The 57,671-nt window shown below is 52.0% G+C and carries 60 protein-coding genes and 1 other RNA gene (2 of these 61 cut by a window edge); 9 read left to right on the forward strand and 52 right to left on the reverse strand.

The annotated features are described in order from the left end of the window. The 4 genes from efp to H7F31_RS23045 all read right to left on the reverse strand — a co-directional run. Positions 1–17 carry the beginning of an elongation factor P gene (gene efp, locus H7F31_RS23030; RefSeq protein ID WP_187100690.1) on the reverse strand. 541 nt of this gene lie to the left of the window's left edge, so the window shows 17 of its 558 coding nt (coding positions 1–17); its start codon is at positions 15–17; the stop codon falls past the left edge of the window. Positions 18–44: 27 nt separating this feature from the next. Next, the gene (locus H7F31_RS23035; RefSeq protein ID WP_315970515.1) at positions 45–1,118 is read right to left on the reverse strand and encodes a M24 family metallopeptidase; all 1,074 of its coding nucleotides are present in this window, start codon (positions 1,116–1,118) and stop codon (positions 45–47) included. A 21-nt stretch (positions 1,119–1,139) separates the two neighbouring features. Continuing rightward, positions 1,140–1,586: a type II 3-dehydroquinate dehydratase gene (gene aroQ, locus H7F31_RS23040; protein ID WP_187100691.1), complete on the reverse strand. Its 447-nt coding sequence runs from the start codon at positions 1,584–1,586 to the stop codon at positions 1,140–1,142. Between the two features lie 93 nt (positions 1,587–1,679). Continuing rightward, positions 1,680–2,204 (reverse strand): YqhR family membrane protein, encoded by a 525-nt coding sequence (locus tag H7F31_RS23045; protein WP_187100692.1) that lies wholly within the window; start codon positions 2,202–2,204, stop codon positions 1,680–1,682. A gap of 184 nt (positions 2,205–2,388) precedes the next feature. On the opposite strand from H7F31_RS23045, the gene H7F31_RS23050 reads away from it, so the two are divergent. Together H7F31_RS23050 and H7F31_RS23055 are read left to right on the forward strand one after the other, a co-directional pair. After that, positions 2,389–3,378, forward strand: coding sequence for a DUF1385 domain-containing protein (locus tag H7F31_RS23050; protein ID WP_187100693.1), 990 nt, complete (start codon positions 2,389–2,391; stop codon positions 3,376–3,378). A gap of 27 nt (positions 3,379–3,405) precedes the next feature. Further along, positions 3,406–3,741: a hypothetical protein gene (locus tag H7F31_RS23055; RefSeq protein WP_187100694.1), complete on the forward strand. Its 336-nt coding sequence runs from the start codon at positions 3,406–3,408 to the stop codon at positions 3,739–3,741. Between the two features lie 86 nt (positions 3,742–3,827). Here the strand turns inward: H7F31_RS23055 and mntR are convergent, their stop codons facing one another. After that, positions 3,828–4,250, reverse strand: coding sequence for a transcriptional regulator MntR (gene mntR, locus H7F31_RS23060; RefSeq protein ID WP_108996235.1), 423 nt, complete (start codon positions 4,248–4,250; stop codon positions 3,828–3,830). Positions 4,251–4,492: 242 nt separating this feature from the next. Here mntR and splB point away from each other — a divergent pair, with 242 nt between their 5' ends. Continuing rightward, positions 4,493–5,560, forward strand: a complete 1,068-nt coding sequence (gene splB / locus H7F31_RS23065; protein ID WP_187100695.1) for a spore photoproduct lyase — start codon at positions 4,493–4,495, stop codon at positions 5,558–5,560. 14 nt (positions 5,561–5,574) lie between these two features. Here splB and H7F31_RS23070 read toward each other — a convergent pair whose 3' ends face one another. The 10 genes from H7F31_RS23070 to H7F31_RS23115 all read right to left on the reverse strand — a co-directional run bounded on the left by H7F31_RS23070 (position 5,575) and on the right by H7F31_RS23115 (position 13,911). Further along, entirely contained in the window at positions 5,575–6,288 is a 714-nt protein-coding gene (locus tag H7F31_RS23070) for a cytochrome c biogenesis CcdA family protein (RefSeq protein ID WP_187100696.1), read from the reverse strand. Between the two features lie 51 nt (positions 6,289–6,339). After that, the gene (locus H7F31_RS23075) at positions 6,340–7,149 is read right to left on the reverse strand and encodes a metal ABC transporter permease (RefSeq protein ID WP_187100697.1); all 810 of its coding nucleotides are present in this window, start codon (positions 7,147–7,149) and stop codon (positions 6,340–6,342) included. Continuing rightward, a complete protein-coding gene (locus tag H7F31_RS23080; RefSeq protein ID WP_187100698.1) occupies positions 7,133–7,963 on the reverse strand; it encodes a metal ABC transporter ATP-binding protein in 831 nt (276 codons plus the stop codon). Before H7F31_RS23080 ends, H7F31_RS23075 begins: the two co-directional genes overlap by 17 nt. A 78-nt stretch (positions 7,964–8,041) precedes the next feature. Further along, positions 8,042–9,055 (reverse strand): metal ABC transporter solute-binding protein, Zn/Mn family, encoded by a 1,014-nt coding sequence (locus H7F31_RS23085; protein WP_222622718.1) that lies wholly within the window; start codon positions 9,053–9,055, stop codon positions 8,042–8,044. Between the two features lie 152 nt (positions 9,056–9,207). Then, positions 9,208–11,202: a methionine--tRNA ligase gene (metG, locus tag H7F31_RS23090; protein WP_187100699.1), complete on the reverse strand. Its 1,995-nt coding sequence runs from the start codon at positions 11,200–11,202 to the stop codon at positions 9,208–9,210. Positions 11,203–11,826: 624 nt separating this feature from the next. After that, positions 11,827–12,129 (reverse strand): membrane protein insertion efficiency factor YidD, encoded by a 303-nt coding sequence (yidD, locus tag H7F31_RS23095; RefSeq protein WP_187100700.1) that lies wholly within the window; start codon positions 12,127–12,129, stop codon positions 11,827–11,829. Between the two features lie 12 nt (positions 12,130–12,141). Next, the gene (locus tag H7F31_RS23100; RefSeq protein WP_087567111.1) at positions 12,142–12,576 is read right to left on the reverse strand and encodes a Fur family transcriptional regulator; all 435 of its coding nucleotides are present in this window, start codon (positions 12,574–12,576) and stop codon (positions 12,142–12,144) included. 294 nt (positions 12,577–12,870) lie between these two features. Continuing rightward, positions 12,871–13,095 (reverse strand): hypothetical protein, encoded by a 225-nt coding sequence (locus H7F31_RS23105; protein ID WP_187100701.1) that lies wholly within the window; start codon positions 13,093–13,095, stop codon positions 12,871–12,873. Between the two features lie 15 nt (positions 13,096–13,110). Then, positions 13,111–13,311: a hypothetical protein gene (locus tag H7F31_RS23110; RefSeq protein WP_087567113.1), complete on the reverse strand. Its 201-nt coding sequence runs from the start codon at positions 13,309–13,311 to the stop codon at positions 13,111–13,113. A 174-nt stretch (positions 13,312–13,485) separates the two neighbouring features. Next, on the reverse strand, positions 13,486–13,911 hold the full coding sequence (locus H7F31_RS23115) for an Hsp20/alpha crystallin family protein (protein ID WP_187100702.1): 426 nt from the start codon (positions 13,909–13,911) through the stop codon (positions 13,486–13,488). Between the two features lie 142 nt (positions 13,912–14,053). Here H7F31_RS23115 and H7F31_RS23120 point away from each other — a divergent pair, with 142 nt between their 5' ends. From H7F31_RS23120 to H7F31_RS23140, 5 genes are read left to right on the forward strand one after another with little or no spacing between them, the layout of a single operon-like run. Continuing rightward, positions 14,054–14,287 carry a spore germination protein gene (locus H7F31_RS23120; protein WP_187100703.1) on the forward strand — a complete coding sequence of 78 codons (234 nt, stop codon included), beginning with the start codon at positions 14,054–14,056 and terminating at the stop codon, positions 14,285–14,287. Beyond that, positions 14,284–14,493 carry a spore germination protein GerPB gene (locus H7F31_RS23125; protein WP_108996244.1) on the forward strand — a complete coding sequence of 70 codons (210 nt, stop codon included), beginning with the start codon at positions 14,284–14,286 and terminating at the stop codon, positions 14,491–14,493. The genes H7F31_RS23120 and H7F31_RS23125 overlap by 4 nt, the downstream gene beginning before the upstream one ends. Before the next feature lie 23 nt (positions 14,494–14,516). Next, positions 14,517–15,188, forward strand: a complete 672-nt coding sequence (gene gerPC, locus H7F31_RS23130) for a spore germination protein GerPC (RefSeq protein ID WP_187100704.1) — start codon at positions 14,517–14,519, stop codon at positions 15,186–15,188. A gap of 6 nt (positions 15,189–15,194) precedes the next feature. Continuing rightward, complete coding sequence (locus tag H7F31_RS23135) at positions 15,195–15,422, forward strand: hypothetical protein (RefSeq protein ID WP_187100705.1); 228 nt, start codon at positions 15,195–15,197, stop codon at positions 15,420–15,422. Beyond that, the gene (locus tag H7F31_RS23140; protein ID WP_187100706.1) at positions 15,419–15,844 is read left to right on the forward strand and encodes a spore germination protein GerPE; all 426 of its coding nucleotides are present in this window, start codon (positions 15,419–15,421) and stop codon (positions 15,842–15,844) included. Before H7F31_RS23135 ends, H7F31_RS23140 begins: the two co-directional genes overlap by 4 nt. A 51-nt stretch (positions 15,845–15,895) precedes the next feature. Here H7F31_RS23140 and H7F31_RS23145 read toward each other — a convergent pair whose 3' ends face one another. The 11 genes from H7F31_RS23145 to H7F31_RS23195 form a co-directional block, all read right to left on the reverse strand. Continuing rightward, positions 15,896–17,863: a glycoside hydrolase family 15 protein gene (locus H7F31_RS23145; RefSeq protein WP_187100707.1), complete on the reverse strand. Its 1,968-nt coding sequence runs from the start codon at positions 17,861–17,863 to the stop codon at positions 15,896–15,898. After that, entirely contained in the window at positions 17,848–19,308 is a 1,461-nt protein-coding gene (gene glgA / locus H7F31_RS23150) for a glycogen synthase GlgA (RefSeq protein WP_187100708.1), read from the reverse strand. The genes H7F31_RS23145 and glgA overlap by 16 nt, the downstream gene beginning before the upstream one ends. Before the next feature lie 600 nt (positions 19,309–19,908). After that, complete coding sequence (glgD, locus tag H7F31_RS23155; RefSeq protein WP_187100709.1) at positions 19,909–21,021, reverse strand: glucose-1-phosphate adenylyltransferase subunit GlgD; 1,113 nt, start codon at positions 21,019–21,021, stop codon at positions 19,909–19,911. Then, the gene (locus H7F31_RS23160; protein WP_187100710.1) at positions 21,018–22,184 is read right to left on the reverse strand and encodes a glucose-1-phosphate adenylyltransferase; all 1,167 of its coding nucleotides are present in this window, start codon (positions 22,182–22,184) and stop codon (positions 21,018–21,020) included. The genes glgD and H7F31_RS23160 overlap by 4 nt, the downstream gene beginning before the upstream one ends. A 16-nt stretch (positions 22,185–22,200) precedes the next feature. After that, positions 22,201–24,108 (reverse strand): 1,4-alpha-glucan branching protein GlgB, encoded by a 1,908-nt coding sequence (glgB, locus tag H7F31_RS23165; RefSeq protein ID WP_261800107.1) that lies wholly within the window; start codon positions 24,106–24,108, stop codon positions 22,201–22,203. A 441-nt stretch (positions 24,109–24,549) separates the two neighbouring features. Then, on the reverse strand, positions 24,550–26,916 hold the full coding sequence (helD, locus tag H7F31_RS23170) for an RNA polymerase recycling motor HelD (protein ID WP_187100711.1): 2,367 nt from the start codon (positions 26,914–26,916) through the stop codon (positions 24,550–24,552). Beyond that, positions 26,891–29,170: an alpha/beta hydrolase family protein gene (locus H7F31_RS23175; protein WP_222622719.1), complete on the reverse strand. Its 2,280-nt coding sequence runs from the start codon at positions 29,168–29,170 to the stop codon at positions 26,891–26,893. The genes helD and H7F31_RS23175 overlap by 26 nt, the downstream gene beginning before the upstream one ends. Positions 29,171–29,240: 70 nt before the next feature. Further along, on the reverse strand, positions 29,241–30,020 hold the full coding sequence (locus H7F31_RS23180; RefSeq protein WP_187100713.1) for an ABC transporter ATP-binding protein: 780 nt from the start codon (positions 30,018–30,020) through the stop codon (positions 29,241–29,243). A 181-nt stretch (positions 30,021–30,201) separates the two neighbouring features. Continuing rightward, a complete protein-coding gene (locus tag H7F31_RS23185) occupies positions 30,202–30,645 on the reverse strand; it encodes a hypothetical protein (RefSeq protein WP_187100714.1) in 444 nt (147 codons plus the stop codon). 7 nt (positions 30,646–30,652) lie between these two features. Further along, a complete protein-coding gene (locus tag H7F31_RS23190; RefSeq protein WP_087567130.1) occupies positions 30,653–30,865 on the reverse strand; it encodes a DUF1540 domain-containing protein in 213 nt (70 codons plus the stop codon). A gap of 55 nt (positions 30,866–30,920) precedes the next feature. Next, the gene (locus tag H7F31_RS23195; protein ID WP_187100715.1) at positions 30,921–31,421 is read right to left on the reverse strand and encodes a YpuI family protein; all 501 of its coding nucleotides are present in this window, start codon (positions 31,419–31,421) and stop codon (positions 30,921–30,923) included. Between the two features lie 171 nt (positions 31,422–31,592). On the opposite strand from H7F31_RS23195, the gene H7F31_RS23200 reads away from it, so the two are divergent. Continuing rightward, a complete protein-coding gene (locus H7F31_RS23200) occupies positions 31,593–33,437 on the forward strand; it encodes a S8 family peptidase (RefSeq protein ID WP_187100716.1) in 1,845 nt (614 codons plus the stop codon). Positions 33,438–33,561: 124 nt separating this feature from the next. Here the strand turns inward: H7F31_RS23200 and rnpB are convergent. From rnpB to addA, 26 genes are all read right to left on the reverse strand, one after another. Continuing rightward, positions 33,562–33,966, reverse strand: an RNA gene (gene rnpB, locus H7F31_RS23205) — RNase P RNA component class A. Positions 33,967–34,065: 99 nt separating this feature from the next. After that, positions 34,066–35,187 carry a Nif3-like dinuclear metal center hexameric protein gene (locus tag H7F31_RS23210; RefSeq protein WP_187100717.1) on the reverse strand — a complete coding sequence of 374 codons (1,122 nt, stop codon included), beginning with the start codon at positions 35,185–35,187 and terminating at the stop codon, positions 34,066–34,068. Beyond that, on the reverse strand, positions 35,154–35,942 hold the full coding sequence (locus H7F31_RS23215) for a tRNA (adenine(22)-N(1))-methyltransferase (RefSeq protein ID WP_187100718.1): 789 nt from the start codon (positions 35,940–35,942) through the stop codon (positions 35,154–35,156). Before H7F31_RS23215 ends, H7F31_RS23210 begins: the two co-directional genes overlap by 34 nt. Further along, positions 35,942–36,796 (reverse strand): hypothetical protein, encoded by an 855-nt coding sequence (locus H7F31_RS23220; RefSeq protein ID WP_087567135.1) that lies wholly within the window; start codon positions 36,794–36,796, stop codon positions 35,942–35,944. The genes H7F31_RS23215 and H7F31_RS23220 overlap by 1 nt, the downstream gene beginning before the upstream one ends. Positions 36,797–37,106: 310 nt before the next feature. Next, the gene (rpoD, locus tag H7F31_RS23225; protein WP_087567136.1) at positions 37,107–38,237 is read right to left on the reverse strand and encodes an RNA polymerase sigma factor RpoD; all 1,131 of its coding nucleotides are present in this window, start codon (positions 38,235–38,237) and stop codon (positions 37,107–37,109) included. Between the two features lie 35 nt (positions 38,238–38,272). Continuing rightward, positions 38,273–40,102 (reverse strand): DNA primase, encoded by a 1,830-nt coding sequence (gene dnaG, locus H7F31_RS23230; RefSeq protein ID WP_187100719.1) that lies wholly within the window; start codon positions 40,100–40,102, stop codon positions 38,273–38,275. A gap of 70 nt (positions 40,103–40,172) precedes the next feature. After that, positions 40,173–40,652 carry a YaiI/YqxD family protein gene (locus tag H7F31_RS23235; RefSeq protein ID WP_187100720.1) on the reverse strand — a complete coding sequence of 160 codons (480 nt, stop codon included), beginning with the start codon at positions 40,650–40,652 and terminating at the stop codon, positions 40,173–40,175. Then, positions 40,649–41,482, reverse strand: a complete 834-nt coding sequence (locus H7F31_RS23240) for a pyruvate, water dikinase regulatory protein (protein ID WP_087567139.1) — start codon at positions 41,480–41,482, stop codon at positions 40,649–40,651. Before H7F31_RS23240 ends, H7F31_RS23235 begins: the two co-directional genes overlap by 4 nt. 230 nt (positions 41,483–41,712) lie before the next feature. Next, positions 41,713–43,794: a glycine--tRNA ligase subunit beta gene (gene glyS / locus H7F31_RS23245; protein ID WP_187100721.1), complete on the reverse strand. Its 2,082-nt coding sequence runs from the start codon at positions 43,792–43,794 to the stop codon at positions 41,713–41,715. Further along, on the reverse strand, positions 43,787–44,674 hold the full coding sequence (glyQ, locus tag H7F31_RS23250; RefSeq protein WP_087567141.1) for a glycine--tRNA ligase subunit alpha: 888 nt from the start codon (positions 44,672–44,674) through the stop codon (positions 43,787–43,789). Before glyQ ends, glyS begins: the two co-directional genes overlap by 8 nt. Before the next feature lie 329 nt (positions 44,675–45,003). Then, positions 45,004–45,747: a DNA repair protein RecO gene (gene recO / locus H7F31_RS23255; protein ID WP_187100722.1), complete on the reverse strand. Its 744-nt coding sequence runs from the start codon at positions 45,745–45,747 to the stop codon at positions 45,004–45,006. 87 nt (positions 45,748–45,834) lie between these two features. Then, positions 45,835–45,987: a YqzL family protein gene (locus H7F31_RS23260; RefSeq protein ID WP_187100723.1), complete on the reverse strand. Its 153-nt coding sequence runs from the start codon at positions 45,985–45,987 to the stop codon at positions 45,835–45,837. 107 nt (positions 45,988–46,094) lie between these two features. Then, on the reverse strand, positions 46,095–47,015 hold the full coding sequence (gene era / locus H7F31_RS23265) for a GTPase Era (protein ID WP_087567144.1): 921 nt from the start codon (positions 47,013–47,015) through the stop codon (positions 46,095–46,097). A gap of 2 nt (positions 47,016–47,017) precedes the next feature. Then, positions 47,018–47,419, reverse strand: coding sequence for a cytidine deaminase (gene cdd / locus H7F31_RS23270; RefSeq protein WP_397374739.1), 402 nt, complete (start codon positions 47,417–47,419; stop codon positions 47,018–47,020). 72 nt (positions 47,420–47,491) lie between these two features. Beyond that, positions 47,492–47,851, reverse strand: a complete 360-nt coding sequence (locus H7F31_RS23275) for a diacylglycerol kinase family protein (protein ID WP_187100724.1) — start codon at positions 47,849–47,851, stop codon at positions 47,492–47,494. After that, entirely contained in the window at positions 47,852–48,349 is a 498-nt protein-coding gene (ybeY, locus tag H7F31_RS23280) for an rRNA maturation RNase YbeY (protein WP_187100725.1), read from the reverse strand. A gap of 10 nt (positions 48,350–48,359) precedes the next feature. Then, positions 48,360–50,600 (reverse strand): HD family phosphohydrolase, encoded by a 2,241-nt coding sequence (locus tag H7F31_RS23285; RefSeq protein WP_187100726.1) that lies wholly within the window; start codon positions 50,598–50,600, stop codon positions 48,360–48,362. Positions 50,601–50,804: 204 nt separating this feature from the next. Continuing rightward, positions 50,805–51,776 carry a PhoH family protein gene (locus H7F31_RS23290; protein WP_187105494.1) on the reverse strand — a complete coding sequence of 324 codons (972 nt, stop codon included), beginning with the start codon at positions 51,774–51,776 and terminating at the stop codon, positions 50,805–50,807. A gap of 6 nt (positions 51,777–51,782) precedes the next feature. After that, positions 51,783–52,976, reverse strand: a complete 1,194-nt coding sequence (gene yqfD, locus H7F31_RS23295; protein WP_187100727.1) for a sporulation protein YqfD — start codon at positions 52,974–52,976, stop codon at positions 51,783–51,785. 22 nt (positions 52,977–52,998) lie between these two features. Further along, positions 52,999–53,277, reverse strand: coding sequence for a sporulation protein YqfC (gene yqfC / locus H7F31_RS23300; RefSeq protein WP_087567149.1), 279 nt, complete (start codon positions 53,275–53,277; stop codon positions 52,999–53,001). Positions 53,278–53,456: 179 nt separating this feature from the next. Then, positions 53,457–53,900 carry a GatB/YqeY domain-containing protein gene (locus H7F31_RS23305; RefSeq protein ID WP_187100728.1) on the reverse strand — a complete coding sequence of 148 codons (444 nt, stop codon included), beginning with the start codon at positions 53,898–53,900 and terminating at the stop codon, positions 53,457–53,459. Positions 53,901–53,915: 15 nt separating this feature from the next. Then, positions 53,916–54,089, reverse strand: a complete 174-nt coding sequence (rpsU, locus tag H7F31_RS23310) for a 30S ribosomal protein S21 (RefSeq protein ID WP_005547957.1) — start codon at positions 54,087–54,089, stop codon at positions 53,916–53,918. A 94-nt stretch (positions 54,090–54,183) separates the two neighbouring features. After that, complete coding sequence (locus H7F31_RS23315; protein ID WP_087567151.1) at positions 54,184–54,528, reverse strand: histidine triad nucleotide-binding protein; 345 nt, start codon at positions 54,526–54,528, stop codon at positions 54,184–54,186. 170 nt (positions 54,529–54,698) lie between these two features. After that, complete coding sequence (locus tag H7F31_RS23320) at positions 54,699–55,010, reverse strand: hypothetical protein (RefSeq protein ID WP_187100729.1); 312 nt, start codon at positions 55,008–55,010, stop codon at positions 54,699–54,701. A gap of 80 nt (positions 55,011–55,090) precedes the next feature. After that, a complete protein-coding gene (locus H7F31_RS23325; RefSeq protein ID WP_187100730.1) occupies positions 55,091–55,696 on the reverse strand; it encodes a hypothetical protein in 606 nt (201 codons plus the stop codon). Between the two features lie 68 nt (positions 55,697–55,764). Continuing rightward, a protein-coding gene (gene addA, locus H7F31_RS23330) for a helicase-exonuclease AddAB subunit AddA (RefSeq protein ID WP_187100731.1) crosses the window boundary here: on the reverse strand, positions 55,765–57,671 show its end. Its footprint extends 2,128 nt past the window's final position; 1,907 of the gene's 4,035 nt are visible here — the last part of the coding sequence; its start codon lies beyond the right edge, outside the window; the stop codon is at positions 55,765–55,767.

The following is a 57,671-nucleotide window of genomic DNA, read 5'->3' on the forward strand; positions in this document are numbered from 1 at the left end:
TCGTTTACTGAAATCATTGCTGATTCCCTCCTGAATGAAAATTCCTATCCCAGGCAGATAAGCTCTTTCGGGGATGAGGTTAATATTTTAATGCCGGAATCCGTTATAACGATGTCGTCCTCGATCCTTACTCCGCCGAAGCCGAGCAAGTAGATGCCGGGTTCCACCGTTACAGTCATACCGGGGGTTAAAATCGTGTCGCTAAGCCTCGACAACCGCGGAGATTCGTGAATCTCCATGCCAAGACCGTGGCCGGTGCCATGACCGAACATGTCTCCATAGCCGTATTTCGTAATGGTATTGCGCGCCAGCGCGTCGGCTTCCAATCCCGTCATGCCGGGACGAATGTTCGCGAGCGCATGAAGCTGCGCTTCCAGCACGATGTTGTAAATTTCGCGGTGCTTGTCCGTCGGCTGCCCGATAACGACCGTACGCGTCAGATCGGAGCAATAACCTTTGTAATAGGCGCCGAAGTCCAGCTTGATAAATTCGTTCGTACCGATCACACGCTCGCTGGCCACGCCGTGCGGCAATGCGGAGCGTTCTCCCGATGCAACGATCGTATCGAAGGAAGAGCTGGTCGCGCCATTGCTGCGCATGTACACTTCCATCTCCAGCGCTACGTCGGTCTCGCGCATGCCGCTGCGAATCAGCCCTGTAATATAGGTGAAGGTACGATCCGCCAGGTCGGCTGCTTCTTGCATAATCGCAAGCTCCGATTCGTCCTTTATCATCCGCAGCTTCTCGATTAAACCTTCGGCAGGTACGAGCGTGATGTCCTTAAGCAACGTGCTCCAGCGGACATGCTCAGCGAACGTAACATGCTCCTGTTCGAAGGCAAGCTTGCCTATGCCCCATCCTTTCAGAAGCTCTCTGACTTCGTCCAGCGGACTGGTGCCATGCTCGATGATGTCGAGCCCTTTGGCTTGCTCCGCCGCTTGAACGCGATAACGGAAATCCGTCAGCAGCACAGCCTTGTCGCCGGTCACGAGCACATAACCCGAGCTTCCGGTAAATCCGCTTATGTATCGCCGGTTATGCGAGCTTGCGATTAACAAAGCTTCAAGCCGGCTTTCTTCCATAAGCTCCCGAAGACGGTTCAATCTCTCCATACTCATTTGTCGTCACTCCCTTTACGCTTATGCGCCTTCGCGGTTCAGCTCATGCACAAGCGCTTCCAGCGCCAACGTATAACCGATGGCTCCTAAGCCCGCAATTTGGCCAAACGCGATAGGCGCCACTACCGACACATGCCGGAACTGCTCTCTCTTATGAATGTTGGACAGATGAACCTCGACGATCGGCAACGATACCGAGCTTAACGCGTCTCGCAGGGCATAGCTGTAATGCGTCCAGGCTCCGGGATTAATAATAATTCCGTCCATCGTCCCATAGGTCGCATGGATTCGATCGATCATTTCCCCTTCGTGATTGGTCTGGAAGCAGGTTACCTCCACGCCGAGCTCTTTCGCCTTGTCCGCAATCATTTCTTCGATAGCAGACAAGGAATTGTTGCCGTAAACGCCCGGCTCTCGAATGCCGAGCATATTCAAATTCGGACCGTTGAACACTGCGATATTGCGCATTGTGGTTCCTCCCATGCGGCTAGCTCACCTCTAGCGCCTGAATCATTAGACATTTTACCACAAATGCCCGCCGCTTGAGAAGCGCCAAGTCCATTACTTCGCTGTTGCCGGTTCTCGGGACGATTCGTCCGTGAATTCGAAAGCAATCGAGTACCCGATGAACACGCCCCAGAGCGTAAAAATGCACAGCTCGGATAAAATCGTGTTCCAGCCTGCCGCATTCACTCTACTCGTCATGCCGATCAGTGGACCTGCCGCCAAAAACATAAGCGCCCACCAGCCCAAGCCATAAAAGATGCCCGGCCAAGGTCCTCTGAAACGACCGAGTAATGCTGTATACAACAACGCTGCAGCAATAGAGAAGACGATAAAACCGGCAATGCCGATTACGATGCCCCAATAGCTGATTAGAAAATGATGCCGGAAAAATGGCTCCATCAGAAACCCCGGCAGTTCCGTCGTGAATTTCATACTATAAAACATCCACCTTATGCTGCCCCAGATCAAGCCGGCGAACAACCCTATATGAACCGCGTACAGCCAACGATTCGTATGATGGTCGCTATAGGTATCCTTATCTGATTGCCTGTTCTTCACTTGGATCGCGCTCCTCTTCATTAAGCGGCGCCACCCGCTTTTTTGACTTGCTGTCCATATAGTATGGATATTTCAGGCGTTCCATAATCAGAGAAAGTCGGGAAAGGCCGCATACGGCAACCCGCGCGCACTCGCAATCCTTGTTTAGATCAAGTACAATAGAAGGAAGTTCAGTTAGTTATTATTCAAGGATGGTGACCAACCTTTGCCTCAGGAACCTAGAAACATTTACGGCGGACAAGCCGTCATCGAAGGCGTCATGTTCGCGGGCAAACACGTCAACGTGACGGCAGTCAGGCGCAAGAACGATGAGATTGAATTTTATGAAGTGCCTAGAAGCTCCAAGCGCTGGGTAACCGGGCTCAAAAAAATCCCTTTAGTTCGCGGAGTCGTCGGCATTGTCGAATCCAGCGCAAAGGGCTCGCAGCATCTGAATTTCTCGATGGAAGCCTACGCGGAAGACGAGACGGCCGAGGAAGGCAAGGCAGACGAACCCAAAAAAGCGGAGCCCGAGAAAAAAGGTTTTAGTCTCGGCATGATTGTGAGCGTAGCGGTCGCCGGCGTGTTGTCTTTTATTTTCGGCAAGCTGATCTTTACCGCCGTACCCGCCGCGATCGAAGATCTTCTGTTCGCCAAGGCATTCAGCAGTCAAGTCGGTCATAACCTCTTGGAGGGACTTATTAAAATCATCTTGCTGCTGGTCTATCTCTACTTCATCTCCTTGACGCCGATTATTAAACGGCTGTTCCAATATCATGGCGCCGAACATAAAGTAATCAGCGCCTATGAAGCCGGCGAAAAGTTGACCGTCGAGAACGTGCAGAAGTACAGCCGGCTCCATTACCGGTGCGGTTCCAGTTTTATCGTCTTCACGGTTATTGTCGGGGTTGTCGTATATTCCATGCCGATCTTTGAATGGGAGACCATCTGGGAGCGCATCTACCTCCGCATCCTGCTGCTCCCCGCGGTTCTGGGTTTATCTTACGAGGTTCTCAGACTGACCAACTCGGTACGCGAGGTTCCCGTTCTGCGTTTCCTCGGGTATCCGGGTTTGTGGCTGCAGTTGCTCACGACAAAGGAACCGAACGACGAGCAAGTGAAGGTATCTATCGCTTCCTTTAAGCGCATGCTTGAGCTCGACCGTCAGGCAGCTGCCGGAGCAACCCTTTCGGCGAACGAGCCGAAAGCTATTTAATCCCTCTTTACGGAAAGGCGTGATAGGATGCGAAGCAGATCGAAAGGCTGGATGATCGCGGGAATCGTCGTGGCTCTGCTCATCGTAATCGGGTTCGTCGAAGGAATTACCAGCAGCAACCCGATTCAGTTTCTACTTCCAATCATCATTATTGGCGGCATCTTCCTCCTCTACAAATACCCGCCTTCCTTCTTGAGAGGCAACAATCAGGGAGGATATGGACAGCGCGGCCGCAACGCTTACGCACCGCGCAAGACGACAGCGCAATCCAAGTCGAAGAAGGACAGAACCAAATCCCGCACCATACCGTTCAGAGTCATAGAGGGCGGCAAGGATGACGAAGATACGCCTAAATATCATTAACCAGACACAACAATAAGGCCGTTGAAACGATGCAGGTATCGTTCCAACGGCCTTATTGTTGTCTGACCAATCATTCGTATGTACGTCTAATCGTTATCCAGTTCGCTTCGCAGCGACCGAAGCTCGTCCAATCGGCCGGGATCTCTACGGAAGTATTCCACCAGCGTCTCGATGCAAGTAATGGAATCCCAGCTTAGATGATGCTCGATTCCTTCGACATCCTTGTATATGTTCTCTTCTTGTACGCCTATCGTCGTCAAGAAGGACTCCAGCAGATCATGGCGCTCCATCAATCGTTTGCCCATTTTTTTGCCTTTGTTCGTCAGGACGAGACCTCTATATTTCTCATAGATCAGATAGCTGTCCTTATCCAGCTTCTGAATCATCTTCGTAACGGAAGACGGGTGAACCTCGAGACCCTCCGCAATGTCAGAGACCCGCGCATACCCTTTTTCCTCGATGAGTTTATAAATTCGCTCCAAATAATCTTCCATGCTCGGAGTCGGCACTCGCGTTAGCCTCCTTACCTCGCGCATCCAGCCGAAGCGCGGTTTTCACTCATTGTATCATACACTGTGGTGCAGCTTGCTGCAACCTTGCCGCCCCCCTTCGCTTGCTTGAGCGGGTTCATCCCATAATCTGATCGCGCAAGCTTGACTACCGCTTCCTCAAATCTGAAACACTAACCCGTAAGACGTAACAAGCTGCGCTTTGACGGTGCGGCTTTATTTCAAGAAGAGGAGAATGACAAATGGCGGTACAGACGATCGAACGAAACCGTAAAAAGACGTCAGACCTGTCTTTTGTGCCGGAGCTTGTCTATTTTGAACCGGCGGCGCTGGATTATCCCAAGGGACAACGGATTTTCGAATGGGCGAAGGAAACAGGCATTCCCTATCGGATGACGACGTCGCATAACCGTATAACGAACCTGCCAGGGGATACCGAGCTGGAACAATACCGCATTGCCAAGCGGACGCTTGTCGTAGGTATACGCAAGACCCTTAAATTCGACACGTCCAAGCCTTCCGCGGAGTACGCCATTCCGATCGCGACGGGATGCATGGCGCATTGCCACTATTGTTATTTGCAGACCACGCTTGGAGCAAAGCCTTATATTCGCGTGTACGTCAATACGGATGAAATCATGGACGCAGCGCTAGGCTATATTCAGGAACGATTGCCGGAAACAACCCGGTTCGAAGCCGCCTGCACTTCCGATCCCGTAGGTCTGGAGCCTATAACCGGTAGTCTCAGGGAACTGATCGACTTTATGGGGCAGCAGCCGAATGGAAGGCTACGCTTCGTGACGAAATTCCATCATGTCGATTCCTTGTTGGATGCCAACCATAACGGCAACACGCGCATCCGCTTCAGCGTGAACAGCAAGTATGTCATCAAACATTTCGAACCTGCGACGTCCAAATTCGAGCAGCGGATCGAAGCCGCCGCGAAATGCGCGAGAGCCGGCTACCCCATCGGCTTCATCATTGCACCGATCATCTGGTTCGACGGATGGCAGGACGGCTACGGGGAGCTGATCGACTCGCTGGACGAAGCGCTGCCGCTTGATGCGCGAACCGATCTAACCTTCGAGCTTATTCAACATCGCTTCACAAAGACGGCCAAGTCGGTCATAGAGAAACGATATCCCAAGACGAAGCTGGAGATGGACATAGAGAAGCGAAAGTACAAGTGGGGCCGCTGGGGCCAAGGCAAATACGTATACCCCGATGAACAAGCGGATGCGCTCCGGCTGTTCATTTCGGAGCGCATCTTCGAGCGATTCCCTGAAGCAAGAATCGAATACTTCACTTAAAAAAGGTTGTTAAATCAGAATTTGAGCCATTCGGGCGTGATCATATTAAGCCAGATTGTAATTTGGGTCATCTGATCCGTAAAGAGCAGGATGCCCATCAGGATCATGATTCCGCCCCCGATCTTCATGACTTTGGCCGAATACTTCAGAATCCAGCGCGCCGTGCCCAGGAAAAATGCCAAGACGAAGAAGGGTATGGCGAAGCCAAGCGAGTATGCCGTCGTAAGGCCGAACCAGGTGCCGGGCTCGGAAGCCGCCAATCCAAGAATGGCTGTTAATACAGGCCCGGTGCATGGTGTCCAACCGGCAGAAAAACCAATGCCGAACACAAATGAACTGAGATATCCCGCACGCTTAGGAACCAGATTCATCCGACGCTCCTTCATCAGCAGCCCCGGCTTGAAGATGCCCATCAAAAACAATCCCATTAAAATAATAAGTATGGCGGACAATTGCCGAATCAATGCATTGTATTCGCTAAAAAATTCGCTGAATACGTTAGTGCCATACCCGAGCGTATAGTAAACGGTGCTGAAGCCAAGAACGAAAAACAAAGTATGCGACATCATCAGCAATCGCTTGCCTTTTGTTTTGTCGGCATCCTTTAGCTCCGACACGGAAATGCCGGTTATGTAGGATAAATACGAAGGATAGAGCGGCAGACAGCACGGCGAGATAAAGGATGCAAAACCCGCGCCTAACGCTATCCATAAATTCATGTCAGACAACTATCTTCAACCACCTTTCACATATGCCCTGGAACAGGGTCTCTCCAACCGTTAGTTAAAGAGACGCAAACCTCGGCGCGATGCCAGCAAAAGCAGCAGAATGAAGATCAAAAGAAGCACGATTGTTCCGCCCGGCGCCAGGTTCCAAACGCCTGCGATGATAAGCCCGAACAACAGCGCGAACTCGCCGATCACTACGACAGCGATAACGCTTTGTTTGAAGCTGCGCGCGATGATGAGACTGCAAGCGGCTGGAATCGTTAATAATGCCGAGACGAGCAATGCTCCTACTATTTTGATAGAAACGCTAATAATAAGGGCCGTAAGTACGCTTATCATAACATTGTAGAATCGGACAGGCAAGCCGCTGACGGCGGCCGCTTCCTCGTCAAACGTGAGCAGGAAGAGCTCCTTTACCTGGGTGCCGATGACGATTAATACAGCTCCCGTAACGCCGCCGATAATCCATAGATCAGTACTGTTTAACGTATAGATGCTGCCGAACAGATAGCTGTTGACGTTCATCGAGTAGCTCTGACCGAGCGTGAACAAGATCGAAGCAAGCGCAATCCCGCCGGACATGATGATCGCAAGCGACAGCTCCGCGTATGTTTTGTAGGCTTTGCGGAGCTTTTCTATAGCGAAGGAAGCTGCGATAGAAAATACGATGCCAGCCACTAATGGATATACGCCGGTCAAGAAACCCAGCGCAACGCCTGCGATAGCGACATGCGACAGCGTATCCCCGATCATCGACAGTCGCCTCAGCACAAGAAACAGACCGACAAGCGGTGCCGTAATGCCGATGAATAACCCGCCAAGCAGCGCCTTCTGGAAGAATTCGCTAGTTAGAATTTCCAATTGCGATAACCTCTCTTCCGCCTTCCATCCGCTCCCGGAGCCCCTTGAGACTATGAGCCAGATTGCTCTCGACGCAATCCTGGGTTTCATGCGAATGCTTGATGTAAAAGTGCAATTTGCCGGCGCTGGAAGCAGGCTCTTCCCCAAGATAACCTCGAATCATCTCCATGTCATGCGATACCATCAGGAACGTCATGTTATGATGCTGATGCATATGCTTGATCATATGGAAAAAGCTCTCCTGCGTCTCCGCATCGATGCCAACGGTCGGCTCATCGAGGATAAGCAGCGACGGACTGTTAATAAGCGCCCTGGCAAGAAACACGCGTTGCTGCTGTCCCCCGGACAGCTGGCCGATCCGCTTTTCGCCAAGATCGGTTATGCCCATCGCGTCCATGGCATCCGAAGCTTTTGTATGATCGCCGCGGTTAAGTCTCTTGAACAGTTTCTTGCGGCCGTAGAGACCTGACAAGACAACCTCATGTACGGTTGCGGGGAATTGCGGATTAAAGGCGTTGCGCTGAGGCACATAGCCGATCCGCTCCCATTCCTTGAACTTGCCCACCGGCTCGCCGAATAGCCGAATTTGGCCGGAGCCGGGCTTATGAAGACCGACGATCATTCGAAGCAGCGTTGTTTTGCCTGCGCCGTTCGTCCCGATAAGACCGATAAAGTCGCGCTCCTTGACGCTGAAGCTGACGTTCTCCATCACTTGTTTGTGCTGATAGGCGAACGAGACATGATCGACCGTAATCACATCGTTATGGTTGCGACAGCCGTCGTCCGTTGCGGCCGCGGAAGTAATTATAGACATTGCATTCTCTCCTCGAAGCTATGGGGTAAAAGGAAAAATCGGAGCCGTGGGAGCTCCGAAAAATGAACCAGATCTATTCTATTGTAATGCCTGCACTAAATTTTGCAAGTTCGATTGCATCAGGTTCAAGTAGGTAATGCCAGCCTTCTCTTGCTCCTTCGTCAATCCTTCCAGCGGGTTAAGCACCATTGTCTCTACCTTTGCTTCGTTCGCAAGCATTACGGCGAGCTGATCCGATACAAGCTCCTCGAAGAAGATATACTTCACGTCATTTTCCTTGACGAATTTCGCAATCTTAAGAATATCCTGCGCTCTTGGTTCGGCGTCGGGATTAAGCCCCATAATGGATACCTGCGTCAATCCGTAATCTCTGGCCAAGTAACCGAAGGCTTGGTGGGATACGACGATATTTTTTTGTTTCACGGCGCCAAGCTTCTCCGCGTAGTCCTTATCCAGCGTCGTCAACTTGCCATGGAGCGCCGTATAATTTTGTTCATAGACTGCAGCGTTATCGGCGTCCGCGGCAATCAGACTGTTCTTTACATTCTGCGCCAAGACAAGCACGGACTTCGGACTTACCCAGGTATGCGGATCAATAGCGTGGTGATGCTCATCCTCATGGGAGTGGTCGTGAGAATCCTCGTCCTCGTCCTCTTCGCCTTCGATCAGATCGATTCCCTCGCTCATAGCTTTGACTATGACGTCGCTGTCTCCGGAGAGGCCCTTCGTGAAATCTTCGACCCAAGTCTCAAGCCCGGCTCCATGGTACAGAAACAGCTTCGCTTTCGACGCCTTGTTCAGGTCTTGGCTCTTGGGCGTCCAGTCATGCGGCTCTACGCCGGACGAGATCAGGTTCGTCACCTCGACATGCTCTCCCCCGATCTCCGAGGTCAAATAATAAAGCGGATAGAAACTTGTCACTACGGACAGCTTTTCAACCTCAGGCGCTGCGGAAGCCGGCTGATTGATTGCTGTGTTATTGGCTGCCGCATTGCCATTATTATTGCCTGCACAGCCCGCGATAACCAGCATTGCGGATAACATGGCAGCAGCTATTGGACGGAAGGGACGTTGCGAATGGGATAGTTTCATAGTATTGTTTCTCCAATCCTCTTAATAGTAATCGTTATGATTACTTTTAGAATTATAAGTCCGTAAGATCGAAGTTGTCAATATCATTTCCCATGATTACAAAAAAAAGCCGTTCCTACCTATCGAGTAAGATAGAGGAGCGGCTTTCGTTACTACTTTACAATGGCGCCATTGGGCATATTGTCAGGTACCGTCGCAAGCGTTAATTGCTCGCCTTCCGATGCAGCCAATATCATCCCTTGAGACATCTCGCCTCTCAGCTTGACCGGTTTTAGATTCGTTACGCAGATGACTTTGCGGCCGACCAGCTCCTCAGGCTTGTAGTAGCGGGCAATGCCAGATACAACCTGACGCGTTTCGTACCCGAGATCAAGCTGCAGCTTCAGGAGTTTATCCGCCTTCGGCACAGGCTCGGCAGCCAGCACTTGAGCGACGCGCAGCTCCACCTTCGCGAACTCGTCGATGCCGATCTCCGGCTTTTCGTCCGGTCGACTCGCCGCCGAAGCGTCGGCAGCTCCTGATGCTCGGTTCTCCGCCGCTGGCGTTTCAGGCGCCTTAACGCCCCCGCTCATGGATGCAGCGATAAAAGCCGCTTCGACTTCCGTCTCCAGTCTCGGGAAAAGCGGATCGCCCTTCGCGACGCGGGTGCCGCCTGGCGTCAAGCCGAATTTTTTCATGCCTTCCCAGTCCGTCAACCCGCCCGGCGAAAGACCTAGCTGCTTCCACATCTCGACCGGGGCATGCGTCAGGAATGGCTGCAGCATAATCGACACCAGACGGAGCGACTCCGCCAGATGATACATCGCGGATGCCAGTTCGCCTCGTTTGCTTTCATCTTTGGCAAGCGCCCAAGGCTGCGTTTCGTCGATGTATTTGTTCGTCCGGCTCACGAATTGCCACAGTGAAGTCAATGCAACGGAGAACTCCATGCTCTCCATCGCTTCTTCCACCTGACTGATCGTATTGGCAGCGAACTGCTGCAGCGTCTCGTCGAACGGCGTAACAATGCCAGCGAAATTCGGTACGGAGCCGTCGAAATATTTGTCGATCATCGCGATCGTCCGGTTTAACAAATTGCCCAGATCGTTCGCGAGATCGAAGTTGATCCGTTCGACGAAATTTTCGGGCGTGAACGCGCCGTCTGCGCCGAATGGCACCTCTCGCAGCAAATAGTAGCGAAGAGCATCGAGTCCGTAACGGTCAATCAGAACGACGGGATCCACGACGGTCCCCTTCGACTTCGACATCTTGCCTTCCTTCGTCAACAGCCAGCCATGCGCGAATACTTGCTTCGGCAGCGGCAGGTCGAGCGCCATCAGCATGATCGGCCAGTAGATCGTATGGAACCGAACGATCTCCTTGCCTACGAGATGAACATCCGCCGGCCAGAAACGTTCGAACGAGTCGCTATTCTCTTCGCCGTAGCCGAGCGCCGTAATATAGTTGGACAAAGCGTCGATCCAGACGTAGATAACATGTTTGGGATCGCCAGGCACTTTGATGCCCCAATCGAACGTCGTCCGTGAGACCGCGAGATCCTCAAGTCCCGGTTTAATAAAATTGTTAATCATCTCATTCTTCCGGGATTCCGGTTGAATAAAGGAAGGATTCTCTTCATAGTGCCGCAGCAGACGGTCCGCATATTTGCTCATTCTGAAGAAGTAGCTTTCCTCCTTGACTAATTCGACGGGACGCCCGCAGTCCGGACAATTGCCGCCCTCGAGCTGGCGCTCCAGAAAAAACGATTCGCAAGGCGTACAATACCAGCCTTCATAGGTTCCTTTGTAAATATCGTCCTGCTCCAGCAACTGACGGAAGATTCGTTCGACGACCGTTTTGTGGCGATCCTCCGTTGTACGTATGAAGTCATCATTGGAAATTTCGAGCTTGCTCCACAATTCCTTAATGCCGACGACGATGTTGTCCACGAATTGCTGAGGGGTCTGATCCTTCTCCTTCGCCTTGCGTTCGATCTTCTGGCCATGTTCGTCCGTACCCGTCAAGTACCATACATCGTAGCCGCGCAGACGCTTATACCGCGCCATTGCGTCCCCTGCCACAGTCGTATAGGCATGGCCGATATGAAGTTTGTCACTTGGATAATAGATCGGCGTCGTCAAATAAAACGTTTTGTTGCGATTAGCCATCGAAATTCCTCCTTAGGATTGTGCTTAAAGCGAGAGTTCAAAAAGTTTGGTTTTCAGCACCGAGAAGATTGGATGCAGGTAGAAACTGAGGAGCGGAGCGTAGTGGAAGCTACGTGAGCACCGGAAGTTTCGCCTGAATTCAATATTCGATGTCGAGTAGGCTTCTTGGCATACTTCGTGATCAAAAGCGGACTTTTTGAACATCCTATTGAAACGCAAAAAAGCCTCGTCCAATATGGGACGAGAGCTGATCTCACGTGGTACCACCCAAATTCCAGCCGATGCTGCAGCGGGTGCGCCCGATATTCCATCGAACCTCCGCCTACTTGTCATCAACTGCTTCATTCGCCGTCACTGAGGGACGACTGGCGCCGTTAACGCTTGCGCATGCGTCACTCCCTTGCCTGGTCCATGTCCAAGCTCGAAAGCGATGCCTCCCGGACCATCTTCCAGCGTCTCCCCTTGCCGGCTCGCACCGTTTATGCCCGGCTCTCTTGGAAGGCTCCCCGCTGTACTTATCCATTCGCTGGCAATGCTGATATGATGCTACTATACTCAAATTCGCCATGCTCTGTCAAGAACGCACTCGCACAATCGCGTCAGGCCATCGCTGAAGGCATGAAGCTACTGCGCGCCCTTGCCTTGATGTCGTACCGCCGGCTCCGGGACCGGATCAAAACCGCCGGGATGGAACGGATGACATTTCGCGATTCTTTTTGCAGCCAGCCAGCTCCCTCGCGCAGCGCCATGGCGCTCAATCGCTTCCAGCGCGTAAGCCGAGCAGGTCGGATAGAACCGGCAAGTCGGCGGCTTGAGAGGCGAGATCACCTTCCGGTAGAACACGACAGGCGCCTTGACGACGGCCTGCGACCAACGCCTGTTCTTCCTTGTTGCCGTTGTCTCGTCGTTGCCGCTGTCGGAATTCATGGCTAGTCCTCCTTAACCCTGTGCGGCTGCATCTTCCTGAACGCATGTCTTGCAATATCCAAATACTTCGAACTTATGCTTAACGACGCGGAATTCGTCCGGAACAACCGTCTGCTCCATAGGGCAGTAAGTAATGGGATAAGTCAGCCCGCACTGCAAACAAATGAGATGGTGATGATGCTCATGCTCGCGGCAATGCAACTTGAACTTGACGCCTTCTTCAAAGACGACCTGCTCCAGCACACCCAATTCTTCCATTACCCTCAGATTCCGATAGACCGTATCGAAGCTAAGTCCGGAATACTTTTTGCACATGTATTCATAGACGTCCTTAGGAGATAGATATCCCGGCGAATCTGCGAACAGCTTTGCCAGCGTCTTTCTTTGATCCGTTACCCGCAGCCCTTGACTGGACATGCGTCCTACAATTTCCTCTACTGTATGCATAGTTGACCCTCCGACTCTTAGAGTGCATGTTCAAAAAGTTCGGTTATCAGTACCGAGAAGATTGGATGAAGCTAGAACCTGAGGAGCGGAGCGTAGTGAAAGCTACGTGAGCACCGGAAGGTTCGGCTGAATTCAATATTCGACGTCGAGTATGCTTCTAGGATGACTTCGTAATGGGAAGCGAACTTTTTGAACGACCTCTTAGAGGTGATCCATCTCGGGTGAGATGACTTTAAACTTCAAGTTGCGCTATCTTCATAATGCCCAAAAAAAAGACTCCCGTCAATGAGAGCCCTATCCGTTCAATCTCATATTAATAAGGAAGCTGGCGCACATCGCGACAAAACCGACCCCACTGGCCATGCCGGCCCATAATCTTCCGCGCCTCAGCTTCGTCATCTTCCCCGCGTCCGCACCTTGCTGAGCCGCCATCGTGCATGCGCGATGAACGAATAGGAATGTGATTAAAGCCGCTACAAAAAATAGATTCGATACAAACCATACCGCAGTCCAGAACACGTCATAGCCCCCGATTTACAAATACCACTTATTGAGAATAAACATAAAAACAACAAAGCTCACGATCGCTCCCGCGAAGCTGTACCAACCCGCTCGAAACTGCTGCTGGAACATACGCAAGATCCCAAAGCTGAGCAGACCGAATATTAAAAGCAGGAATACAACCCCCAATATGAACAGGGATGCGGATACGCTGCTGACATCTACCAACGTCACCGACGACACTCCTTATAACGGTTGCAAAAAGTCCGCTTTCGGTCTTTTTGAACTCGCATTTATTATACCAACATATACACATATGACATTATACGAAATTGCGATTCTATTATCCAGTCCGATTGCAGGGCAAACTCCGTCGATTTGGTGACAATTTAGTCCAAGTTTCCTCCATTACCACCGAATGTAATGCTCCATATATTGTTTCGAAGCTCTGCGCTTGCGGAGTTTGATGTACAAGATGCCGCTTTTCACTGCCGCCTGGCATATCTTCGGCTGCACCAGCACGGGCAGCGGAACCATCGTACGACTCCCGCTTTCCCGATCTACGATACGCAGACGGTCCTCCCGCACATATAGTCCGATATCTCCTCTTCGCGCTCCCGGAGGGAGCCGGAATTGTACCGTGATCGAATGTTCGGTTTCCGTAATGCCGGGCGTATCCTTCCCTTTCATGACTTCCGATGCTTCCGGCAATGCCTTCGTCATCAAACCGCGAACGAATTTCTCGACCCAATCCGGTTCGCGGATTACCTCGAAGCCCTTGGGCAGATGCTGCCCTTCCATCCATCTCTCCAGCTCTTCCCATCTCGATGCCATAAAGTCCTCATCCTTCCGCACGCAGTCTCTGCTCACATTGTATGCGGCACCGAGATACATGGACACTTGCCCAGCGGTAACGTCTGGGCGAATGCCGCATACAATAATCCATATCAATGTCTAATATGGAAGGTGATATGACATGCCAGCAGTTGTCGGTTTTGTAAAAATCGTCAGCACGGGAGGCGGCTCCATCGTCCAGTTCGGAGATACTGTACAGGTGTCTCCTTCAAGCACCTCCAAGACGTATGCCGGTTCTGGCTCCTTCTTGACCGGAAGCTTGACGAATTCGAACAATGCGGTCAGCGCAACGAATTCGGTTGATCCCGATATTCAGGACAATACGAATGTCCCTAACGGAGTCAATATCGTATGAGTTGGACCATTCATCAGTACATTACGATCCATTCTCTGCACGTCGACAGCCTATCGAACAGCTCCGTGCTGCAGGTAGGCAGCGCCGGCGCCATTCGATCCATGTCCCAGCTCTACAATTCAGGCGGTTTCTCTGGCCCCGCCCCCGAGCTGTCTACGGATAATCCGCTATCTTTTGTGCCGCTGCCAAGACCAGATCATTCGTAATAAACAAAGGGAGGCTCATTGCGATGAAAGATCCGAACGAATTGAATCCGTGGCATGTCTGGTCGGCCGAAGTCAGTCGGAGACTACATCAGCAGCAGCTTCAGATCGAACGGCTCGAGGCGCAGCTCTCCCAACTTCAAAACAAAATTAGCATGCTGGAGGCGAAGCCCTCCTACAATGTCGAGAGCATTCAGTACCGCTTCGATCAATTGAAAGTAGAGCGGCTGGAAGGTACGCTTAATATCGGCATGACGCTGCCAGGCGGCGAAGCCGCCGACTCCCCGACGGGAACGGGCGAGGTCGAGCAATTTACCGTTGGGGACGAACCGAATTATTATCCTGTCCAGCAGCCTATGGCAACCCAGCAAGCGGAAGGTCCGTTTCGCGCTTTGACCGGCCGTCTTGACGGCTACATGGCTTCCGAAGGAGAACGCCGCCTGCTAAGTCAAGAGATGGAGCTTGGCATGCAGCTTGACCCGCATCACCGCCGTATAGTGCTGGAGGATGTTCGCAAGCAGCTGCCGGGCAGAATCAAACATTACATCAATCAGCTGTCGAAAGAAGAGCAGGAGAAACTGAGCAGTCCTGGCGCCATGACGGAACGTATCTTCGAGAGGACGAAGCGGGATGCCGAAGCCGCGATCGGCGCTTATATGCGCCAATTGAAAGACACTTACCCCCAATCGGAAGGATGATCCGACATGGTAAATTTCACTGTTCATAACCATCAGCTGTGCGTAGGCCGCATCGAAGTGCTCGGCATCGCCAGCTCCTCGCTCTTGCAGGTAGGCGACACGAGCCGCATGGCGTTGTATTCGATGTTCGATACGCCGCCAGAATCCGTTATCGTCGGATCCATGGCTCCACTGCCTGAACCCGAGGGCGCCGAAGCGGCAGTCGGCGAGACGACTGTCACAGATTTTCTATGAAGTTTTCCAATCGCAGCTCGGAATGTTTTCCTGTCCGCACCTCGGAGATTGCCTTCGTCAATGTCATCAGTCTGGCGTCCGCGTCCATCGTACAGATAGGCGATCGCGGCTCGACGCACGCGAAGCTCAGTGCGCTGGCCGTGCAGCGCAAAGAAGATCATTCCACAGCGGGAGAAGCTTACTTCGAGTCCTACGATATTTTTTCGCGCCCGTGGCCCATTATGTCTGACTCTTGGCTACAATCCGGTCAACCCGACAACTTGAACAGTTGCAATCACTCCCCTCGTATCTCCGTGGGATGCGTCAGCGTGATTGCGCTCAGCTCCTCCTCCAGTCTTCATGTCGGCAATAGCTACTCCGTTGTCGGCGAAGCCCGGGTTAAACATATAAGGCAATTCCCTCAGGATATGACGATCATGTAGCCAAAAGACGCCCTTTCGCCAGCGATGACTGTGCGAAAGAGCGTCTTTTGTTCATGAACCCTGACTCAGCTTCTTGTATTTTGCCGCGTATTTGCAGACGCTCTGGACGACCGTGGCATGCGACCACGTAAGCGGTGCGACCGACAGCGGCGATCCGTCATAAGGATTCAGCTGTTCAGGCAGCAACCCGCTCTGCAGCGCATGATTCGCGACCCATTGGAGCGTCTCCTTTGGTCCGCGCAGATCCTCCAGCGACTTCGCCGAATCAATCTCGAAGTTGGCCACCCACAGCGTACAGATAATCCATGGATTGCCAGGTACTTTGTCGATCTCGCCGGACTGCTGGAAATAATAGTCGTTGGTGTACCGCGCGATCCCTCCGATGTCGGTCCGGACACTAAGTCCTTCCTTGATGGCCAGCATCGTCTTGATTACACGCTCATCTTCTACGGGCAGAACGCCGAAGTCCAACACGCCGAACAGGCTGCTCTCCAGCGTCATATCCTTCACCCAGCGATTGTCTTTCTGAATGAGTCCCCGCGCGAATCGCCCGCTCTCCTCATCCCAGAGATGCTCCAGCATCCCTTCTTTGATCCACTTCGCCCGCTGCTTGAGATGGTCGCTGCGCTCGTAATCGCCGAATAAATCCGTAAAGTGAGCCGCCGCCATAAGACCTCCGTACACGGAGGCTGCCGTATACGTCCATATGCCGTATCGTTCTTCCCAAAGATCATAACTTGGCTTCGGCAAGGCGAGCGTCGGCTCGACATAATCGCTTAAAAATGCAGCTGCTTTGCGAATCAGGTTGCTGTATAACGACTGTGGCAGCTCGATAACGCCATTGCGCTTGTAATCTTGCCACAAAGCGAACAGGACTAGCGCCGTTTCGTCCTCCTGGATGGGCAGCCTCCTGCTTCCCTGCACAATGTAAGGATGCCAGCTTGAGCCGACCGTTCCGTCCGGATTGTATTTGTGATACAGATACCCTTCCGGCGACAGAGCCGTTGCGCAGAAGTGGAAAAATGGCGCGATAACGCTCTGGTATCCCGCCATCGACATTGCATCGGCAATCAATGCGCCGTCACGAGGCCACATATAGCTGTAGTGATCGCGGTTGTACTGAAGAATGTCGGTATCGTTGGCGGCCAAAATCGCTCCGCGCTCATCCGTTTGCGTGCGGACTAGCAGCAAGCTCTGCTGAAACAGCTTGGTTACGTCAGGCGGCAGATCGCCCAGATCCGACTCCGCCCTGCTCAGCCAATGGTTCCAATAGACGACGATCCGGCTTAACAGCTTCTCGGGGTGATTGTCCTGGACGTACTGGTTAAGTTCTTTGACTACCTCCAGGTTTTTTCCCACCGACATCCAATAATAGAAGGTTTTCTCGCCATGTCCTTCAACCACCGACCGGAGGCTGATTGTGCTGTCGACCGAACCTTGAGCGATCGTGTTGCCCATGAGGCTGCCGTCTTCCGCGTCCCTCCAAGTCCCCTCGGCGGACTGGAACCGTTTGATGCCGGTCGAATACTGCATAATGCCTCCCTCGTCGGAGGAACCGTTGAACATAAAATAATTAGAGCGTTTGTAGTGATACAACGTGTGGTTCTCGGGATAATAAACTGCCGTGTCGCCCACTTCTGAGCCCTCGATCATAAGATCCTGATGGAAAAACAACCGCACTTCGCGTCCATCCTGACGTTTGTTCCGGACGACAATACGTTTAATATAGATGCATTCGCGCTGGTGGATGCCATCGTTGATATGCAGCTCCACTCCGAGCCGTTCGTTCTTCGCCGTAATGTTAGTGACCAGGGATTCTTGTATATAGTCAAGCGTAATATGCCACTCCGAATCGTCCAGCCACGAAAATTGACCGTCCACCCATATGCCGAAGCGGCAATAATGGCCGCCGACATGATTCAGTTGTCCAATATACGGATAATAGATATCTCGAATATAACAATTACGATCAAGGTTCAGCAGCATTTTGCCGTTGCCGATTACTAGATGACGGGCCATGGTTCGTTCTCCTTTCGATGCGCGGCAAGCTCTGTGTAAACGTCCATGTAAGCCTTCGCGGATACATGCCAGCTATAATCGCTGCGGGCGCCGTTCTCGATAATCCTCTTCCAGGTCTCCTCCTCCCGGTAAAAGGCAAGAGCCCTTCTCACAGTGTACAGATAGTCATGGGCGTTATAGTTGGCAAAGGTAAAACCGTTGCCTTCGCCAGTATATTCGTTGTAGGCATGGACCGTGTCCCGAAGCCCTCCCGTCTCCCTCACGACAGGTACGGATCGATATCGAAGCGCCAGCAGTTGGCTGATGCCGCATGGCTCGAACTTCGAGGGCATTGCAAATAGGTCAGAGCCGGCGTAAATTCTGCGCGCCATCCGGTCGCTGTAACCCAACCAGATCGCCATCTTTTCCGGATAACGCCGTGCCGCGTCCAGGAACAGCTCCTCGTATTTCCGATCTCCCGCACCCAGCACGACAAGCTGGACTTCCTCCTGCAGCAGCTCATCCAGCGTTGCGGCTATGAGATCAAAGCCCTTTTGCTCCACCAGCCGCGATACAATCCCGATCATCGGGATATCCGCCGATTCGGGCAGTCCCAGCTCGCGCTGCAGATCGATCTTGTTTTTGCGCTTGCGGCCGATGGAGTTGCGATACGGCGTATGCAACGCGTCGTCGTTCATGGGATCGAACAGTTCCAGATCGATGCCGTTCACGATGCCGCGCAGATCTTCTTGCCTGTACCGAAGCACGGAGTCCAGATGCTCGCCGTAATACGGAGTCTGAATCTCGTGTGCATACGACGGGCTGACCGTCGTCAGCTTGTCCGCGAACTCCAGCGCGCCTTTTAAGCAACTGGCTCCTCCACGGTGGGCGAGTCCATCCCAGCCGAACAGCTCCTCCCCGGCACCTGTCAGCTCCTTGAGCACCTCTGCGCCGAACAACCCCTGGTACATCAGGTTATGTATCGTGAACACCGACTTTACATAAGCCCACGAAGGATCGAACGCGTATCTGGTTCTTAGCAGAAATGGAATCAGCCCCGCCTGCCAATCGTGACAATGAACGATATCGGGTTTGAAATCCAGGTGCCGCGCCGATTCCATCACGGCAAAGCAATAGAAAACAAATCGTTCCGCATCATCGCCATAACCATATAATCCTTTGCGCCTAAAATAAAATTCGTTGTCAATCAAATAGTAGCTGATGCCGTCGATCGTCGCCTTCTGCAAGCCGCAATATTGATTGCGCCAACCGAACGGCACCTGAAACTCGGCGATCAGCTGAAATTGCTCGACATAACGCGTCGGAATTTCCTCGTATTTCGGCAGTATGACCCTCGCGTCGGCACCGTACCTGGCCAATGCCTTGGGCAGAGCTCCCGCGACATCGGCCAAGCCGCCGGTCTTCGCCAGCGGTACAGCCTCCGAAGTTGCAAACAGAATGTTCATCTCTCCCCAACCTCCACTATATGGTGGTTTAAAAGTCCGCTTACCATTACGAAGTATCTCAGGATGCCTACTCGACGTCGAATATTGAACTCAGCCGAACCCTCCGTTTCTCACGTAGCTCTGCTACGCTCCGATACTCGGTTTCTAGCTTCGTCCAATTTTCTCGGTACTGATAACCAAACTTTTAAACTTCTATTTAGATGTGGTTTAAAAGTCCGCTTACCATTACGAAGTATCTCAGGATGCCTACTCGACGTCGAATATTGAACTCAGCCGAACCCTCCGTTTCTCACGTAGCTCTGCTACGCTCCGATACTCGGTTTCTAGCTTCGTCCAATCTTCTCGGTACTGATAACCAAACTTTTAAACTTCTATTTAGATGTAGTCCAAAAATCCGCTTCTCATTACGAAGGATCTCAGGGAGCCTAAACGTCGTCGAATATTGAACTCAGCCGAATCTTCCGTTTCTCACGTAGCTCTGCTACGCTCCGATACTCAGTTTCTAGCTTCGTCCAATCTTCTCGGTACTGAAAAGCGAATTTTTGAACCTTTATTTAAAGTTTCGAGCCAAACCTTATTGAAAGTTACGAGAGACAAACCTTAAATGATTTTGCGTTTGGCCGCCATAAAAGGCGATGCGCCTGCGCCGCGGATATCGCGGCCTGCCTCGACTCGCACGTCCTTGTCCATGATGCTGTACTGAACAAAGCTTCCTTGGCCTACATACCCGTTCTGCATAATGATGCTGTCCTTTACGACAGCGCCCTTCTCAACATGAACGCCTCGGAAAATAACGCTGTTCTCCACCGTGCCTTCGATCCGGCAGCCGTTTGCGATCAGCGAGCCCGTCACCCTGGAGCCTGCCGAATAACGTGTAGGCGGCTCGTCTTTGACCTTCGTATAGACAGGTCCGGGCATAAAGAACAATTCCTTCCATACATTCTGGTCCAGCAGGTTCATGCTGTGTTGATAATAGCTCGCCAGCGTATTGACAACGCCAAGATAACCTTCATGACGGTAGCCGAATACACGCAGTTGACCAAGCCTGGAAAAGATAGCATGGCGTACAAGATGATCCTGGCCTTGAGCCAGGGACGTCTCTACCAGATCCATCAGCAGATCCTTGCGCATAATATACATCTCCATGGAGCTGATATTGCTCTCCAATCGCCCGAAGTGCTCCTGAATTTCCGTTACGCGCCCATCGGCATCCAGCTTCACCTTGCGCGATTTGCCCAGCGCGGGGCCATCATGCTCCTTGCAAACAACCGTAATATCGGCCTCCTGCTCCTGATGGTAAGCCAGCACCCTCTCGAAGTCGATGTTGCATACCATATGGCTGCGCGCGATGACGATATAATCTAGCGAAGAACGATTGAAATAATCGCGTTGTTGATAGAAATGGTATAAGTCCCCTCGGCTAACCTCAAGCAGATCGTCCGTCAGCGGCGGCAAGATGAACAGTCCGCTCTGGCGATGCTGCAAGTCCCAATGCTTGCCGGAGCCGAGATGATCCATAAGGGACCGGTATTTCGTATGGGCGAAGACGGCCACCTTGCTGATGCCGGAATTGACCATGCTGGACAATGCGAAATCGATTAGACGATATTTGGCGCCGAACGGTACGGTTGCGAGACATCTGCCCTGCGTAAGCGGCCCCAACTCGTCATTTTCGTGAATCAGGTTGATAACGCCAAGGATGCGATGTTTCATGTAGGCTCCACCTCCAGCACCATATGATCGTTCGTCACATATTGTTCTACCGCTACAACCGTTATGGCATCGTCTTCCGGAGTTCCTATAACCGCGCCGGCTTGTATGACGGCTCCTTCGCCGATAATAGAGCGATAGATCCGCGCCCCCTTGCCTATTCGGACATTGGGCATGATCACGGATTCGCTTATGATCGACCCGACCTCCGCCTGCACTCCGTAGAAAAGCACGGAACGATCTACTTCTCCTTCAATAACGCAGCCTTCGGAAACGACGGACGAGGTGACGACTGCATCCGCGGATGTAAACTGGGCGGGACGATTGGGATTAACCGAATAAATACGCCAGTCAGAATCGTAAAGATCCAGAGGCGGCTCCTCGGCAAGAAGATCCATATTGGCCTCCCATAGACTCTCGATTGTGCCGACATCCTTCCAATATCCCTTAAACGGAAAAGCATGCAGTTTGCGCCCTTCGCGCATCATCGCAGGAATAATGTCCTTGCCGAAGTCGTGGCTGGAATTCCGGTTCGCTTCATCGTAGATCAGATGTTTTTGCAGCGTCTTCCAGGTGAAAATATAAACGCCCATCGAGGCGATATTGCTGGTCGGATTTTTTGGCTTCTCCTCGAAAGCGGTAATGCGGTCCTCGTCGTCGACATGCATGACGCCGAAACGGCTTGCTTCCTTCCAGTCGACCTGAAGTCCGGCAATCGTGATATCCGCGCCGCTGCGCTTGTGATGCTGCAGCATGTGATCGTAATCCATCTTGTAGATGTGATCGCCGGATATGACCAACACGTATTCGGGATTATAACGTTCTATAAATGCCATGTTCTGATAGATGGCGTTGGCCGTGCCTTTGTACCAGACTCCGCCCTTTTGCTTCACATACGGCGGCAAAATGGTCATTCCTCCGTCGCGGCGATCAAGTCCCCAGGGACTGCCGATGCCAAGATAACGATTCAGCTCCAGCGGCTGATACTGCGTCAGCACCCCTACCGTATCGATGCCGGAATGAGCGCAATTGCTTAAGGTAAAATCGATGATCCGGTATTTTCCTCCAAAGTAGACGGCGGGTTTTGCCAAATCCTTGGTCAACACGCCTAATCGTTTTCCCTCGCCTCCAGCAAGCAGCATTGCAATCATTTCTTTACGGACCATGGACACCAGCTCCTTGTCAAAGTGTGTCCCCCGGCAATGGAGTAAGCAATAGGAATGTAAGTGGGGGGAGTTGAATCGAGATGCTTTGGTCGCGGCCATGCCAAGCGACGTCTTCCGTGATGCAGCAAACTTCTTCAGAACCGCCGTTACCGCCGAAAAACCATGCGCTGCTGTTCATGACGACTGCGTACCGCCCCGGCTCCGGCATGCCTATTCGATAATTCGGATAATTCTGATTCGAGAAGTTGATCACGATCACACTACAAGTCTCATACCCATATCGGATATAAGTTATAACAGACTGAGCGGCGTTATTGACGTCGATCCAGCCAAAACATTCGGGATCTCTATCGCGTTCCCAGAGGGATGGCAGCTTGCGGTAAGTATGGTTAAGCGTCTTGACGTATTCCAGCATGCTGCGATGCGAATCGTATTCCAGCACCATCCAGTCGAGCATGTCCTGGTCTTTCCACTCATCGAATTGCCCCCATTCGCCCCCCATGAACAAAAGTTTTTTGCCGGGGTGGGTCATCCAATAACCGTAGAACAGACGCAGTTGAGCGAATTTTTCCTCATAAGTGCCAGGCATTTTGTCAAGCAAGGAATGTTTGCCGTGCACGACCTCGTCGTGAGACAACGGCAACACATAGTTTTCAGAGAAGGCGTACCAGATGGAGAAAGTTATTAAATGATGATGATGTGGGCGTTCCGACGGATGTAAGGACATGTAGCGAAGACTGTCGTTCATCCAGCCCATATTCCATTTGAAATTAAAGCCAAGGCCTCCCAGGTAGGTCGGCGATGTAACGGCTGGCCATGCGGAAGAATCCTCCGCGAGCATTAATGTATCGGGGTAATAATGAAACACCGTTTCATTCAATCGTTTGAGGAACCTCAGAGCATCCAGATTGTCTCTGCCGCCATGGGCATTGTAAGTACGCATATGAGCCGGTTTGTCCATATGCAGATTAATCATATTCGCGACTGCGTCGACGCGCAGTCCGTCGATGTGAAACACGTCCATCCAGTAGATCGCGTTCGAAATCAGAAAGCTCCATACCTCGTGCCTGGAATAATCGAATGCAAGCGTACCCCAGAGCGGGAGCTCGGCACGGTTGCTGTCGGCGCCTTCATAGAGCGGCGTGCCGTCGAAGAGACGAAGACCGTGATCATCCTTGCAAAAGTGTCCGGGCACCCAGTCCAGGATGACTCCTATTCCGTTTCTATGACAAGCGTCTACTAGCTTCTTGAGCTGCAGAGGGGTACCGTAACGGCTGGTAGGACTATAGAAGCCGGTCACCTGATACCCCCAAGACTGGTCGAGCGGGTGCTCCGCGAGCGGCATCAGTTCAATGTGCGTATAACCGAGTCCGGCTACATAGGGCACAAGATCCTCCGCAAGCTCTTCGTAAGTGTAATAATATTCTTTTCCTTTGATCTTCCATGACCCAGCGTGGGCTTCGTAAATTAACAATGGGCGATCGTACGGCGACTTCGTTTTCTTTTGCTCCATCCAGGCAGCATCATCCCACGTATAACCGTCGTTATCGACCACGATCGAAGCCGTGCCTGGTCTGCGCTCGGAGTAAAATGCATAAGGGTCTGATTTGCGCGCCACTTCGCCATTCGGCGTGACCAACTCATACTTGTAGAGCTCGCCAGGCCGCAATTCCGGAACGAACAACACATGTATGCCCGTCGTGCCGTGTTTCTTCATCCGGTGTGACTTCCCATTCCATTCGTTGAACTCTCCGATGATGCGTACTTCGGTTGCGTTCGGCGCCCAAACCGCAAAGCGAACGCCTTGTTTGCCGCTCACCGTCATCGGATGGGCTCCCATAAACCGATAGCTATGGTAGGCTGTCCCCTGATTAAACAGGTATATGTCTTCCTCGGACAAGCCCAAGCGCATCGTTGCCACCATGTGCAGCATCACCCCCTAGGAAGAAATATACGTTTATTATACATCGTTAATTGGAAAAGAAATAGTAGATTTTCATATAACATTACTTCGAAAAGGAAGTGTGCGTCAAAAAACCTCACCATTCGACGTAATGTTTACGAAAACTACATATGCGAGGTTTGCCTCACTCGATAAATGTAGTAATGTTTGGGACATAGTCCTTTCGTAATTGCGGGGTTGGTGCAATTAACCCAGTTGCATATCGTCACTTTCCTGACACGACGAGGTCTGACCATATAAGGATCGCCATGACGAAGCAGCCGTTGGTGATGCATGGAGCATAATCCTTTTGCTTTGAGTGGTTTTAAACAGTTTTCTATGCTGCAGTTTTCCATTATTGTTCCTCCTGTTCCACATCATGCCAGATTTTTCCTGGCAAGCAACATTTGGGGCACGTCCGAACTATTGCTTCCGAGCCGGGTTTTGAAGTACACGATATGTAGACTTTGACGCGGAAGTAGACAGAAACGGAGACAGCTTGCCGGCGCTGATCAGATGGAGCGCATGCATAGCCCGCGTGCAGGCTGTATAAAACAGCTTGCGCTCGGATTCCTTGCTGTATGCCGCATCGGAAGCATCGCTGATCACTACCGCATCGAACTCCACCCCTTTGGCCAGATAAGAAGGTATGACAAGCAGCCCCTTCTCGAAGGTAGCCGTATTTTTGCCGACTAATAGAAGCTCGGGAATCAATGGCTTCAGCGCTTCGAATACCGACTTGCTCTCGGCTGCCGTCTTGCAGATCACCGCGCAGGATGCCAGACCGCGCTTCTTCCACTCCTCCAGCTTCTCCCGTATGGCTGCAAGGCGTTCTCCTTCATCCGGTACAATAGACAAGCTTGGCAATTCGCCATCCCGGTTGAACGGCACGATATCATGCTCCTCGCCAATAATATAGCTAGTAAACTCCACGATTTGGCGAGTGGAACGATAACTGCGATGCAGTTCAATCCGCTCTGTCTCTTCGGGACCGAACAACGATTCTAGCCCCTGGAATACGACACCTTTGCCCGAATACGCGAAGATCGCCTGATTGAAGTCGCCTAATACGGTGAAGCGGCTATTGGGAAATATTCGCTTCAGATATGCGTACTGGAAGGCGGAATAATCCTGTGCTTCGTCCACGAACACATGTTTGACGGTCGTATTCGTATGGAACCCCTCCAGCTTTTCCTTCAAGTAGAGATATGGCGTGGCATCTTCGTAAGACATGACCCCATTGTCCAATTGCTCCAATGTTTGCCGGCAAATGTCCTCCCAATCCGCCGACACCTCTTTAGGACTCTCCTGTTGGAACAAAGTCCGGTACATAGCCGGAATATCAAGAAATTTGAGAGCCTTCGTCCTGCGCCGCAGCTTCTTGAATTTCTCTTGAACGACCATGCCGGCCAAATATTCCTTCTCCGAATCGAAATCCGAAAACGATTGATCGGTATATTTATTTTTGCGCTTCAGCTCTTGATAGGCCTCCAAGTAGGCATCCGAGTCAAGGAGCTCAATCGCATCCAGTACCCAACGTTTTTTGCGCTCCTTTTTCCCCCGTGCAGTCAGCTCCTTCAGCAGCCAGCCTGCGAGGTTTCGAATACGATTCGGTATCGACACGGAAGGGTCGAGCTCATAAAAGCGGCGTTCCATCTCTTCCTTGGAGATCAGAGCGCGCCCTCTAAACATGATCGGGGAGAAGACAATACCCGAGCTGCCAAGGGAATCTGCGTAGTTGTCTATAAGGCCCATGAAAGACGTGCCCGACTTGAAGCTTATGTTCGCCATGCGAATTCGATTGCCTTCTTCGTCCTGTTGGGACAACAACCTTTCCATGCCCGTAAAAGGATCCTCGAGCTCGAAATCCCGGCCAATTCTATGCTCTAAATATTGTTGATAAGTGGTTTGTGCCATATTCTGCTCGCCGAGCTCGGGGAGTACGGTCGAGATATAGCTATTGAACATAGGGTTAGGCGAGAACAAAACGATCTGCTCCGCGTTCAGGCTGCCGCGATATCGATAGAGCAGATAAGCCACTCGCTGCAGCGCAGCCGATGTTTTGCCGCTGCCGGCAGCTCCCTGCACGACAAGCAGGCGAGCCTTCTCGTTGCGGATAATTCTGTTCTGTTCGCTTTGAATCGTCGCTACGATGCTCTTCATCTGTGCATCTGACTGCGCGCCAAGAACTTCCTGCAGCAGTTCGTCGCCGATCGTGACGCCCGTATCGAACATGCTTCGTATGACGCCGTTCCGGATGACGAATTGCCGTTTGAGCGTCATTTCGCCTTCGACTGTTCCTCCTGGCGTCTCATAACGTACAGGCCCGGGACCATAATCGTAATAAAGACTTGATACCGGAGCCCGCCAATCGTAGATCAAATAATGTTCTCCCGACTTATCCATCAGCGAGCCGATGCCGAGATAGATGCTGTAAGTCTTTGAAGAAACACCGCCGTCATCCACAAGGTCGATTCTTCCGAAGTATGGCGACCTCGCTAACCGCTTAAGCGTACCCAGCTGTTCTTCCATATGGCGGAAGCTGCGCTCCCGCTCCGACATCAGCTCTGCTTGCTGCTTCATGCTGGCGTAAGTCTCCGCAGTCTCGGCGGAGTCCTCGAAGTTAACTGTCACATCATCCCAGAAGTTGCGTCTAATATCAACAATTTCGCCGCGCACGCCGCCTGTCCGGCCCTCAAGCTCTTTGATCCTGTCCGCAATAATGACGCTTATGTCATTTACGCGAGCTTGCTCTTCCTGATGATCAGGGTGTAGATTGGTATTCGACATAAGTGCCTCCTTGTTTCATTAATCCGATATCATCAATCATTATTCTTCCAGAGTCTGTCAATAACTTAAACGTTAACGAATCCAATTGCTCCGGCAATACCAATTTCCCGCTTTCGTCCTCCGCCTTAAATTGATTTAGAGGAATAATAAAGGACTGAAATACGGCTTCCGCGGATTCTTTGTACTTATTATCTTTAACCGTTCTTTCCATGGGGCCAAACACCATAAAGGATGTATAGAAGGGCGGCTGTACGGGGATGAGCTCCTCCAGCCTCATCGTCCATACTGTTCCTTCACGGTCCCGTGCCTCCAGCTCCAGCTTTGGCAATGGGGGAAGCTTCTGGTCCCTTGAAAGCTGCCATTCTGAATTCGCCAATGAGAACATCAGGCTTCCATCTGCATAATCATGCAGCTTCGCTGCGGAATTCGGACGGAATTCGAACGTATATGACGCTTCTGGCTCCGACCATTCCATAAGCAGCCCTGTAGTTCCCCTTCCGTTTCCGTCCCTGTCTTTGACAGACTCCTCGCTGGCTTCCAATCCTTCCATCATCGTCCCCCGAATAATGGAACTGGAGCTTTCGAAGTCCTCTATAATAAGTGTGCCGGAGCTTTCGTACCTGTTCATGTAGCGAGTCGAACGAGGCAGCCAATCACGGCCTATTCGATAATCCTGGAACAACGCCTGGTATTCGCTGCGTCCAAACAGCGTCGCTTCGAGAAAGGCGGAAATAAATACTTTGGCAACCTGCCTCTGATCTTCTCCAGCCATTAATCCTTCTGAATTGAGGAATAAGCCGCCCGGCAGCCGCTCGTCCATTCGCCCCCAATCGGTATTGAATTGGCTGTGATTGGCGTTTGACAAGTACAATCCGGCTTTGAACAGCCCCTCGTTGTCGGAAAAGGATATTCTATTATATTGCCGATCCCCATAAAAATTATTGACGTCACCGTCTCTTGCACCCTGTATCGTCAAATAATTAACGTCGGTCAGGTGGGCAGATTCATCATCTATCCCCTTATCTGTTGGCGCTATAGCGACGACGGACTTAATATTGACATCTTCCAGCTTCTGGAGTACGTCGTCCTCCGCGAACCAGCGCTTCGCATCTGCAGCCATCGCAACCGCTTGTCCGCCTCTGGAATGGCCGATGAGCGCAATGGAATTCCAATCAATACGATCGGCGAAGATTCCCTTTTCCAGTTTATCGAGATCCTTTAGATACGAAAGATGTTGAAGCATTAGCCAGGCTCGCATCTTCATATCGTCATTGGGCAGACTGGACCAGACGGAGAAATTAAAAAAATTCGCATCGACGGATACTGCGATCATCCCTCTGCTTGCCAGAAGTTCGCCTAGATACTCGTAACCGGCGTCCGAAAAATATTCCATCAAATGATTGCCATGCACCATTAATACTAGCGGAAACGGACCGTCTCCTTGCGGCATCCATACCCGGCCATTCAACGGCAAGCTCGCCTCGTCAAAGCCCCAGAAAGCTGACTTAAGCTTTGGCCAGACTGTAATGTAGCTGGAAGCATCTACGCCCTCAGAGCGAATATCCGTTTTATCGCCAAACACTTCGCGATGCTTATCCTTCCCGCTGCCATAAGAGAACTTCAATACTTCATAAGTTCCAGACAAAGAGGGATTCGCAAGCGTAGTCTTTGACGATGGAAGAATAACACTTTCTGCTCCGTCTATAGTGCCGGATAACTCGTCGCCGGCTGTTGTCAATCGCGGCAATTCGATGGGCCAAGGAAATCCGGGCAGCAGCTGTACACATCCCAATATCGCAGCTGCAAACATGCCGGCAAACAGTTTGCCGGAAAGCCTGAATCCGGACAATCTTAACCAGCCAAGCGCCAATCCAAGCAAGACGCCCATTAACGAAAAAGCACTCCCAAATATGAGCGAAGGAACTAGCTCAAGATCGGAATAGTAAAGAATGCAATATACTTCCACGCCTACGTAAAGGACCATGGACAACAACCTGCGCGGTAACGGAATGTAGGCTATAGCGAATAGGATCGGCAGCAGAATAGCGGCTGCTATCATTCCGATCCCGTTAGCCGTAAGAAATATGAGTTGATCCAGCCATGTTCCCAGGCCGGTAGGCATTCCCTTTGCCGCTAGCGACATCGCAGCCGTGCCCAATAAAGCCATGGATCCTGTCGCATAATAAGTCAATCGATTATCCCGGCTCAGACGCAGCTTGTAACGATTTTTCATCCAGCGCAATGTTTTCTTCACCTGCTCTCCGGCAGCTGCTTTTCGTCTTGCTCACCAAGCAATAATTCCTCTACATTCCCGCTTTCCAAGCTCATGTTGATTTGACCGACAGCCAGTAGCGGCCGTCAGTCCGCTCAATGCGGATTGGGACGTCGAAAAATTGCGACATGCCTTCCGCGGTCATCAGCTTCTCCGTCCGATCGGCAGCGAATACAGTCCCGCGCTTGATCAGCAAAGAATGCTGGAAGCAGGGCAATATTTCTTCTACATGATGCGTCACGTAGATCAGCGTCGGCGGTTCCGCTTCGGCTGCGATCGAGTTGATCATGCCAAGAAGCTGTTCCCTTGCGAATATATCCAGTCCCGTGCATGGCTCGTCGAGGATGAGCAGCTCCGGCTCATTCATTAACGCTCTGGCTATGAGGACTCGTTGCCTCTCTCCTTGCGACAGCGTCTGGTAAGTGCGACTTATCAGTTTTTCGCATCCTAGCGTTTGCATAAGCGTCTTGGCACGATCGAGATCGTCATTCTTCACTTCATCGTAGACGCCGATCGTGGCATGTTTGCCGCTAAGCACGATTTGCAGCGCTTCGTCGCTGCCGTACAGCTTCTGCTGAAGCGAAGTGCTTACCCATCCAATTCGTTTGCGAAGTTCCCGCAAATCATATTCGCCGAAAGCGTGGCCGAGCACGCTGACACGTCCGGATGTTGGCCATATGTATCCATTGATCATATTAAGCAGCGTCGTTTTGCCAGAGCCGTTAAGTCCCAGCAGGCACCAATGCTCGCCGCGTTTAACTTGCCAGCTTAAATCTTGCAAGATGCTATCGTCGCCGCGTTCCCACGAAATATCCTTGATGTCGATAACCACAAAGTTGCCTCCCCATATCCTTCGTTTTTCGTTTTCATAACGAATCGGTTCTCTATTCTATCATAGCTGGATTTGCTGTCAATTGGAATTGTTCATACTTTTAAACCTCAATCGGCGCTCATCAGTTAAATCTTTCAAAATAATCGAGGCTGCCCTATAGGGCAGCCTCGACCGTCAAATATTAAGTTAGCGCGTAATAAAAGGGAACAATAATTAAATTAAGCGCGAGCGCCGTCAAACCAATCCCTATCGCCCAAGCTCCGAGTCCTTTTGCGCCTTGGCGATACGCAATAAATCCCATCACCGTCGCCGTAGCGCCAATTAATACGGGCCAGATGAACCAGGAAGCAATCGCGAATACCAGCGCAACCCATCCGACAGCCGTTCCGGTGCTCTCGGACACCGAATCCAGCTCGGCAGCGCCTCTGTTCTGTCCGTTATCGGAAGCGGATGTAAGCGGCATGCCATATGCGAAATCCGCGCCCATCTCTTCTTTGAACGCGCCGGCGTCAGGAAGGTTGGTCGGCGTCCCCATATTTGTCGGTTCGAAGCCGTCCGTGCCGTCATTGGTCTTCAATCGATGATTGTTGTATACATCGTCATCCTGTTTCACTTGATCATCCATCCAAGACTCACTCCTTTGGCTTGAAAGTGTGACAGCATGTGGCCGCGGACTGTTCGGCTTGGTCTTGATGATACAATCCAAGCTCATCGCCCGCGAATTCTTCGTTGAACGAGGTTCTGCCATGTTGGTCGATGTCGATCATGATTTCCTTTGCACCGCAATTGTTGCCTTCTTCCCAGAAACTGCAATTCGCTACGCTGCAACTTACGCCTTTAGGCATAAAAAAATCACCTCCGCTATCATTGTCCCTCAAGCGGAAGTGATTCATTCTTGCCTTATTTTTGCCCTTGCATGCGGCGCTGGGTCATATAGTCGCTTTCGTAATACGACAAGTCATCGCGCAGTTCCTCGTAAATTTTGGAAACGCTCAGCACGATATCGCGAGCCGTACGTACGGGCTTGTACCGGAAACGGATGGCGTCCTGTCCGGTATAGGCATAACGGCCGTCTTCGGAATAACATTCGTTCTTAGGGTAGAAGAACGCGTTCACGCAATGATGATACACCTCGTACAATACACGATCACCTTGCTCGGTATCGAAATTTGGTCTTCTCAGCAGTACGCCCGTCTTCTCGACCGCGACTTCAGAATAAACCAATAGATGACGCAGATCGGACAGCAATCCTCTGTAGAACAGTTCGGCTCCCTCTCCGCCGTCTTCACCGATCAGTCCCGACAAAACATGATTGTTGAGGAATGGCTCCAATTGAGCTACTGCATCCTTAAGCTTCTCGCGTGTCGTTTCAGTTAATCCTTTAACATTCGTTGATGGCATGGTGGTAGTTCCCCTTTCCTCTTCCCAACAAAAAAACTATAAACATCAACATCGTACCACAAATTCCATGGAAACGGTACTGGCGATTGCTTTTGTCCGCATATTTTCCCCACGTCGGTCAAAGCTAAGATGACCCTATATGGATTATCCTAATGACACGGAGGCACTTTCATGCGAAAATCTTGGATCGCCGCTTTCACCATTCTTGCTGTAGCCGCACTGCTCATACCTGCAACGCCGTTCTTCTCTCCCCGCAACGGAACGACCCGCGATACGCCAAAGTCGATTCCGTTCTCCGCGACGAAGGAACACAAGCTTAAGCTTGCCGAATTACAGCATGACATGGATGGTACTGCGTTACTTATGACGTCGGAATCCGCCAAGGACTTCAGACAAGTTCTTATGGCCAGCGGTCAATCCGCCAAATCCGCTTCCGATCGCATTCAATCCTTAATGAAGGAGCACTCGCATTTCAGCTACGTGAACTGGCGGACAACAGGAAAGACCATACACCGCGGATCTATTCCATCCGACAAGAACGGCACTGCCAAAGCTTATTTGAAGGAAGCGGAAGATAAGCTGCGCAAAGGCGCAGGTTATGAATCCAAGCCTTTTACCGCTGCTAGCGGCAGCCGCTATGTCGTCATCGGCGTACCGGACGCCAACCATCAAGGCGCCGGCATGCTCGGCGTTATTAAACACGATATTGTGAAGCAGGTCGAGCAGCATCAGAAACGGAATTTGCGGCTTATCCCTTATCCGGCCGAAGGCAACTATCGGATTGAATCTGTGGCGCCTAATTCCACCAGGGACATTACTGTCAGAAATGGCGAGGATAATGGCAACGCCAGTCACTATCACGTTCGTGATGTTGTCGTTCATTTCGCCAGCAGGCCGGGTGAAGCCGATATGGAAAAGATCAAGCGGGATGTAAATGCGGAATCCATCCAGCAGATCGGCGATACGTATGTGTTCCGATCCAAAACGCTGGAAACCGAAGGGCTTATGCAATATTTTAAAGCCAACTGGAAACCGGAGTATACGGAACCCCATTACCTGTACCTGACGAACGAAACGACAGAGGCAACCATTGTGCCGAACGACACGCTGTATTCGCAATACCAGTGGAATCTCCCTTCTATTCAAGCGGAACATGGCTGGACCGTATCCAAGGGCGACGAAGGGGTCATCATTGCCGTATTGGATACAGGCGTTCAAAGCAATCATCCCGATCTGAAGGACAAGCTGATCAAGGGAACCAACATCGTTAACACCGGCTCGGATCCGGACGATGATGTAGGTCATGGCACGCATGTAGCCGGCATTATCGGCGCTTCCGTCAATAACGGCGAAGGCGTGGCGGGCGTATCCTGGTACAACAAGATCATGCCTGTCAAAGTGTTGGACAGCAGTGGCGCAGGTTCTACCTATTCGGTTGCGCAAGGAATTATTTGGGCGGTCGACAATGGCGCCAAAGTCATCAATATGAGTCTGGGCAATTACGCGCAGGCCGATTTCCTCCACGACGCCATCAAATACGCGTACGAACGCGATGTCGTTTTAATCGCAGCCAGCGGCAACGACAACACGGAACGTCCCGGCTATCCGGCCGCCTATCCGGAAGTTTTCGCGGTTGCGGCAACCGATAATAATAAGGGAAAAGCTTCATTCTCCAACTATGGGGATTATATCGACGTCGCGGCGCCGGGAGACAGCATCGCCAGCACCTATCCCGGCAGCCAATACGCCGCATTGTCCGGAACTTCCATGGCTAGCCCGCATGTGGCTGCCCTAGCCGGGCTCATCCGCTCCGTAAACCCGGACCTTAGCAATGAGGAGGTTATGGAAATTATGCGGGTGTCGGCAAGGGATCTAGGCACGGAAGGCAAGGATAATTATTTTGGCTATGGAGAGATTGATCTCGACAAGGCGCTGCATGCGGCTACGAGCTATGGCGGTGCGCTGCAGACCTTCCCGCAAAAGGTCAAACGCCGTCTCGAGCAAATCGGCTCTTAACATCGATTATCAAATATAAAACGCAAACCAAAAAGCGCAAGTCGCTTGGTTCGGTCGAACCTCGAGACTTGCGCTATTGCTGTGCTTTCTTAAAAATAATGACTGGCATCATTCGTTATTCGTTGCGGAAAGTTTGCCGTAAGCCGGGTTCTGTACTTCTGGTGGTGCAAACGGGAACGACCCTCCCACTATGAAGCGACAATCATCTATCTAGGCCGTACATTGCTGCACGGCTCCAGCAACCAACCCGGACGCGCCTCGGGCTAAGGCTGCAGCGCAAAGCTGCCGCGTCCTCTCGGTCTTGCTCCAGATGGGGTTTACCAGGAACGCAGTCACCTGCGCTCCTCGTGGTCTCTTACACCACGGTTCCATCCTTGCCTGATCCGGCCAAAGCCGGCCATCGGCGGTCCATTTCTGTGGCACTATCCTTCAGCTCGCGCTGACTGGACGTTATCCAGCATCCTGCCCTGTGGAGCCCGGACTTTCCTCTCGCGGCAACAAGGCCGCCAGCGATTGTCTGTCAAACTTTCCGACGCAGAACTTAGTATACAAGGTTTCTCCCGAAAGCTCAACCCTCGATTTGCTGCCTTAACCAGTCTTTCCTGCCACTTCAAGCAAATTGTCCCTCTCAAATGAAAGTAAAGGGTTCCGTATGAATAACCGAAGGGATGACCTTCGTAGCGTATTTTGCTTCCGCAAGCTCTCTGGATAACCATTCCGCCAGCTTTGTTTTCATCACTTTCTCGATGTTATGGCCGGCGTCGATGATCGTCATTCCGTCTGCAACCGCGTCATGGGCCGTATGGTAATCGATATCGCCGGTAATGAGCACTTCGGCGCCGGCAAACTTTGCATGACGCACGTAACGACCGCCGGAGCCTCCCAGAACCGCAGCTTTGCGAATCGGCGTATCGAGATCTCCCACGACTCTAAGCATGGGAACATCAAACGCCTGTTTAAGTTTGGCCGCAAGCTCGCCAAGCGTCGCGGGCTGCGCCAGCTTGCCCGCACGACCCAGGCCGAAAGAACGGCCCTTTAGTTCGATGCGATACAGATCATACGCTACTTCTTCGTACGGATGCGCTTTGAGCATGGCGGCGACTACTTTGCGCTGGATGGTCTGCGGCACGATTGTTTCGATCCGCACTTCGTCCACGCGTTCCAGCTTGCCTTGAGCGCCTATATGGGGAGATGTGCCCTCTCCAGGCATAAACGTGCCAACGCCCTTCGTATTGAAGCTGCAGTGGCTGTAATCGCCGATATGACCCGCTCCTGCGTGCAAAATGGCGTTTAATACGGTCTCGTGATGAGTCTCTGGCACATAGACGGCCAGTTTATACAGTTGGTCCGTGTGCACCTCATCCAGACTTTGACGTCCTTCCGCCAATATTCCCGCTTGATCGGCCAGCCAATCGTTAATGCCTCCGTCCGCGACATCCAGGTTGGTGTGAGAAATGTAGACGGCAATATCGTGTTTGATGAGTTTCTCGTACAGCTTGCCGGCAGGCGTTGACGTATCCAGTTTCGCAAGGGGTCTGTAAATAATGGCATGATGTGCGATGATCAGATCCGCTTCTGCTCTAATAGCTTCGTCGACCACCTGTTCAGTCACGTCCAGTGCAACTATGATTGTGCTGATCGGCTTGTTCAACATACCTAATTGAAGACCAATTTTATCATTCTCTACCGCATAGTATTTGGGAGCGAGCCTCTCCATTAATTGGACGACGGTATTTCCGTTCGCAAACATTGAAGCACCTCCTCGATGATACTGATTTCTTTGCGGAATTGCTCCGCTTTTAGCGTCGATTCCGTTCCTTCGGAGGCTGACATTTGCGCGATAATCCGCTCCAGCTTGCCGATCTCCGATCTCCACTTGGCCGTTAATACCGGACTTCCCTGACGAAGCAAGTGAGGCCCCATTCGCAGCAATACGCGATGCAGCACTTCTTTGTCATAAGGAAGCTTCAAGAAAGACCCTTCATACAAAGTTTCGTTGCTGGAGGCGGAAGGCTGCGCATCGCGAGACACTGCATGCAGCACCTCATATATTTTGCCGTCTTCCTCCAGGATGGATTCGTGGCTTAAATACCAGCCCTTCTCCAGAAGCCAGACACGAACATCGTCTTCTCCCACATTGGGCTGAAGCACAAGCTCCGTTACCCCATCGAGCTTGCCCGCCGCGTATCCTTCTTCCAGAATCGTGCTCATGAGACTGCCGCCCATGCCTGCAATCGTGACAGTATCCGTCTCCCCAGGCATGACTACAGCGAGTCCGTTCCCTTGTCTAACCGTAATACGGGCTTGCAATCCCGCGTCGGCAACTTGTTTTTTCGCCGCACGGAACGGCCCCGAATTTAATTCGCCTGCGATTGCCGACGGACAAACGCCGCTCTGCACGAGATAAGTCGGCAGCAACGCATGATCGGATCCAATGTCGGCTACGCGTGCGCCGCGTTTTACATAATCTGCAATTGTCTGCAGACGTTTCGATAATTTAATCATTATGCTACCCACACCATCCATTGCTTGCGCAAGGCAAAGAGCAATCCCCCGCCTACCGCGATTTTGATCAACAGCTGCAATTGCAGCCATACGGTGTATTCCAAAATGACAGCCGTATACAATTCCGGCATGAACCAGGCCAGCGCGCAGGTCACGAATAATACGGCGGACACCGGCTTCGTCCAGCGGTGAAAGAACCAGCTGCTCCAACCGAACAAAATAGACAGCGGCAGCCAGAAGAGCTGAATCTCGAACCATAACGTCGTTGATGTGTAACGCGACAGAACCCATCCGTACAACATGAGCATGACAAGCCAGCCGCTTAAATGCAAGGAATGAATTTTGGCCTTTATGCCATAGACGATCCAGAACAACGCACAACCGGTCACGATCAAGACGCGATTGGTCCAGTCCGCGATGCCGTGAAGCTCAAGTATGTACAATCCCCCGCCGAGCAAGATAAGCATGCCAATGCTCGTGAAGGTCAGCGCGGCAGCTTCGTTGCGGCTGCGAAGTCTGTATCCGCTTCTAAGAAAAGCGGCTAAACCGATGAGGACCACCGCGATTTGCAATGCAGGATGAAAACGGCTAAAATAAAGCACAACAAACGAAATTAAGGTAAAAGTCCCAAAAGTAAGGAGCCATTGTTTACCTGTTGCATTCTGAACAGCCGCGATTGCTTTGCCAATAACGGGGGCTGCAGAAGCAGAACTGCCAGACCGTGAGCTTTTGCCATCATCATCGGGATCCGCGTACAAATTCAGCAGGAAGTCGCAATATTGATCAGGCAGCAGCTTGCTCCTTCTCCAATGTTCGATTTCTCTTACGATCGTTACTTTGCGTTCATCATTCATAACATCGGCTCGTCCTCTCGGCGAATATAAGTGCGTGTTCAAAAAGTCCGGTTTTCAGCACCGAGAAGATTGAAAGAAGGTAGAAACTGAGGAGCGGAGCGTAGTGGAAGCTACGTGAGCACCTGCAATGTTTCCGAAGGAAACATACTTCGTAAGCATTTGCTTAGTTTCGCCTGAATTCAAGATTCGATGTCGAGTAAGCTTCTTGGCATACTTCGTGATCAAAAGCGGACTTTTTGAACAACCTCTATAAGTCGATACGTTGAAAAAAGACCTCGCTGCAATAGCAGAAAGGTCATCATTTCATCCGTTATTCAAGGAAATCCTTTAGACGTTTGCTACGGCTCGGGTGACGAAGCTTGCGAAGAGCTTTGGCCTCGATCTGCCTGATCCGCTCGCGCGTAACGCCAAACACCTTGCCGACTTCCTCCAGCGTTCTCGTTCGGCCGTCATCCAGACCGAAGCGAAGCCGCAATACGTTCTCTTCGCGCTCAGTCAGCGTATCAAGAACATCTTCCAGCTGCTCCTTAAGGAGCTCATAGGCTGCTGCATCGGCCGGCGCCAGCGCTTCCTGATCTTCGATAAAGTCGCCCAGATGCGAATCATCCTCTTCGCCGATAGGCGTTTCTAACGATACGGGCTCCTGAGCAATCTTCATAATCTCGCGCACTTTCTCAGTGCTAAGCTCCATCTCCACCGCAATTTCTTCGGGCGAAGGTTCGCGCCCCAATTCCTGAAGCAGTTGACGGGAAACCCTAATCAGCTTGTTAATCGTCTCCACCATATGAACGGGAATACGAATGGTACGCGCCTGATCCGCAATAGCGCGGGTAATCGCCTGACGAATCCACCATGTAGCATACGTACTGAATTTGAATCCCTTCTGATGATCGAACTTCTCGACCGCTTTAATGAGACCCATATTCCCTTCCTGAATCAAGTCGAGGAATAACATCCCGCGTCCGACATACCGCTTCGCAATGCTGACCACGAGTCGAAGATTCGCCTCGGCGAGTCGGCGTTTTGCTTCTTCATCGCCGTTTTCGATCCGAATCGCAAGCTCGATCTCGTCATCCGCCGACAATAGCGGTACTCGTCCGATCTCCTTCAGATACATTCTGACGGGATCATTAATTTTGATGCCCGGAGGCAGCGCCAGATCATCGTCGAAGTTGAAGTCGTCTCCTTCGCGCTCCTGTTCTTCGTTCTGAGCGCCTAGCGGATGCACATCGTCGTTCTCGTTAAGCACCTCGATTCCCAAGTCGTCGAGCTGCTCGAAGAATTCATCGATTTGCTCCGGATCCTGATCAAAGGGGGATAGTTTCTCCATAATTTCTTTGTAGGTTAAGGAGGATCTCTTCTTCCCTTGTTCAATCAGACTGTCCTTGACCTGATCCAGCTTCTGTTCGGTATCCAATTCAGTATGTTGATCGTTCGCCATAATCCGACTCCCTCCTCCCTAGAAGCATCATGAAGTTAACCTTTCAGCTGTCTCTCTAGGGTTATAATCTCAAGTCCTAATTGCGCCGCCAATAAGGCGTCGCCAGCACGTTCGGCACGCACCATCTCTTCTTTCTTCCGCTCGATATCCCGGATATGGGGTTCTCTAAGGATCTTGCCGACATAATCGTCCATAATGGCATCGTCTATTGGAGAATGATCATCAAGAAGCATAATGGCCGTCGCTGTCTCTTCAAGACGCTTATCATGCAGCGTCGAGATGAACCGAGCGGCGTCCGGTTCATACCCTTGAGCGTAATAGGCGTATAAATAAGCAGCAAGCGCTGCATGATCCTCAACGTTAAACGAATCGCCAATCCGTTCATGCACGGACTCGGCAATATCGCGATCACGAATCATGGCATGCAGCAATCTTCGTTCCGCATTCGCGTAAGCCGGCAATATTGGAGTTCTCCCCGGCGTACGGCGCTTTTCATTTCTACCATTATTCCACGAATTGTCGTTATTATCCCCTTGCGGCTTCTTTTTTTGCGCTTCGACGCGGATTACGTTACAATCCTGCTTCAGCGCGTCGAGCGAAATATCGAATTCGCGGGACAACTCCTTGAGATACACTTCCCTCTCCGTAGAGGATTCCACTCCTGCCACAATTTCTACTGCTTCCATCAGATAGTTTTTTCGGCCTTCTTCTTTTAGCAGTATATGGTTTTTCCTTGAATATATAAGCTTAAATTTTGTAACGGATACCGGACTGTCCACCACGTCCCGCATAAACGAGTCCGGACCGTATTCACTTATATAATCGTCGGGGTCCTTGCCCTTCGGCAGCATGGCAATCATCACCTTGAGACCGGCGCTTTCCAGCAGAGGGATCGACTTGCTGGCTGCCGCTTGTCCGGCGTCGTCTCCGTCGTAGCAGACCAGCACTTCTTCCGCATGCCGGCGAAGGATAGAGCCGTGTTCCTCCGTAAGCGCCGTGCCCATTGTCGCTACGCCGTTTTTGACGCCGGCATGCCAGGCTTTGATGACGTCCATATAACCTTCGAACAAAACAACCTGCTTGCTCTTGCGTATCGCAGCCTTCGCGTGATGCAGGTTATACAACGTTCTGCTCTTTGTGAACAACATCGTTTCCGGCGAATTGAGATATTTGGGCTGACCCTCGTCGATGATTCGTGCAGCGAAAGCCGACGCCTTGCCGCCCGCATCCCATAACGGGAACATAATCCGTCCCCGGAACCGGTCTACGTAGCCGCTGCCATCTTGCTTGGCGGACAACAGCCCGCCCTTCTCGAGTAATGCAGGCTCGTACCCTCGGCCGGTGAGGAACCGTGTCAGTACATCCCATTCGTCCGGTGCGAAGCCGATCATGAAGTGATCGATCAGCTTATCGCTTAATCCGCGTTCCCGCAAGTAACGTTTGGCCTTGTCACCCTGCTTCGTGTTGTTCAGTAAATAATGATAAAACTTGATGGATAACTCATGTGCCTCTACAAGACCTTCGCGTTCGGGATTCGGGGCGGCTCTGCCGCTTCCGTTCTCCTGCCACGTAATAGGCATGCCCGCTTCCTCCGCAAGCACCTTCACGGCCTCCGGGAAACTGTAGCCTTCCATCTCTTCGACAAATCGAATCACGTTGCCGCTCTTACCGCAGCCATAACAATGGAAGATCTGAAGCTCCGGAGTAACCGTAAACGAAGGTGTCTTCTCGGAATGAAACGGACAAAGCCCCTTCATATATTTGCCTTGCTTCGTGAGATGAACGTATTTCCCGACCGTTTCGACGATGTCATGACGCTTTCGGACTGCGTCAATCACTTCTTCCGGTATCTTACCGCTTGTCATCGTTCATCACCTACATTCTAAGATTGCGGACGACCCGCGCACGGCAAACTTAGATTTCTAATATTATTCGCTATATGTCATGTATCTCCTGCATGCCGATCAAAACTTTTGTCAGCTTTTGTTGAAAAGTTTTTCGGTCATCGCCTGTCATTGCTTTTGGACCCTTGGTTCGCCCTCCTGCGCGCCTCCTTCTGGCGCCTTCATGCCTTCGCTCCATCAAATAATCGATGTTGGCGTCCGTGTATTGCTCGCCTCTGGGCGATAGGACGACGGTCCCTTTACCGATCGCGACGCAAGCGAGGCCAAAGTCCCCCGTAACGACAATATCGCCTCGCTTGATACGGTTTAAAATGTACAGATCGACGGATTGATCGCTGCGATCCACTTGAACAATCTCCACGCCGGGCAGAGATTCCAGCCGATGGTCATGCGATGCGACCATCAGCACGGGCACGCCATGCTGCAGTGCCGTCACGACGATCTCGTGCTTGACCGGACAAGAATCCGCATCAACAACGATAGAGAATCCTAGCGGCGTACCGGGTGTCATGTACGGTCACCATTCTGCCCTCGAACGTATTCCATGATCAGACTCGCCGTTTCTTCGACAGCACGATGCGAGACATCGATGACGACGCAGCCAAGCTTGCTCATAATATCTTCCGCATACCTCAGTTCCTTCTCGATCCGGTCCGTCGTAGCGTACGCCGCCGTATTGGGCAGCCCCAGCGCCTTTAGCCGTTCCTTCCGAATCACGTTCAGATAGGAGGTGTCGATCGTCAACCCGATCACCTTCCTCTTGGGAAGCTTGAACAGCTCCTCCGGCGGCTTCAGCTCCGGCACGAGCGGAACGTTCGCCACCTTGTACTTTTGATGGGCAAGGTACATGGAGAGCGGCGTCTTTGATGTGCGCGATACGCCGACGAGGACAATATCGGCCTTTGTTACGCCTGATGTATCACGAGCATCATCATATTTTACCGCGAATTCAACAGCCTCTACTTTACGGAAGTAATCCGCATCGAGCACGTGGTTAAGTCCCGGTTCTTGTCTTGACTTCCGGCCGGTGCGCTGCTCCAGCGTCTCAATAAAGGGTCCCAGCAGATCAATGGCCGCAACGCCGTTCTCTTCTGTCAGCTTTCTCATGGAATCGCGCAGATGCGGGATAACGAGGGTGTATAACAGAATCGCTTGCGACAGTTTTGCTTGCTGAACGATTCTCTCCAGCGCGGCAGGCTCCGTCACGAACGGCGATCTTCGAATTTCGGCCTGAATCGGATGAAACTGGGCGATCGCCGCCCGTACGACCAGTTCGCCTGTATCGCCTGCTGCATCGGATACGACATAAACGATTACTTCGGACTTGACTCCAGTCACCATGAGCTTGCACCTCCTTTTCTAGTACGTGTTCAAAAAGTTCGGTTCTCAGTACCGAGAAGATTGAAGGCAACTAGAAACTGAGGAGCGGAGCGTAGCAGAGCTACGTGAGCACCGGAAGGTTCGGTTGCCTTCAATATTCGATGTCGAGTAAGCTTCTTGGCATACTTCGTAATGGGAATTGGACTTTTTGAAAAACCCCTTCTAGTACGTGAGGTTCTCGGACTTTCGCCTTACCATACCAACTTGGAAAAATCGGCGACAAGCGCGATGTCCCGCGCAATGGCGGACAGTGTTGCCAGCCGATTGACGCGTACCTTGTCGTCTTTGTCCATAACCATAACGTTGTCGAAATAATCGACGATGGCCGGGCGCAAAGCAGACAACTTCCGCAGAGCATCCGCAATGTCCTTGCGCTCCACGGCGGATAGTACGTCGGGGCGCGCCGAAATCCATGCTTCATACAGCTTTGTCTCTGTTGCTTCGCTGAACAGTGCGGCATCGAATTCGCCGCTCTCCGACTTTCCGGCCAGGTTGCCCACGCGATTGAAGGCTTCCACGACGCTCTTGAACTCCGATTTGTCGGTAGCCGTCGCCAGCGGCTGAACGGCCGCCGCCCGGCTAGCCGTAAGCGCCAGGTCGTCGAATCCGACCGCCATGACGGCGTCGACAACGTCGTAGCGGTTGCCTTGCTCGGACAACCAATTCTTCACGCGAAGCGAGAAGAAGTCGTTCAGATCCTGGCGAATATCGGCCGAGACACGTTTCAGACCGCGCGCTTCGTGAACGGATAGGCCGATTTCGTACAGCTCGCCAAGAGTAAGCTTCAAATTTTGACCTAGCAGAATTTGAACGATACCCGCCGCTTGCCTGCGCAAAGCGTACGGATCCTGCGAACCTGTCGGCACGATGCCGACGGAGAAGCAGCCAACTATCGTATCGATTTTGTCCGCGAGGCTGACGATAGCCCCCTCCAATCCGGAAGGAATGGCATCGCCCGAAAATCTAGGCTGATAATGCTCGTTGACGGCTTTCGCAACGGAGTCGTGCTCTCCTGCCTTCTTGGCGTAATCCTCGCCCATGATGCCTTGCAGCTCGGGAAATTCGTATACCATCTGCGAGACGAGGTCGAACTTGCAAATTGCAGCGGCGCGGGCAACTCGAGCGGCCTGCTCGGCTTCTACCTGCAAAGCATCCGTGATCAGTTTCGAGATGTCGGTGATGCGGCGGACTTTGTCCGCTACCGTGCCCAGCTCCTCGTGATAGACGATGTTCTCCAGCTTGCTAAGCGCATGGTCGATCGTCAGCTTGTGATCCTCCGCATAGAAGAACTTCGCATCGGAAAGTCTCGCCCGCAATACCTTCTCGTTTCCTTTCGCGACAAGATCGATGCTTCTCGTGTCGCCATTGCGCACCGTGACGAAAAACGGAAGCAACTTCCCGGTTTCGTCCAGCACTGGGAAGTAACGCTGATGCTCGCGCATGGATGTAATCAGCACTTCTTGCGGAATTTGCAGGAAAGAAGAATCGAAAGTTCCGAAGAGCACATTTGGATATTCGACAAGGAACAATACTTCCTCCAGCAGATCCTCTTTGATCGCGATGTTCCAGCCCTTCTCCTCGCTCAAACCTTTGATTTGGGAGACGATCAGCGTTTCGCGTTCCTCGACGTCGACAATGACTTGCTGCTGGCGCAACGCTTCTTTATAATCGGCAGGCGTTGCTATGTTTGCTTCTTCGCCCAGGAACCGATGACCGCGCGTGATGCGTCCCGTCTCGACGCCGGCAATCTCGAACGGCACGATCGCTTCTCCGAACAGCGCGACCAGCCAGCGGATCGGTCTTACGAATTTCAAGTCGTAAGCGCCCCATCGCATATTTTTGGGAAAGGACATCGATGTGATCAGCGTGCTCAATCCTTCGGAGAGCAAGCCGTCCGTAGGAGCTCCAATGCTGCTTTTGCGCGCATATACATACTCCACTCCGGCGAGCTCCTGGAAATACAGCTGCTCCGGCTCCACGCCCTGGCTGCGGGCAAAGCCCAAAGCGGCTTTGCTCCAGTTGCCTGAGTCGTCCTGCGCGATTTTACGGGAAGGCCCTTTCGCTTCTTCATTGCTGTCTGCCTGCTTCTCCTCTACCTCGCGCACAATCACCGCAAGTCTTCTTGGCGTTGCGTAGGCTTCAACCTCTCCATGGCCGATCCGGTTCTCGGCGAGCCACTTCGCCGTCTTTTCCTTTAATTGATTCATCGCCGCGCGAACGAATCTTGCGGGCACTTCTTCCAGCCCGATCTCCAGCAGCAAATCTTTAGCCATTGTGCTCCACTCCCTTCTTCAGCATCGGGAATCCGAGCCGTTCTCTCTCCTCGTAATAGGTAGCCGCGCATTGACGGGCCAGGTTCCGTACACGAGTAATATAGCCCGTGCGCTCCGTTACGCTGATTGCGCCTCGAGCGTCAAGCAGATTGAACGCATGAGAGCATTTAAGCACATAATCGTAAGCAGGAAATACGAGATGCTGCTCCATCGTCTTCCGGGCTTCTTCTTCATACATGTTAAAGAGGGTGAACAGCATCGCCGTGTCGGATGTCTCAAACGTATATTTGGAATGCTCGTATTCCGGCTGCAGGAACACGTCTCCGTAAGTTACGCCCTCTACCCACTCCAGATCGAAGACATTCTCCTTCTGCTGGATATAGGAAGCAAGACGTTCCATGCCGTAAGTGATTTCTACAGCTACCGGATTCGCATCGATTCCGCCAACTTGCTGGAAGTAGGTGAATTGCGTAATTTCCATGCCGTCCAGCCATACTTCCCAGCCAAGTCCCCATGCGCCTAGCGTCGGCGATTCCCAGTTGTCCTCGACGAACCGGATATCATGGTCGAGCGCGTCAATGCCAAGCCGCTTCAGGCTTTCCAGATAAAGTTCCTGGATATTGTCGGGCGACGGTTTAAGAATGACCTGGAATTGGTGATGCTGATACAGCCTGTTGGGATTTTCGCCATATCGTCCATCGGCGGGACGACGGGAGGGTTCAACATAAGCCACGTTCCACGGTTCGGGTCCGATAGAGCGCAGGAAAGTCATAGGATTCATGGTCCCCGCTCCCTTCTCCACGTCGTACGGCTGCACGAGAATGCAGTTCTGCTCCGCCCAGAATTGTTGAAGCGTCAAAATCATGCCTTGAAAATTCATGCCGTTACACTCCTTCTATATGTTTAGTGTTGCAGAAGCACGATCCGCAAAGCACGCAAAAAACCCTCGCCTCTACGTCTGCTTCCAGACATAGGGACGAGAGTATAATTCCCGCGGTTCCACCCTACTTGGCCGACCTTGCGAATGTAAGTCCGCAAGAACAACCCGCTTTCGTTCAAAGGATTCCGGAGCGCCCTTCGCCATAATACCCGCATCGGGCTTCCACCTTCCCCCGACTCGCTTAGCGGATTTCTTACGGTTACTTTCTCCATCAGCATCCCATATTCATATTCCACTATTCTATGCGTAATAGGGACGATTGTCAAATGTCAAACCAATTTGTCCAATTGATCCAGAAAGTTGCGTGACTTCAAATGTAACCCCAACTGCGCGTCCATCAGAGCCCTCATGCACCGTTTGAGCTCTGCTTTCGTAATTTCCTTAACCGTAATCGCTCCTAATCGGCGCATATCCATGCCCTTAAACAATCGGAGCAGCTTATGTACCCCTTCGCCAAGCGGAATGCCATAAGGATCTCTCCCCTCGCAACGGCTGCATAAAACGCCGCCCGAGCCCGGCGACAGCTTGAAGGGGCCCATTACGTTGCCGCAATGCAGACATTGTTCCAGCTGCGGTGCGTAACCCGCCAGATCGAGAATGCGCATCTCGTACAAATGCAATACAATCGCCGGATCCTTACCTTCCTGAAGAGCCGTATAACACGCCAAAAGCTGCTCGAACAGGAAGGAGCTTGCTTCTTCCTCCTGCAAAGCGCGATCAGTGAGCTCCGCCGCATAAGAGGCATAAGCAGACAGATCGAGCTGCATGCGCAAGCCATGGTGAGAAGCGATGATCTCACCATGGTTAAGCGTGCCTAAGCCGGAGCTTCGAAAAAACTGAAATTCTCCGTACGTAAACGGCTGGGCAAGCGAGGAATGCCGGCTCTTCACCTTTTTTGCTCCGCGAATGAGCACTCCGGCTTTTCCGCCCGTCTTCGTCAAAAGAGTAACGATTTTGTTGTTTTCCCCATAATCCATACAGCGGATTACGATTCCTTCCACGCGATGCAACATGCCGGCTTCTCCCCCGCGAACCATAAGCCTATTGTTCAAAAAAACTTTTTGAACACTCACTATTCATACATAATACCGCTATGTCGCTTATTCTTGTACATCCATCCTTACAGCTTCCTCGTCTTGCAGAGCAAGCGGAGTAGCTTCATCGGTCGTGCCGTATTGATTCACTTCCTTGTACAGCATGAAGGACTCGACGTCTCCGGTCAACGTAAAATACTTCCACGAAAAATCTCGCATTCGTATCCATCCTTTCCGCCTAGGAAATGTAGCTCCAGACGGTTATAGGATGCGATAATAGTCGCTTCGGTATCCTTAGCAAAAAACGTAAAAAACTGCATCCGGCGTTAGTCGTTGCGAAAGCCCAAATCCTTCAAGACACGCTCCTGATTGCGCCAGTCCTTCTTGACTTTAACCCAAAGCTCCAGATAGATCCGCGAGCCAAGCAGCGCTTCAATATCTCTTCGAGCCTGCTTGCCGACTTCCTTAAGCAGTTCGCCGCGTTTGCCGATAATGATTCCTTTTTGCGAATCCCTCTCCACGAAAATAACGGCTCCTATATAAACAACGCCGTTCTCTTGCACGCGCATATCTTCGATCGTCACCGCAATGGAGTGCGGAATCTCTTCGCGAGTCATATGCAAAATCTTCTCGCGGACGAGCTCGGCGCACACGAATTGCTCCGGATGATCCGTAATTTGATCAGCCGGGTAATATTGCGGCCCTTCCGGCAAATATTTCGTAATCTGCTCCAGAAGCGTATTGACGTTATTGCCTTGCAGAGCGGAGATGGGCACGATCTCGGCGAACTCGTGCAGCTCGTTGTATTGCGCGATCATCGGGAGCAGCGCTTCTGGCTCTATCTTGTCGATCTTGTTCATGACGAGAAAAACAGGTGTTTTGAGCGACTTCAGCTTCTCTATAATAAAGCGGTCTCCGCCGCCGAGACCTTCCGAAACATCGACGAGAAATAACGCGGCTTCGACTTCCTTAAGCGCGCCTTCCGCGGATTGGTTCATGTAATTGCCCATTTTGGATTGCGGCTTATGGATGCCCGGCGTATCCAGGAAGACGATCTGATAATCGTCTGACGTAAATACGCCGTGTATTTTATTTCGCGTCGTCTGCGGCTTGTCCGACATAATCGCGATTTTTTGTCCGATTAAGTGGTTCATCAACGTCGACTTGCCAACGTTTGGCCTGCCGATAATGGCCACAAATCCGGATTTAAATTTTTTTGCGCCGCGCGTTTTATCTTGTTCGCTCATGTTTATTCATGCTCCTCCTTGTTTAACGACGCTGGCGTAAAGGCGCCCGGCAGTAATTCCGCTACCGTCGCAATACTCCAGGCTCCGCGCAGATTGCCCATAATGACCGGGGTATCAGGCGCGCATAATTCAACCATCACTTGTCTGCAGATACCGCATGGCGCAATGGGGCCATCCGTATCGCCAATAACCGCGATTGCCCGGAATTCGCCGGCAGACCGTCCATCTGCGATCGCGCGAAAAAAAGCTGTACGCTCGGCACAATTCGTAGGACCATATGCCGCATTCTCCACATTGCAACCGTAATGCGTTTGTCCCTCTGCGTCTAGCAGCGCGGCTCCAACCTGAAATCCCGAATACGGCACATACGCACGCGCCATCGCTTCATAAGCCTGTTTCAGCATGGCCGAGTATGCCGGTTTAAGTCCGGTATATTCCATCAGCATATGTCTGACAACCGCCTTCCAATCTCTGTATTAGGAGAAGAGCGCCAATAAAGGCGGACCCAGTACGAGCAGTCCAATCGTTATGGCAACAAGGGCCGCCGCCAGCACAGCGCCTGCCGCCACATCCTTGGCCGCTTTCGCCAGGGGATGCCGCTCGGGGCTGGCCAGATCGACGGCCTGCTCAATGGCTGTATTGATCAATTCTGCGCTTACGACCAATCCTATCGCGAATACGATCAGACTCCAGCGAATCGCGTCCAGGGATAGAAACAGTCCAAGTCCAACCACGATAACGGCTGCGACACAATGAATTTGCATATGCCGCTGCGTACGGATCGCAAGTCCGATCCCCGACAACGCGAACCCTACGTTCCGGACGAACTTCGCCATCTATCTCGTTAAACCTGCTTGGCTTAACACCGCTTCTTGTTTCGCCGTCATCTCGGCTTCGGAGCTTTCGTCCTGGTGGTCGTAACCGATCAAGTGCAGGAAGCCGTGCACGAACAGAAAACCGATCTCCCGTTCCAGGGAGTGGCCGTACTCTTCGCTCTGCAGCTGAGCTCGTTCCACCGAGATGATTATATCGCCCAGCATGCCGGACAAGGGATCGCTCTCGGACTCATCTTCTACTTCGAAAATGATGTCAAGCTCGTCCGCGCCGTCTTCTTGCATCGCGAACGACAGTACATCCGTCGGACGGTCGATGCCTCGATAATCCCGGTTGAGGGCATGGATGCCTTCGTCATCCGTAAACGTCAGCGCGACCTCTCCCTCCGTCAAGCCTTCAGCCTCGCCTGCCAGCTGCAGCAGCTCCGTCAGCTTGCCGATCCATGCATCTTGTATATCATATTTGTCTTGCTCGTTATTCCAATCCAGCTGCAAAGTCATCCTGCCGAATTCACTCCTTCGTCTTGACATCTTCCGGATATTCGATTCGGGAATGGAAGATGCCGATGATGCTCTCCTTCAACGATTGCGCGATCTTGTCCAGCTCCTTGAGCGTCAAGTCGCATTCGTTGTACTGATTGTCGTCGAGGCGGCTCTTGATGATTTTGGCGATCATGGCCTCGACATGTTCCACCGTTGGATTGCGCAAACTCCGCACAGCAGCTTCCACGCAATCGGCGATGCCGACGACAGCCGCTTCTTTGGATTGAGCTTTCGGTCCCGGATAACGGAAATCGTCCTCGGTAAACGTCGGCACGATGCCTTGCTCTTCCGCTTGTTTCGCCGCCTTGTGATAGAAAAACTTGAGCGAAGTCGTGCCGTGATGCTGCTCCGCGATATCGCGGATCGGCTTCGGTATATTATGGCCCTTAAGCATCTCTACGCCATCTCGTGCGTGCGCAACGATGATCGACTTGCTGAGTTTGGGATCGATCGTGTCATGCGGATTCTCCATATTGGACTGGTTTTCGATAAAATAGTTCGGCCGTTTCGTCTTCCCGATATCGTGATAATACGAGCCGACGCGGCACAACAAGCCGTCTGCGCCGATGGCTTCGGCGGCAGCTTCCGAAAGATTGCCGACCATGACGCTGTGGTGATAGGTGCCCGGCGTCTCCGTCAGCAGCTTGCGCAGCAACGGATGATTCGGGTTTGACAGCTCGACCAGCTTAAGAGCCGACAAAATGCCGAACGTAATTTCGAAAAACGGCATCAATCCAATAACAAGCACCGCCGTCAACAAGCCGCTTGCGAATGCGAAGGATACGGAGTAGATGAACGGCATCCGTTCGAGCTGCTCCGTCATCAACAATACGGCCATCACGGATAAAGCTCCGAATAAGCTGACCATAATGCCTGCCTTCAGAATCGCGGATCGTTGACTGGCCCGATGGATAGAGAAGATGGCGGCAAGCGAGACCACGATCACGAAGAAGCCGTATTTGAAATCAAAAAGCGTATTGGATGCCGGATTCAGGATGATGCTTCCCATGATGGTGAAAATAAATGACGAAATAATCGCCAAATGCATATCCAGCAGCAAAGTAATCAGCATCGCTCCGAGAGCCGCGGGTGCCAAATAACCGGCATACGGTACTGAATCCGTCTGAATCAGCGCGATGATCTGTATCGTGATGATGTTGATCAGGAAAATAAGCAGCAACATCAGCAGCTGCGTATTGCTGTACTTCGGCCGAAGCCCCCCGAAACCGCCGGATTGGTGCAAATAAACGAACAGCACGATGACGGACATCAGCGACAGTATGAGCAGCCCCGCTTGCGGCCAATACGACGTCTTGTCCTGCAAGAGATTGGAGTCCGACAACAGCTTATACAGATCCGGGGTAATCGTCTGCCCCCGCTTTACGATGACGTCGCCTTCCTTAAAGACGACCGGCTGCGTATTCTGCTTGGCAAGAGCTTTGGCTTCGTCCGTTGCATCCGTGTCGAGAAAACGATTCGGCATAATGGCGAATCTCGCCAGCTCCTGCACGATTTCCCGTTCCGTCCGGTTGGACAGCGTGCTCGCATTAACGAGTTCGGCGACCTGGGTGCGAGCCGTCTCCGCTTCTCGCAGCGGCTCTAGCGTCAGCTTGCGGACGATTTCTCTTGCCACCGACCGCATCTCGGATAGCTGCTCGGATTTAAGCTGAGGCATCTTGTAGAAAGTTTCTTCCGGTATGGTATACCGTTGATCTTTGGCGACATTTTCCATCTCTTGCACAAGAGAATCGCTAAACGTTCCTTTGCCCTTATTTGCGGTGATAAATGCATCAATATGGGCGTCATACTTCCCAGGAATCTCGGATCGGTAGATCGCAACCTTGTTATCGGTCGTAACTTGATCGTCAAGGTTAAGCTGCTCGATTCGGTAAAAAAGTTGTTCGACGAGCGTCGCGTTGCTCAGCGGTACGATCGAATAGATGGGATCGATCTTGGCGGCCGCATCTTCTTCCGCCTGTCGAGTCGCCTTCTCGTCACGGATCTGAAAGGGCGCCTTGATTTCTTTTTCGCTGGCCACGCCTTCGGTAATATCATATGTCTCCGGAATGACATGCGGCGCCAGGCTGAAATAAAAGAGCAGCACGAACATCGCCATCAAGGTCCACTTGACAGCAGGACTCTGCCTCCAACCTTGCGTCGATCTAGCAGGCGGTTTGACGATCGGCTTAGCTGATTCACCCTGCCCCATGCACGCAACCCTTCCTTTCAAAGGAGGTTCAAAAATCCGCTTCCCATTACGTAGCATCCCTATGTAGCCTACTCGACGTCGAATCTTGAATTCAGCCGGATCTTCCGTTTCTCACGTAGCTCCGCTACGCTCCGATACTCAGTTTCCAGCTTCATCCAACCTTCTCGGTACTGAAAAGCGGATTTTTGAACTTCTATTTTAATTTCAAGATTTGTTCTCCGCGTCGTGGTTGTAGGCTACGATGATCTTCTGGACAAGGGAGTGCCTTACGACGTCCTGCTCCGCGAAGAAGATCATGCCGATCTCCTCGATGTCCTTCAAGATGCGCTGAGCCTCTACGAGACCCGACGACTTGCCCCGCGGAAGGTCGATCTGCGTAACGTCTCCCGTAATGACCATCTTCGAGCCGAAACCAAGTCTCGTCAGGAACATCTTCATCTGCTCCGGTGTCGTGTTCTGCGCTTCATCCAGAATAATAAAGGAATCGTCGAGCGTTCTTCCGCGCATATAGGCGAGCGGGGCAATCTCGATCAATCCGCGTTCCAGCGCTTTGGCCGTCTGCTCGGGGCCAAGCACGTCATGTAACGCGTCATACAGCGGTCTCAAGTAAGGATCGACCTTCTCTTGCAGATCGCCTGGCAGGAAACCAAGATTCTCGCCCGCCTCCACGGCTGGCCGAGTGAGCACGATCCGCTTTACGGCCCCCTCTTTCAACGCTACGACGGCCAGAACGACGGCCAAATAGGTTTTGCCTGTTCCCGCGGGTCCGATACCGAACACGATGTCGCGTTTCTTGATCGTCTTTACATAATGGCGCTGGCCAATTGTTTTGACCATGATCTTCTTCCCGCGGAACGTGGATGCAATTTCCTTCTTGAATAGATCGAGCAGCTCTTCGGCTTGCATATTCCGAGCCAAATCGAGCGCATACATGATATCTCTCTCCGTTGGCGCGTAGCCGCCTCTGACGAGCTGCAGCAAGACGGTGTACAGCTGCTCCAACGAATCTACTTCCTTCGCCTGTCCCGTAATGACGATCTCCGCCTCACGGGAGCTTATGGAAGCTCCTGACTGTTCCATGACGAGCCGAAGAAATTTATCCTGCGGACCGAATACAGCTAGTCCCTCCGCGGCGTTGCCTAGATGTACTTTTGCTGATTTTTGATCATTTTGCAACAATTCTCAGTCTCCCTGCATATGGACTAATGGCATTTCTTCTACGATGGATTGTTCTACTTCAAAAAGAACTTTCATATAAACTTTACCATTGTCCGCCTTTTCATGCAAAACAATTTCGTCCCGGATGACCGCATCCGCTCCGGCTTTCAACAAGACCTCGGCCTTCGCTTGCATCTTGCCTGCCTCGCGCGCTTCTTCTTCCGTCAATGTACGTTCCTGCATCTCGGACTCCAAAATCGTCTCTTTCATCCTTCCGAACGGCAGCGTCCAATCGCGCCAGGACACTCTTTCCTCATGCGTTACTGTTTCGGACTGGGCGAAGGGGTTGTCTCCGAAGCCGCTGATCTGAAGCGCTCTGGAGCCGATCACGGCATGCCACTTCGTTTTTTTCTCACCCGTATACACTTTCACTTGCTGCGTCATAGGCGACAGAATTTCGTATTCGTACCAGACCAGTCCTCGCACGCTCCCCTTAGCCACGACCGTTTTGTTGTACGTCTCATTGCCGATGATGCCGGAGATCAAGGTTTGTCCCTTTTTTACGCGCGTATTTTTTTTCACTAACGGCTTACCCGCTTCCGCCACGATCTGCGTCACAACCGCGTCCGCCGATGCAATCAGATGTCTGGGACTATTTAGCGCGGCTTGCTCGGGAAGCGACATCTCCACGACTCGGATGGTTACTTTCGTCCCCTTTTTCTCCACTCCGATCCATGTCGTACCCGGCAATGCCGTCACGAGCTTCTTGGAGATGACGTCCGCATCCTGCAGCCTGAACGACCATTGCAGCGTATAGAGCCCTTCAGCCTTGGCCGCTTGTAAAATATCTTCCTTAGGCATTCTTTCGTTGCCGACAACGTCGATCCTCCAAACCAAGGAAGAGAGCAGGAAAATCAGGAGAAAAAACAACGCGAGACCGCCTGCGAACCAAATGCGTTTCTCCGCCTTTGCCATCCAGAACGGCAGGCCGTTCCGCTTCACGACGTGAACGCGACAGCCTGTCTGCTTTAAATACGGGCGAAGCTTAAAAAAGTCTCCAACCGACACCTCAAACCTTAATTTCCCGTTGCTTGTCCATGATATGGCAGAGAGAGACAGTCCGCCCTCCAGCGCCCGATTGACAAGCTCCTCCGGCCGTCCCCCTCTTGCCTCAACGACGACGACTCCTTGCAGCCACGTTACGCCTTGACCTTTCATCGTAAATTCCCTCCCGACGGATTCATGGAATCAACTGTATATTCGCAATGATGCCTTCAACGAATACTTCCTCGGTCCATATCGTACGTATGACCAGCTCGCTCCCCGTTACCTCCAGCTGCCCCTTGCTAAGCGCAAGCCTTAGCTTGTCGCTCGAGAAATGAACGACGCCCCGATGATTCTCGATGTACAGCTGGCGGTCGCCGATCATTGTCAATCGCGGCAGATCATAGACGACATCCTGCGGCATATCGAGCAATTCGGCGGTGAGTTTGCGAAATTTTTTTTTCAGTTGTCGCATTGCCGTCTCGGCCTCCTCAGCGAACGAAGGTATCGCTATAATTCCGTACTATACCAAATTATGCGTTCGCGACTGGAAATATGAGGAGGGAAAATGAGCGGAACTCACAAGTCTTGGAGCGCATAATTTTCTGCATAACAAAAAAACACCCCTTTCGGGGTGTTTCGGGAGTCCGCATATCAACGCAGAAATTGTTGGACATATTGATTTACTAGTTTACCGTCAGCGCGTCCTTTTGTTTTAGGCATCAGGGCGCTCATCACTTTCCCCATTTCGGCTTTAGAAGAAGCACCGAGTTCTTGGATGGTCTGCCTTACTATCTCTTGAATCTCTTCTTCGGTCAGCTGCTCGGGAAGGTATTGACTAATAATTTCAATTTCTGCTGCAAGACCTGTTACCAGATCGTCGCGGCCGGCTTTTTTAAATTCTTGGAGGGAATCTTTACGTATTTTGATCTCGCGACTTAGAATATCAAGCACTTCGTTATCGTCAAGTGGACGTTTAAGGTCGATTTCCAAGTTCTTCACGGACGCGCGCATCATGCGAATCGTCGTGAGCTTGAACTTGTCCTGACTCTTCATGGCTTGCTTCATATCGTCGTTCAATCGTTCGCTCAGGTTCATTATGGAAGGATCCTCCTAAAACTTTCTCTTGCGAGCAGCCTCGGACTTTTTCTTGCGTTTAACGCTTGGCTTTTCGTAATGCTTGCGTTTTTTCACCTCAGCCAAAACACCGTCTTTAGCGATGGAGCGTTTAAAGCGGCGAAGCGCAGCATCGATGGTTTCGTTTTTGCGAACTTTAGTTTCAGACACCAGTTTTCCCTCCCTCCGAAACAGACCGTCCAGAGCTATAACACGGTTTATCAAACTTCATTATACGGCAAAGCAAATCCCAGTGTCAACTTTGTTAGACTGCCAATAAAGGGCCAAGCTTATTGCCGCCGAGCAGATGGATATGCAGGTGATAAACAACCTGTCCTCCGTCGCTGTTCACATTGTTGATCAGCCTGTATCCCGCTTCGTCGATCCCTTGCTCCTTCGCGATTTGACGGGCGACCGCAAACAGCTCTCCGACAAGCTCCAGATCCTCGGAACCGATATCATTCATCGTGGGAATATGTTTCTTAGGAATGATCAGAATATGTACTGGCGCGGCCGGCTGAATATCCTGGAACGCAAGAACGCGATCGTTTTCGAACACTTTCTTGGACGGAATAGAGCCTTCGATAATCTTGCAGAAAATGCAATCCACTACAACACAACCTCCAATCCCTTCATGCTTTCTCTATAATACCGAAAATTTCCTGTCTAGTCCAATCCCCGTTTCCTTTATACGCCAATCATGCGGAAAGCAAGATAGCGCGGCAAAAAGCCGCGCCATGCTGTCCATGCCGTTCGCATAGAATCGTAATTCCATCATTGTTATAGAAAAAACGGCAACAGGGAAATCGCCAGCAGCGAACCTAGCGGGAACGCTCTGCGGTAAAATCTTCTTGGCGGATAAAACGGATAACCGAAACCTCCGCCAAAACCGCCATACCCGCCATAAGGCAGAAACGCTCGTTCCCAATCGCCGAGGCAATGCGGGACGGCCAAATATACATGCTCATCGTCCACATGCTCCACAAACCCATCTACGCAGCAACCGTCGTTCGTTTGCACCATCACGTAACGATACATATGCGCTTGGCACATGCTTTTGGCGTCGACTTGGTCATACGCTTTATTTTCCATCGTTCATCAGCCTCCTGTTATCCATTCATCTTATGCAGATATAGGCGAATGGCTACTGAAGGCCTTAGCTTCTCATGCAATTACTTTATAACGGCTTCTCTGAGCTTCTCCGCGATTGGCAGCCAGTCATGGCCGCCGGCAAGCCGGATGAGAACGTTTTTATTGTCCGAACCCGCGTAATGGAATTCCGAAAGCAGTTCTTCCATCTCCTCAAAAGATGTTTTCGAACCTTCCAGGGCCGCTCGCTCGGCATCCGCCAAGGGGCCGGAGCCCGCTCCGATCGCAGCCAACATTTCCTTGCGATCAGCCATAAAATCCGCATAAGCTCCCGCTGCCCCTTCGAAAGCCGAAGCATTTAGCTTCTCGGCTGTTTCCAGCAAGCTGCCGAGATGCGCTTCTCCTCTTGCGATCGATTCGCTTAAGTAGGCTGCGGTCACTCGTCCGGTACCGTTTTCTGCAGCCGGAGAAGCAACGGCCTCGCCGGCAAGACGGCTCCAATAAGCAAGATCGGACCTGCCCTTCTCCAGCTGGGTAAAGACGGCTCGTCCCTCATCCTCAGTCTGGCCTCTGGTGTATCCGATATTTTTGGTAGACAACAGTACGTTTCCCATCACGCTCATCACCAGCAACAGCAAGGTAATGGGCAGCGCGAGCGAACGTTTGCCCGATTGCTCCTTCTCCGCCAAGCTTCTCCCTCCATCACAATACGTTATAATTGCGTTATCCGTTTTACTGGCCTTTTTGCCGAATACGGCTACAGTTTAATCGTTGAAGCGCCGTCAAAGAAATAGACGTAGGTCTCTGCAACGGGTTCTCCCAGCACGGACGCAATCGCCTCCGCATACAGCTCCAACTGGAATCTATGCCTCTCCGCCGCCGCTTCCCATCCACCGGAGTGGATTCGGTCCGTCTTGTAATCCACAAGAACGATGCCCGCATCGCCTCGAAACATGCAGTCGATAACCCCTTGAATCAGTACAGGTTCTTCCGTCAATTGCTCTATGGTTCCCCCCGCGTAGACACGGCTTGCCGGCAGCATCGCGCTAAAGGGCACTTCACGGCGCACCCAAGGCGAATTTCTCATTCGCTGACCCAGCTCGCCGGACAGGAAAGCCGCAACGGCGGAGATATCGATAGATGCAGCTTGCATTGACGTCAGAAGACGCCGTTCCACCATATCCGCTAACGTTGCCGCAATTTCCGTTGCGCCAATTTCGGAGACCAGCGGCACATGCTGCATCAATAAGTGGCTGGCAGAACCTTTTTCCGCCGCGGTGAGCGACTTTTCTTCCATAAAGGCCGGTCTTCGCAACCGCAGCGAAAAGGAGGCTCCACCAGACGCTTCAGCAGCCCCGCCGCTTGACTGAAACGCTTCGGAATGCCGATCGGCCATCCTTGAGCCGAAGTCAGCAGAAGCGTCCTCATCGTCTTGGGAGACAGCATGTCCGCTTCCACCGCTTCCGCCGAGGTCGGCGGAATAGGCATCCGCTTCCTCGTGAAGTCGCTTCATCTCGGTGACGGACGTTTTGGCTGCCAGCTTTGATGCTACCTCATAGGGATACCGCCATTCCAGGCGAGACCGCAGCTCCCGGTCCTGTTCGACCTCCTCCAGCTGAGCAAGAGAAGCGATCGCCGCGTCTCTTAAAGAATTCCCTGTGTTCGTCATTTCTCCAACGATCTCTTGTGCTGCTGCCGCCTCGATGCCGAGCCATGCGGCTGGAACGACGGCTGCTTCCCATTGGGGCTTCGCTCCAATGGGATAAACGTTTCCTTGTTCCGGCAACGATCCTTCTAAAGATTTGCCAGCTTCCGCATGTTGTTCGGGCCGTCCTTGCTCCGAGCCGGACAATTGCGCGGCCGCCATAGGACCAAGCCAATCCAGAAACGAACGAGCCGTTGCGACCCGGAAATCCGACAAGCGCCCTTCGGAGTCGGTCGAGCCCAGCCATCGCTGCAGCTTCTTGCCGGCATCCGCCGTTGTGCCGACAAGATACATTTTCTCCTTGGGACGGGTTAATGCGACGTACAGGATGCGCATCTCCTCCGCAAGCATCTCCATGCGAAGCTTTCGCCGGATCGCGAGATAAGGAAGCGACGGGTAGCTGATGCGCAGCTCGGAATCCACGTACCTTGGACCGAAACCAAGCTCCTTATGTTTAAGGAACGGGCTTCGCAGATCCTGCTGGTTAAAAAGCTTGCCGAGCCCAGCCACGAACACGACCGGGAATTCCAGCCCCTTGCTCTTATGAATCGACATGATTCGCACGACATCCTCTTGCTCGCCAAGCGCCCTGGCCGTTCCGAGATCTCCGCCGCCATCGCGCATTCGCTCTATGAAACGAAGGAACCGGAACAGCCCCCGGAACGAAGTCGCCTCGTATTGTCTCGCCCTGTCATGCAGCGCCCTCAGATTCGCTTGACGCTGCGCTCCTCCCGGCAACCCGACCATAAAGTCATAGTAGCCCGTCTCCAGGTACATGCGCCACAGCAAGTCTGCCAACGCCCCTTGTCTGGCTTCCTGACGCCATGCATCCAGTTTTTCCAGAAATCTGGACAGCTTTAGCCTGGATTCCCCTGGCATGGCTTCATCTCCGGCCGCTTGCAAAACGGCATCGTAATACGGTCCTGACGGCGACAAGATCCGAATGCGGGACAGCTCCT

Source organism: Paenibacillus sp. PAMC21692 (genome assembly GCF_014303795.1).
GTDB classification, from domain to species: Bacteria; Bacillota; Bacilli; order Paenibacillales; family Paenibacillaceae; genus Pristimantibacillus; species Pristimantibacillus agaridevorans.

Bases quoted from the DNA above. Each gene is read 5' to 3' on its own strand.
- H7F31_RS23120 (WP_187100703.1), top strand. From the start codon at position 14,054: ATGCCAGCAGTTGTCGGTTTTGTAAAAATCGTCAGCACGGGAGGCGGC.
- yidD (WP_187100700.1), bottom strand. From the start codon at position 12,129: ATGAATTCCGACAGCGGCAACGACGAGACAACGGCAACAAGGAAGAAC.
- H7F31_RS23240 (WP_087567139.1), bottom strand. From the start codon at position 41,482: ATGGTGACTGGAGTCAAGTCCGAAGTAATCGTTTATGTCGTATCCGAT.
- H7F31_RS23045 (WP_187100692.1), bottom strand. From the start codon at position 2,204: ATGAAGAGGAGCGCGATCCAAGTGAAGAACAGGCAATCAGATAAGGAT.
- glgB (WP_261800107.1), bottom strand. From the start codon at position 24,108: ATGGTGGCAACGATGCGCTTGGGCTTGTCCGAGGAAGACATATACCTG.
- cdd (WP_397374739.1), bottom strand. From the start codon at position 47,419: ATGCTGAAACAGGCTTATGAAGCGATGGCGCGTGCGTATGTGCCGTAT.
- H7F31_RS23140 (WP_187100706.1), top strand. From the start codon at position 15,419: ATGAAGTTTTCCAATCGCAGCTCGGAATGTTTTCCTGTCCGCACCTCG.
- H7F31_RS23200 (WP_187100716.1), top strand. From the start codon at position 31,593: ATGCGAAAATCTTGGATCGCCGCTTTCACCATTCTTGCTGTAGCCGCA.
- glgD (WP_187100709.1), bottom strand. From the start codon at position 21,021: ATGAAACATCGCATCCTTGGCGTTATCAACCTGATTCACGAAAATGAC.
- H7F31_RS23305 (WP_187100728.1), bottom strand. From the start codon at position 53,900: ATGAACCTGAGCGAACGATTGAACGACGATATGAAGCAAGCCATGAAG.
- H7F31_RS23190 (WP_087567130.1), bottom strand. From the start codon at position 30,865: ATGCCTAAAGGCGTAAGTTGCAGCGTAGCGAATTGCAGTTTCTGGGAA.
- H7F31_RS23210 (WP_187100717.1), bottom strand. From the start codon at position 35,187: ATGTTTGCGAACGGAAATACCGTCGTCCAATTAATGGAGAGGCTCGCT.
- H7F31_RS23145 (WP_187100707.1), bottom strand. From the start codon at position 17,863: ATGGCCCGTCATCTAGTAATCGGCAACGGCAAAATGCTGCTGAACCTT.
- recO (WP_187100722.1), bottom strand. From the start codon at position 45,747: ATGTTGCATCGCGTGGAAGGAATCGTAATCCGCTGTATGGATTATGGG.
- metG (WP_187100699.1), bottom strand. From the start codon at position 11,202: ATGGCTAATCGCAACAAAACGTTTTATTTGACGACGCCGATCTATTAT.
- splB (WP_187100695.1), top strand. From the start codon at position 4,493: ATGGCGGTACAGACGATCGAACGAAACCGTAAAAAGACGTCAGACCTG.
- yqfD (WP_187100727.1), bottom strand. From the start codon at position 52,976: ATGAAAGGTCAAGGCGTAACGTGGCTGCAAGGAGTCGTCGTCGTTGAG.
- ybeY (WP_187100725.1), bottom strand. From the start codon at position 48,349: ATGACTTTGCAGCTGGATTGGAATAACGAGCAAGACAAATATGATATA.
- rpoD (WP_087567136.1), bottom strand. From the start codon at position 38,237: ATGGCGAACGATCAACATACTGAATTGGATACCGAACAGAAGCTGGAT.
- helD (WP_187100711.1), bottom strand. From the start codon at position 26,916: ATGTCGAATACCAATCTACACCCTGATCATCAGGAAGAGCAAGCTCGC.
- H7F31_RS23115 (WP_187100702.1), bottom strand. From the start codon at position 13,911: ATGGCATCGAGATGGGAAGAGCTGGAGAGATGGATGGAAGGGCAGCAT.
- aroQ (WP_187100691.1), bottom strand. From the start codon at position 1,586: ATGCGCAATATCGCAGTGTTCAACGGTCCGAATTTGAATATGCTCGGC.
- H7F31_RS23035 (WP_315970515.1), bottom strand. From the start codon at position 1,118: ATGAGTATGGAGAGATTGAACCGTCTTCGGGAGCTTATGGAAGAAAGC.
- gerPC (WP_187100704.1), top strand. From the start codon at position 14,517: ATGAAAGATCCGAACGAATTGAATCCGTGGCATGTCTGGTCGGCCGAA.
- H7F31_RS23275 (WP_187100724.1), bottom strand. From the start codon at position 47,851: ATGGCGAAGTTCGTCCGGAACGTAGGGTTCGCGTTGTCGGGGATCGGA.
- H7F31_RS23125 (WP_108996244.1), top strand. From the start codon at position 14,284: ATGAGTTGGACCATTCATCAGTACATTACGATCCATTCTCTGCACGTC.
- era (WP_087567144.1), bottom strand. From the start codon at position 47,015: ATGAGCGAACAAGATAAAACGCGCGGCGCAAAAAAATTTAAATCCGGA.
- H7F31_RS23080 (WP_187100698.1), bottom strand. From the start codon at position 7,963: ATGTCTATAATTACTTCCGCGGCCGCAACGGACGACGGCTGTCGCAAC.
- H7F31_RS23320 (WP_187100729.1), bottom strand. From the start codon at position 55,010: ATGGAAAATAAAGCGTATGACCAAGTCGACGCCAAAAGCATGTGCCAA.
- H7F31_RS23215 (WP_187100718.1), bottom strand. From the start codon at position 35,942: ATGATTAAATTATCGAAACGTCTGCAGACAATTGCAGATTATGTAAAA.
- H7F31_RS23220 (WP_087567135.1), bottom strand. From the start codon at position 36,796: ATGAATGATGAACGCAAAGTAACGATCGTAAGAGAAATCGAACATTGG.
- H7F31_RS23185 (WP_187100714.1), bottom strand. From the start codon at position 30,645: ATGGATGATCAAGTGAAACAGGATGACGATGTATACAACAATCATCGA.
- glgA (WP_187100708.1), bottom strand. From the start codon at position 19,308: ATGAACATTCTGTTTGCAACTTCGGAGGCTGTACCGCTGGCGAAGACC.
- H7F31_RS23055 (WP_187100694.1), top strand. From the start codon at position 3,406: ATGCGAAGCAGATCGAAAGGCTGGATGATCGCGGGAATCGTCGTGGCT.
- glyS (WP_187100721.1), bottom strand. From the start codon at position 43,794: ATGGCTAAAGATTTGCTGCTGGAGATCGGGCTGGAAGAAGTGCCCGCA.
- H7F31_RS23195 (WP_187100715.1), bottom strand. From the start codon at position 31,421: ATGCCATCAACGAATGTTAAAGGATTAACTGAAACGACACGCGAGAAG.
- H7F31_RS23100 (WP_087567111.1), bottom strand. From the start codon at position 12,576: ATGCATACAGTAGAGGAAATTGTAGGACGCATGTCCAGTCAAGGGCTG.
- H7F31_RS23085 (WP_222622718.1), bottom strand. From the start codon at position 9,055: ATGAAACTATCCCATTCGCAACGTCCCTTCCGTCCAATAGCTGCTGCC.
- H7F31_RS23235 (WP_187100720.1), bottom strand. From the start codon at position 40,652: ATGACACCCGGTACGCCGCTAGGATTCTCTATCGTTGTTGATGCGGAT.
- H7F31_RS23135 (WP_187100705.1), top strand. From the start codon at position 15,195: ATGGTAAATTTCACTGTTCATAACCATCAGCTGTGCGTAGGCCGCATC.
- H7F31_RS23160 (WP_187100710.1), bottom strand. From the start codon at position 22,184: ATGGTCCGTAAAGAAATGATTGCAATGCTGCTTGCTGGAGGCGAGGGA.
- glyQ (WP_087567141.1), bottom strand. From the start codon at position 44,674: ATGAATTTTCAAGGCATGATTTTGACGCTTCAACAATTCTGGGCGGAG.
- H7F31_RS23285 (WP_187100726.1), bottom strand. From the start codon at position 50,600: ATGGGGCAGGGTGAATCAGCTAAGCCGATCGTCAAACCGCCTGCTAGA.
- yqfC (WP_087567149.1), bottom strand. From the start codon at position 53,277: ATGCGACAACTGAAAAAAAAATTTCGCAAACTCACCGCCGAATTGCTC.
- dnaG (WP_187100719.1), bottom strand. From the start codon at position 40,102: ATGACAAGCGGTAAGATACCGGAAGAAGTGATTGACGCAGTCCGAAAG.
- H7F31_RS23260 (WP_187100723.1), bottom strand. From the start codon at position 45,987: ATGCGAGATTTTTCGTGGAAGTATTTTACGTTGACCGGAGACGTCGAG.